General features: G+C 59.3%; 34 protein-coding genes and 3 pseudogenes. 28 read left to right on the top strand and 9 right to left on the bottom strand.

The features are described from left to right. Nucleotides 1–274: 274 nt before the first annotated feature. Nucleotides 275–1,407, top strand: a pseudogene (locus X750_RS01000000163475) (IS256 family transposase); the annotation flags it as partial. A gap of 1,585 nt (nt 1,408–2,992) precedes the next feature. On the opposite strand, the gene X750_RS135390 reads toward X750_RS01000000163475, so the two are convergent. The 5 genes from X750_RS135390 to hemP form a co-directional block, all read right to left on the bottom strand. After that, nucleotides 2,993–3,556, bottom strand: coding sequence for a nitrogen fixation protein NifQ (locus X750_RS135390; protein WP_245271918.1), 564 nt, complete (start codon nt 3,554–3,556; stop codon nt 2,993–2,995). 368 nt (nt 3,557–3,924) lie between these two features. After that, nucleotides 3,925–4,125, bottom strand: coding sequence for a ferredoxin (locus X750_RS1000000165295; protein ID WP_084567213.1), 201 nt, complete (start codon nt 4,123–4,125; stop codon nt 3,925–3,927). A 39-nt stretch (nt 4,126–4,164) separates the two neighbouring features. After that, nucleotides 4,165–5,382, bottom strand: coding sequence for a cytochrome P450 (locus tag X750_RS135395; RefSeq protein ID WP_023727121.1), 1,218 nt, complete (start codon nt 5,380–5,382; stop codon nt 4,165–4,167). Nucleotides 5,383–6,226: 844 nt separating this feature from the next. Next, on the bottom strand, nt 6,227–7,318 hold the full coding sequence (locus X750_RS135400) for a hemin-degrading factor (RefSeq protein WP_023672205.1): 1,092 nt from the start codon (nt 7,316–7,318) through the stop codon (nt 6,227–6,229). 30 nt (nt 7,319–7,348) lie between these two features. Next, complete coding sequence (hemP, locus tag X750_RS1000000166165; protein ID WP_023685012.1) at nt 7,349–7,453, bottom strand: hemin uptake protein HemP; 105 nt, start codon at nt 7,451–7,453, stop codon at nt 7,349–7,351. A 536-nt stretch (nt 7,454–7,989) separates the two neighbouring features. Between hemP and X750_RS135405 the strand changes: the two genes are divergently transcribed. The 16 genes from X750_RS135405 to X750_RS135480 all read left to right on the top strand — a co-directional run bounded on the left by X750_RS135405 (nt 7,990) and on the right by X750_RS135480 (nt 23,389). Continuing rightward, the gene (locus X750_RS135405; protein ID WP_023672207.1) at nt 7,990–8,310 is read left to right on the top strand and encodes an iron-sulfur cluster assembly accessory protein; all 321 of its coding nucleotides are present in this window, start codon (nt 7,990–7,992) and stop codon (nt 8,308–8,310) included. Nucleotides 8,311–8,365: 55 nt separating this feature from the next. Next, the gene (locus X750_RS1000000166160; protein WP_155923868.1) at nt 8,366–8,716 is read left to right on the top strand and encodes a hypothetical protein; all 351 of its coding nucleotides are present in this window, start codon (nt 8,366–8,368) and stop codon (nt 8,714–8,716) included. Between the two features lie 36 nt (nt 8,717–8,752). Next, nucleotides 8,753–9,919, top strand: coding sequence for a cysteine desulfurase NifS (nifS, locus tag X750_RS135415; protein WP_023672209.1), 1,167 nt, complete (start codon nt 8,753–8,755; stop codon nt 9,917–9,919). A 25-nt stretch (nt 9,920–9,944) separates the two neighbouring features. Beyond that, on the top strand, nt 9,945–11,153 hold the full coding sequence (nifV, locus tag X750_RS135420; RefSeq protein ID WP_023727119.1) for a homocitrate synthase: 1,209 nt from the start codon (nt 9,945–9,947) through the stop codon (nt 11,151–11,153). Beyond that, nucleotides 11,150–11,530, top strand: coding sequence for a nitrogenase stabilizing/protective protein NifW (nifW, locus tag X750_RS135425; RefSeq protein ID WP_023687348.1), 381 nt, complete (start codon nt 11,150–11,152; stop codon nt 11,528–11,530). The genes nifV and nifW overlap by 4 nt, the downstream gene beginning before the upstream one ends. 185 nt (nt 11,531–11,715) lie before the next feature. Beyond that, nucleotides 11,716–12,567 carry an electron transfer flavoprotein subunit beta/FixA family protein gene (locus tag X750_RS135430; RefSeq protein ID WP_023727118.1) on the top strand — a complete coding sequence of 284 codons (852 nt, stop codon included), beginning with the start codon at nt 11,716–11,718 and terminating at the stop codon, nt 12,565–12,567. Between the two features lie 17 nt (nt 12,568–12,584). Then, nucleotides 12,585–13,694 carry an electron transfer flavoprotein subunit alpha/FixB family protein gene (locus X750_RS135435; RefSeq protein ID WP_023685019.1) on the top strand — a complete coding sequence of 370 codons (1,110 nt, stop codon included), beginning with the start codon at nt 12,585–12,587 and terminating at the stop codon, nt 13,692–13,694. 10 nt (nt 13,695–13,704) lie between these two features. Beyond that, nucleotides 13,705–15,012, top strand: a complete 1,308-nt coding sequence (locus X750_RS135440) for an FAD-binding protein (RefSeq protein ID WP_023687350.1) — start codon at nt 13,705–13,707, stop codon at nt 15,010–15,012. 11 nt (nt 15,013–15,023) lie between these two features. Then, nucleotides 15,024–15,323: a ferredoxin family protein gene (locus X750_RS135445; RefSeq protein ID WP_023687351.1), complete on the top strand. Its 300-nt coding sequence runs from the start codon at nt 15,024–15,026 to the stop codon at nt 15,321–15,323. Nucleotides 15,324–16,283: 960 nt separating this feature from the next. Then, nucleotides 16,284–17,762 carry a nitrogenase cofactor biosynthesis protein NifB gene (gene nifB, locus X750_RS135450; RefSeq protein ID WP_023731289.1) on the top strand — a complete coding sequence of 493 codons (1,479 nt, stop codon included), beginning with the start codon at nt 16,284–16,286 and terminating at the stop codon, nt 17,760–17,762. 31 nt (nt 17,763–17,793) lie between these two features. Continuing rightward, nucleotides 17,794–17,988, top strand: coding sequence for a 4Fe-4S dicluster domain-containing protein (locus X750_RS135455; RefSeq protein WP_023672218.1), 195 nt, complete (start codon nt 17,794–17,796; stop codon nt 17,986–17,988). Nucleotides 17,989–18,086: 98 nt separating this feature from the next. Then, the gene (locus X750_RS135460) at nt 18,087–18,392 is read left to right on the top strand and encodes a nitrogen fixation protein NifZ (RefSeq protein ID WP_023748899.1); all 306 of its coding nucleotides are present in this window, start codon (nt 18,087–18,089) and stop codon (nt 18,390–18,392) included. 12 nt (nt 18,393–18,404) lie between these two features. Further along, nucleotides 18,405–18,617, top strand: coding sequence for a putative nitrogen fixation protein NifT (gene nifT / locus X750_RS135465; protein ID WP_023672220.1), 213 nt, complete (start codon nt 18,405–18,407; stop codon nt 18,615–18,617). A 32-nt stretch (nt 18,618–18,649) separates the two neighbouring features. Continuing rightward, nucleotides 18,650–19,543, top strand: coding sequence for an SIR2 family protein (locus X750_RS135470; protein ID WP_031243748.1), 894 nt, complete (start codon nt 18,650–18,652; stop codon nt 19,541–19,543). A gap of 85 nt (nt 19,544–19,628) precedes the next feature. Continuing rightward, nucleotides 19,629–21,497 carry an ABC transporter ATP-binding protein gene (locus tag X750_RS135475; RefSeq protein ID WP_023829770.1) on the top strand — a complete coding sequence of 623 codons (1,869 nt, stop codon included), beginning with the start codon at nt 19,629–19,631 and terminating at the stop codon, nt 21,495–21,497. Beyond that, a complete protein-coding gene (locus X750_RS135480) occupies nt 21,497–23,389 on the top strand; it encodes an ABC transporter ATP-binding protein (protein WP_023727113.1) in 1,893 nt (630 codons plus the stop codon). Before X750_RS135475 ends, X750_RS135480 begins: the two co-directional genes overlap by 1 nt. Nucleotides 23,390–23,944: 555 nt before the next feature. Here the strand turns inward: X750_RS135480 and X750_RS1000000165290 are convergent. The 3 genes from X750_RS1000000165290 to nifA all read right to left on the bottom strand — a co-directional run bounded on the left by X750_RS1000000165290 (nt 23,945) and on the right by nifA (nt 28,211). Further along, nucleotides 23,945–24,985, bottom strand: coding sequence for an LLM class flavin-dependent oxidoreductase (locus X750_RS1000000165290; protein WP_081726232.1), 1,041 nt, complete (start codon nt 24,983–24,985; stop codon nt 23,945–23,947). 88 nt (nt 24,986–25,073) lie between these two features. Continuing rightward, a complete protein-coding gene (hisC, locus tag X750_RS135490) occupies nt 25,074–26,213 on the bottom strand; it encodes a histidinol-phosphate transaminase (RefSeq protein ID WP_031239385.1) in 1,140 nt (379 codons plus the stop codon). A gap of 234 nt (nt 26,214–26,447) precedes the next feature. Continuing rightward, on the bottom strand, nt 26,448–28,211 hold the full coding sequence (nifA, locus tag X750_RS135495; protein ID WP_023731294.1) for a nif-specific transcriptional activator NifA: 1,764 nt from the start codon (nt 28,209–28,211) through the stop codon (nt 26,448–26,450). Nucleotides 28,212–29,348: 1,137 nt separating this feature from the next. On the opposite strand from nifA, the gene X750_RS135500 reads away from it, so the two are divergent. Both X750_RS135500 and X750_RS135505 read left to right on the top strand, forming a co-directional pair. After that, complete coding sequence (locus tag X750_RS135500) at nt 29,349–30,677, top strand: dicarboxylate/amino acid:cation symporter (RefSeq protein ID WP_023706359.1); 1,329 nt, start codon at nt 29,349–29,351, stop codon at nt 30,675–30,677. Between the two features lie 304 nt (nt 30,678–30,981). Beyond that, on the top strand, nt 30,982–32,013 hold the full coding sequence (locus X750_RS135505) for a LacI family DNA-binding transcriptional regulator (protein ID WP_023703127.1): 1,032 nt from the start codon (nt 30,982–30,984) through the stop codon (nt 32,011–32,013). 599 nt (nt 32,014–32,612) lie between these two features. On the opposite strand, the gene X750_RS135510 is transcribed toward X750_RS135505, so the two are convergent. Next, nucleotides 32,613–33,638: a LysR family transcriptional regulator gene (locus X750_RS135510; RefSeq protein ID WP_023712679.1), complete on the bottom strand. Its 1,026-nt coding sequence runs from the start codon at nt 33,636–33,638 to the stop codon at nt 32,613–32,615. Between the two features lie 237 nt (nt 33,639–33,875). On the opposite strand from X750_RS135510, the gene X750_RS135515 reads away from it, so the two are divergent. From X750_RS135515 to X750_RS0134015, 9 genes and pseudogenes are all read left to right on the top strand, one after another. Then, nucleotides 33,876–34,469, top strand: coding sequence for a NodA family N-acyltransferase (locus tag X750_RS135515; protein ID WP_023685029.1), 594 nt, complete (start codon nt 33,876–33,878; stop codon nt 34,467–34,469). Next, nucleotides 34,466–35,125, top strand: a complete 660-nt coding sequence (nodB, locus tag X750_RS135520; protein ID WP_023672235.1) for a chitooligosaccharide deacetylase NodB — start codon at nt 34,466–34,468, stop codon at nt 35,123–35,125. The genes X750_RS135515 and nodB overlap by 4 nt, the downstream gene beginning before the upstream one ends. 13 nt (nt 35,126–35,138) lie before the next feature. After that, the gene (gene nodC, locus X750_RS135525; protein ID WP_023687361.1) at nt 35,139–36,497 is read left to right on the top strand and encodes a chitooligosaccharide synthase NodC; all 1,359 of its coding nucleotides are present in this window, start codon (nt 35,139–35,141) and stop codon (nt 36,495–36,497) included. 13 nt (nt 36,498–36,510) lie between these two features. After that, nucleotides 36,511–37,140, top strand: a complete 630-nt coding sequence (gene nodS / locus X750_RS135530) for a nodulation methyltransferase NodS (RefSeq protein WP_023685032.1) — start codon at nt 36,511–36,513, stop codon at nt 37,138–37,140. 37 nt (nt 37,141–37,177) lie between these two features. Next, nucleotides 37,178–37,411, top strand: a pseudogene (locus X750_RS135535) (carbamoyltransferase N-terminal domain-containing protein); the annotation flags it as partial. A 54-nt stretch (nt 37,412–37,465) separates the two neighbouring features. Further along, a complete protein-coding gene (nodI, locus tag X750_RS135540) occupies nt 37,466–38,377 on the top strand; it encodes a nodulation factor ABC transporter ATP-binding protein NodI (RefSeq protein WP_023685034.1) in 912 nt (303 codons plus the stop codon). A gap of 3 nt (nt 38,378–38,380) precedes the next feature. Next, complete coding sequence (locus tag X750_RS135545; protein WP_023698293.1) at nt 38,381–39,169, top strand: ABC transporter permease; 789 nt, start codon at nt 38,381–38,383, stop codon at nt 39,167–39,169. 64 nt (nt 39,170–39,233) lie between these two features. Continuing rightward, nucleotides 39,234–40,208, top strand: coding sequence for a LysR family transcriptional regulator (locus X750_RS135550; RefSeq protein WP_023685036.1), 975 nt, complete (start codon nt 39,234–39,236; stop codon nt 40,206–40,208). A gap of 353 nt (nt 40,209–40,561) precedes the next feature. After that, a pseudogene (locus tag X750_RS0134015) lies at nt 40,562–41,022 on the top strand (type I secretion system permease/ATPase); the annotation flags it as partial.

Below are 41,022 nucleotides of genomic sequence, written 5' to 3'. Positions count from 1 at the left end.
GTGACGTGAACAATCACCAGCCTGCCATGACCGCCCCCTCTCAGCGAATTTGCAGAACTCTCAGCACACTACCCAAAAGCGGCCTTTAGATTAGCAGACCGCAACGGCCGATGCAGGGGTCGTGTCCCATCAGGTGGTGTAGCTCGGCGGTAGCGAAGCCGCTCACGAGCGCGCCGTTAGTAGCGCTGTAGCGAGCAAGCGGCGTGTGGGTGGTCATCGGCGCTTTCCGGTAGGGTTTGGTTGTTGACGCCAACCCATTTCGGAAGGGCCACCGATGACCGACGACATGATGAACCTGCGCACGCTCGTGGAGAAGACCCCGGATGCCGATCTGCTGCGGGAGATGATCGGCTTTGCCGCCGAGCGACTGATGGAAATGGAGGTGGGCGCGGCCACCGGCGCCAGCTATGGCGAGAAGAACCCGCTGCGGCTCGCCCAGCGCAATGGCTACCGCGACCGGGACTGGGANACTGATGCAAATGGAGGTGGGCGCGGCCACCGGCGCCAGCTATGGCGAGAAGAACCCGCTGCGGCTCGCCCAGCGCAATGGCTACCGCGACCGGGACTGGGAGACGCGGGCCGGCACGGTCGAGCTGCGCATCCCGAAGCTCAGGAAGGGAAGCTACTTCCCAGGTTTCCTCGAACCGCGCCGCATGGCCGAGAAGGCGCTAACGCCGTCATCCAGGAAGCTTATGTGCAAGGCATCTCGACCCGGTCGGTTGGCGACCTGGTCAAGGCCATGGGTATGAGCGGCATATCCAAGAGCCAGGTCTCGCGGCTGTGCGAGGAGATCGACGGGAAGGTGAAAGCCTTCCCCGATCGGCCGATCGAGGGCGATTGGCCATACCTGTGGATCGACGCCACTTACCTGAAGGTCCGCCGCGGTGGGCGGATCGTCTCGGTCGCCGTTATCATCGCCGTCGGCGTCAACGCGGACGGCCGGCGCGAGGTACTGGGCATGGAGATTGGCACCTCGGAGGCCGAGCCGATCTGGACAGAGTTCCTGCGCAAGCTGACACTCGCGGCCTGCGCGGCGTCAAGCTCGTCGTCTGCGATGCTCACGAAGGCCTCAAGGCGGCCGTCACCAAGGTGCTGTGCGCGACATGGCAGAGGTGCCGCGTCCACTTCATGAGGAACGTGCTGGCCCATGCCGGCAAGAGCGGCCGCAGGGTCGTCTCAGCCTTCATCGCCACCGCTTTCGCCCAGGNATGGCAGAGGTGCCGCGTCCACTTCATGAGGAACGTGCTGGCCCATGCCGGCAAGAGCGGCCGCAGGGTCGTCTCAGCCTTCATCGCCACCGCTTTCGCCCAGGAAACGCCCGAGGCCGCGTCCGTACAATGGCGCGCCGTCGCCGACCAGATCCGGCCGAAGGTGCCGAAGCTGGCGACAATCATGGACGACGCCGAGCTACGTGCTGGCCTACATGACCTTCCCCAAGGAACATCGCGCCAAGCTCCACTGAAGCGGCCTCGGGCGGTTGCAAGATCATTACAATGTTCTTTCTGATATCCGCCCGGTAAGGCGCTTTTCGCCTAAGCACTAGGCGTTCTCACATTTTTTGTTCAAGAACAAGGCGTTTACACACTTGGCTACAAGCCGAAAGCGCCTTAACTGTGAACGTTTACATATGCGAAAGCGCCTAAACATCCTGCCTGCTGCGGATGGAAAAACGCTGACTGTAAAAGCCCGCCCAACCTTTCGGCGGGCGGGCTTCCACTGTCGGAACTGGAGAGTGTCATGTCNTCCGATGGAAGCAGTCGCTCCGCCAGTGTCGCCGACGGAGGCTGCGGCATTTGCCCCAGAACCGCCTAGGGACACGCTAGCCGTAGCGCCGCTGTTGCCGCCCACATTAGCGCTGGCGCCTCCGCTGCCGACGGATACCCCGCCGACGCCTCCGACATTAATTCCAGCTGCAGTCGCTGGCATACAAAGAATTACGAGAACAGATCCGGCAGTCAGACTGCCCGTAAGAATTTCAAAAATTCTTGCCATGGTACGCCTCCTTGTTGCCCTGCAAAGGATGGGACATTTTTTGGGATCTACGGACCCCATAGTGACGCACTAGAGTTGAAAAACAACTTAACGGCCGCTAAAGATTCGTTCTTGGATCATTACTTGGTAATTCTCGGGAGTCAGATATAATAAAATTTTACTTTGCTCCTACGTGATTTTTCCATTTGTCAGATAATATCATTCCCTAAGCACCCCAGGTGCGGTGCAACAATGTTCAGGGATCGACCGTCCGGCGATCAGTAAGCGGCTACTACCGCCGATCGGACATACAACGCTATATTAGCACCTTTTGACGAACCCGACCGGCGGGCCGAGCCAGAATCCCGTCAGCGCAAAACCTGCAAAATCGCTTCCGATGCTCGCCATTGACTAGCACGGAGGAAGTTCTGAGCGCCAAACACGGTGACCATCAACCCACGGCCGCTGGTAACTGTCGACGTCGAGCATTTCGCCTGGTTGAAAGCTATGTGGCGCCGAAGCGGAAGAAAACACTGCAGACCCCGTTTCCTAAAATCGTATCAGGGCATTAGCAGTGACGCCGAGCGGCCGCCGACCTATCGATTAACTCGGTCCGGAGCCAGAGCGTTATAAAGGAGCAAACACGCCAGAAGTGAGATGACGCTGCCTAGCAGTTGGTCTGCCGTCAGGCCGGAAAAATAAACGAGATCGAACGCCAGTACAGCCATCGCTCTAGCCACTCATGAATTGGAAAACCTAACGAGCTGGTCACCAAGTCCGGCCTGCTCAAGATCGCGCAACGTGTCCTTCAACTCCTTGCGCTTGTAGCGATTGATGATGCCGGCTTAGGTTGTGGCGGCATCTAACAAACATTCGACTCGCGCCTGCCATGACGACGACCCGCCGAAGCGAGCATCGCGAGCGCACAGTATTCAAATCCCCCAAGGCGTCCGTCGAGATTTGACAACAGACAGATGGCGCGGCGCGAGCTCTGACGCTGTACGACTGACGCAAGCGGCTCTCAGTCCTGGGCGTTGTCCTTGGTCCGTGTGAGGCGGCTTTCGCCTTCCTCCGGGCCGAAGCAGCTTTCGAAATCATTGCAGTCCCGGCAACTGGGGGAGCTGCACAGCGAAAAGCCTTCGGCCTCGCAGAGCTTTCGGTAAAAGTATTTTTTCCATTTCATGTTTTGGGTGTTGCCGGCCGCCAGCGTCGGAAAATGCGAGGCGAGCAGGCAGCCGAGGTCGCTTCGACTAAAGAGGCCAAGGTCTTGCCAGAGGTGGTCATTGCGCATGGCACGCCGGGCGATGATCTTGGCGAAGCGGGCGCTTGCCTTGTCGTCGGGCCGGGCATGCGCCAGCAGCAGTCCGCGCAGAAGTTCTTCTTCCAGATCCGGCTCGGGCTCGCTCCCCTCTTCCAAGGCAAACGCGTTGATCGGAAAAGCAGGGAAACAGCGGACCAGGACATCGCGCAACTCGGCGCGCGAAAGTCCGGTTGCCTCCGTCGCCGTCGCCTCGCCGGCCTCGATCTCCTCGAGCGCACGTGAAAGCACACAGGCAAGCACATGCTGGTCCAACCTGCTCTCCAGCTGCGGCCATTGGCCGGTGCTGAGCCGGGCATAATGTTGGGCAAATATGGTGCGTTCTCCTGCTATGGTCCTATTAAATCATGCACAGACCCGGCCTGCCGCAACATGGGTCGGGCAGTTCTTCGGCGTGGCACTCCGGGTCACCTCGCGTCGAGTAGTTCGGCAATTCTCGTCTGGTCCATCGGCTCTGACGCGATTCTGTGATTCGAAGAGGTTCGCGAACCCCTGCCCTGCCGTTTGCGCCTCACGGGGAACACTGGCGCCGGAATTGCCCCGCAGAGTTGGACGTGAACCGTGCGGGACAGAGGTCGCGTGCTGAGTGCGGCCACATGTTCAAGCCGCCAGACTCACGGTTGAATGAGGCCGATTCAAAACGCGCAGGGGGTGAGTTCCAGCGCACGTTCAGGACAGGATCGCACGCCTCGTGATGCAGGCAGTTCCTCCCCTTCCGCAACTTCAATGTCACCAGGCAGGATGTAACCGTCATTATCGAGTTTGAAGATGTCCGGCGCTTGCGCCGCGCATCGCGCGTGGCCCTGGCATTTGGCCCTTTGGACGATGATGCGCATGGCGCTGCCTCCATTGTCTGTGCCCGGCTCGGGGCGGGCCTAAGACCAGTCCAGGATCAAATTTTCGATCCCGAACACATGGCCGCCAGAAGTTATCGGCGCCGTACCCTGCTTGATCCTGAAAGCCGGGATGCGCGCCAGCCACTCCTCCAGGCCAATGACAATCTCCCGCCGGGCAAGGTGTGAGCCAAGGCAACGGTGGGGACCATAGCCAAACGCTGCGTGGCGGTTGTCCTCCCGCTCCAAATCAATCGTGTTGGGGCATTCGAATTCCGCCGGGTCACGATTGGCAATCATCGTGGCGCAGGAAACATAGTCCCCCTTCCGGATCGGCGCGCCTTCGAAGTCGATATCTTTCGTGGCCACGCGGATCAACTGAATGGGCGGATAGGCCCGCAGCAATTCTTCGGTTGCGAGCGGGATGCGGTCCGGTTCGCTCCGCAGCAATTGCTGATCTTTGAGGTTGCGTGCGAGGTACGCCAAGTCAAAGCCTATAGCTGCTGCGACCGTGTCGAGCCCAGCGACGAAGACAAGCACGCCGATGCCGCGGACTTGGGTGTCAGTCAGCCGGCGGCCCTCGACCTGTGCCTGCACTATAAAGGTCATGAAATCGTCAACCGCCTCATCGCGGCGCATGGCTGCAAGTTCGTCGATGAATGCCACGATCGTCCGGGCAGCCACAGGTCGTTCCTTATCGTCGCCGTGGAGCAGATCTTTCCCCCAGCCGACGAATGTATCGAGTCGGTCATCAGGCAACCCCAGAAAGCGAAGAAAGGTGCTCACCGCGAAAGGAAAGGCAAAATCCTTCATCACGTCGCAGCTTGTGCGCGACGCGGCGATCCTTTCGATCAGCTCGACCGCCCGTTCGCGGACAGCCGGTTCCAAAGCCAACACCCGCTTTGGCGAAAGCAGCGGATTAAGCAGTGAGCGAAAGACGCCATGGGCCGGTGGATCGAGCTCAAGCGGGATAGTCGGCCAGTTCTCACCCAGTATGGAGGAGAAGATGCTGCGATGGCTGGAAAAAGTCTCTGCGTCCTGCAGCACCTTCCGCTGGTCCGCGGCACGGGTGATGACCCAGGTACCCCGGCCATCTTGCGTGTTGTAGCGGGAGTAAAAGATCGGAGGCCCGTCATGTACGCAAGCGACAGCTGCGTGTGGATCCCCGTTGGGTGTTGGTGGCATCCCTGGCGATGTAAACAGGCTGAAGTCCCTCACCATTTCGGGCGGGACATGATCTGGAACGGGGTTGGTCGCCATTTTGTTTTCTCTACATTGGCGTTCATGGCTCAATTGAGATTGCACCGCTGTTCATAAAGTCGATTTCCAGCATGGGCACGTCTCTTGTCGGGCGCCTTATAGATTCTGTCGCCTGATACAGCCCACCTGCACCAGCGCGGATGAGATGGGTTGCGAAGTCGATCAGAGGGGCATCTCCGCCGCGCTCCGGTCATGAAGCAAAGCGGCCGCTTCCCCGTTAGGGTTGAGAGACTGGTCAATCACCTCTGCCCTGCTGATCAAATTGTCGAAGCAAGTCGCGTGCCGGATAGGGTAGCCATGGCGGTGCACCAAGCAATGCCAGCCTGCGCTGGGTCTGCCGCTGATGATCACCTGTCCATCATTCTTATGACAACGTCCGACAACCGACATCCGTGGTCGGTTTTGTCGAGCCCGCGACATCGGGCTGTTCGGCTTGGCTGTTGCTGCACAGCCTGCCGGTCGACGAGCGAGTAGATCGCTCGCACGGCCCGGATTGAGCAATGACGCGATCCAGCGCAAGGATCGGGTGCGGTCCGAGAAGACCCGACGGCGCTTGCGCGAGACGATCGGAAATATCAAAAAGGTCAAGCCGCGCTTCGGTTCGGCGCTGATGGCGTATGCGTTTTATCGCTCGCAGGCGCTGCAAGGCTTTTCCGGCAGACGGCGATGCACTCGTGCGCACCGGTGCCGACCGGCGACCAGCTTGACTGTATAGATGCGGTCCATTCCGGCGTGCATCACCTGACCATGCGCATGCGCTACGACGGCATCCTTTCCGCTCATGGACCTAGATTTGCTCGCGAGCCGCTGTCGGAACGTGGTGCTGAGTCCTATCGCGGCCAATTCAATCCGAGGACCTGTCGGCAGTCAACACACCCCTGGAGGTCGGACCGGGAACGCGTGGCAGACTCTCGGCCAGAAACCGCCAGTCGCTGCCCTCGCGTTCGCCTTCCTTGCGCGTGCCGAAGAACTGGATGATCATCTTGCCGTCCGCGCCATAGGCTTCAATGGACGTAACGTGACCATCCCTCGTCGGCTTGCGCACGGCCCAGACCTCGCGGATGCGATGGGTCCTAAGATGCAGATGGAAGGTCTCTTCGAGCACATTGATCCGCGGCCCGATCTGCTTGACCGACCTGATCGGGCCGGAATGGATCTGAATGCAACCACGATTGCCGACAAAGCACATGATCGGCATCTCGTCTTCGGCCGCCTGTTGGAACAGGGCGCCAATGGCATCATTGTCGAGTAGCCAGGCGTCATCCTCGTCGGCCATACGCATCGCCTGGCAGCGGCTGAGCTTCAGTGTCTTCAACATATGGTAGAACTGATGCACGTCGCTTAGCCGGCCCCAGTGCTCGCGTAGGTCGTCGACCGTGGTGGCGTGGTCTGGACTCACTGCGTTATCGCGCGCCCCGCTCGCCTCGAGCGATATGATCGGCTCCTGGTCGGGGGATACAAGCTCTGCCGTCAGATCCTGATAGGCCTGCAGGTTCGAGGCGGGCGTGAGATGAGCTTTGTGCATCGCCTCGCCGGTGGCATCAAAGAATTGCAGGCTGCGGCGGATCTCGGCCCCCTCGCGCTTCTCGACGGCGAAGCCATACGCCCACGCTTTCGGGAAGATGCGCAGGTCGATCTCGTCGCCGAGCAGTATGGCATGCTGGTTGCCGGTGACCACTTTGCCGTAGACGCCAATCTTTTGGTGCACGGCACTTTCGTTGCTGGTGACCGCCATCACCTCGCCGACCGCTTCGAGGCCGGTCAGCAGATCATCGACGCGCGGCTCGATGCGCACCGCGCCGTGACCACAATGCGCCGCGACCAACTCGGCTTCCGAAATGCCCAATCGAGCGGCGAGATCATGCTCCCGGATCTTCGGATTGTCTTTGCACGCCCGCCGGATTTCGTCGGGCGACGGTTTCTCGCGTTGGTCCATGCTTACCCCTGTTTCTACGACGTGTGAGGATCATCTGCCCTGCCCGGGAATCTTCAGCCGATAAGGCGCGCCGAAATGCTCGATCCTGATCTGCTGCTGGCCCATGAACAAGGTGTCGCTGGACAGCGTGCGCACGGCGTCGCACCGATGCGAAAACCGGCGAGCAGCCACATGCCGATGGCATCCCATCGAGCCGGTCGGCGGCTACTGGGCGGTAGTGAGCCAGTATGGATGTTGTCGCAATCGGCCAAGCGGGCATTCGGATGCCACGAGCGGCGCTGCTTTGCCAACAACGCGTATCTGACCACGGTCCTGACATGTTACTCCCTTGCTTCGCCCCATCCATCGCGATGGCACCCACGGCATGGTTGTGGATCGGCATGCTCTTGCCGTCTCGCCAAACGGAGCTTCAAAAACCGTGCCAATTGCGCCGAGGCAAGCTCAGAAGAAGTTCTGTCCTTGGTGATGTGAGTTCACCCAAGAACTCAGGCCAACATCCCTCGTGCCGGACCCGACAAACCCGACAGCACGTGTCGATTGGCCGACACCTTATCAGCAATCAAGAGGCACCAGTGCGAGAGATGCCGCGCTGTGTTGAAACGTTTTTTGGCTTTGGCACGGTGCATGCAACGTGATGGGCAAGCAGGTCGCGGACTGAGGAGAATGGAGCCATGATTACGCTCACCGACAACGCTGTTGCCGCCTTCAAGACTGCTCTTTGCCGTGCCAGCGAGCCGGCGGAAGGCTTTCGCATTATGGTCGAGGCCGGCGGCTGCGCAGGCTTCAAATACTTAATGGGCCTGGAGAGCGTGTCGCGCGAGGGCGACGCGATCACTGACACAGATGGGGTCAAGCTGTTCGTGGACGCGGGCTCCCAACCCCATGTAGCCGGCATGACCGTCGACTTCCTCACCGGGCTCCAATCTTCCGGTTTTGTCTTCGATAACCCCAATGCGCGCGAAAAGTGCGGCTGCGGCAAGTCCTTCAGTTAAGCGCCCGAAGCGCCTGTGCGGCCGACAGAGTGATTTTGCGGCAGAGGAGACTTATATGGCCGGCACAACAGATGTCCCCGTCCTAAAAAACAAGACAAGGTCAAAGCCGATCTCGGGACTGCCATTCGCTCCCAGTAGGATTCAAAGAACGTCGCCTCCCGAAGCAGCTCGGTTCCTGGTGGCACCCGAGCTGCTTGCGGACAAATCGCGCCGCTGCGCCAAATTCGGCTCATCGGTAGCGTTATCGCGTTCGGGCGTCCTTACCTGCCGGCTGACCTACGGCCACTGCGAACATGTCCATATCGACGGAGATCCGGTTTACGTCAAACACTCCGGGCGCCTGCGCGCACTGCCAGTTCAAATGATCATCAACGGCATGCGCCAGAGGCTCAACGAGTCGGTCTAGCGCTCGCGTCATTCTGTTTAACTGAGGATCGCACCTATGAAGCCTGTCTACCTCGACAACAACGCAACCACACGGGTCGATCCTGAGGTCGTGCAAGCGATGTTGCCGTTCTTTAGGGATCAATTCGGCAACCCTTCGTCGGCACACGCTCTTGGCGCCTCAGTCAGTGCGGCGGTGAGAAAGGCGCGGAGGCAGTTGCAAGCTCTGATCGGCGCGGAGTTCGAGGATGAGATCACTTTCACCTCGGGTGGGACAGAAAGCGACAATGCAGCGCTTCTTTCAGCGCTCGAGGCGGCGCCCAACCGAACCGAGATCGTGACGTCCGCGGTCGAGCATCCCGCCGTGCTGACGCTCTGCGAGCATCTTGAGAAGACCCGCCGCCTCAAGGTGCACAGGATCCCGGTGGATTGCCGTGGTCGGCTCGATCTCGACGCCTATATGGCCGCCCTCACCCCACAGGTTGCAATCGTGTCAATAATGTGGGCGAACAACGAGACTGGTGTGATCTTCCCCGTGGCAAGGCTTTCCGAGTTGGCCAAGGAAGTGGGCGCCCTATTCCATACCGATGCTGTGCAGGCGGTCGGCAAGCTTCCGATGGACCTGAAGTCGACCGCAATCGACATGCTGTCGCTCTCCGGCCACAAGCTGCACGGGCCGAAAGGGATCGGTGCGCTTTTCGTAAAACGTGGCGTCGATTTCCATTCGCTGATCAAGGGGGGTCACCAAGAGCACAACCGGCGTGCTGGAACCGAGAATACGCCCGGCATAGCCGGGCTCGGCACGGCGGCCGAACTCGCCTTGAAATTCATGGACGACGAGACCACACGGGTAAAGTCGCTCCGCGATCGCCTGGAGGGCGGGATCCTCCAGCGCATCCCAAGCACCTGTGTCACTGGTGATCCCTTGCAACGGTTGCCCAACACCGCAAACATCTCCTTCGAACATGTCGAAAGTGATGGAATTCCACTTCTCCTCAGCCGCATTGGCATCGCGTGTTCCTCTGGCTCGGCCTGCACCTCCGGCTCTCTGGAACCAAGCCATGTCCTAAGCGCGATGAAAACGCCACACGCGGCAGTCCGCTTCTCCTTGGCGCGGGACAACAGCGAAGAGGACATCGACCGGGTGCTCGAGGTCATGCCGGGAATCGTGGGGAAGCTGCGCAGCTTTTCCGGTTCTGGGCCGGGTAGTCCGGTCTATGCGTGAGCCGCAGAAGAACAGGCTGCCTGTCATGACCGGTCATGTCTCCCTCAACGATACGACCTTGCGCGATGGCGAGCAGGCGCCGGGCGTCGCCTTCACCACGACGGAAAAGCTGGAGATCGCTGAGTCTCTTGCGGCGGCTGGCGTGACAGAGATCGAGATCGGCACGCCGGTCATGGGCGTCGACGAGATGGAAACAATTCGCGCCGTGGTAGCGCGGCGTCTTCCGGTTCGGCTCATGGCCTGGTGCCGGATGACGTCGTTGGATCTCGATGCAGCGATCGAGAGCGGCGTCCAAGCGGTCAATTTGTCGCTGCCTGCGTCGGACATCCAACTTGCCGCCAAGCTCGGCCTCGACAAGGCGGGAGCGCTCCAGGTCATCGATCATATGGTCAGGCGCGCCGCCGATGCCGGCTTCTTCGTCGCGGTGGGCTGCGAGGATGCCTCGCGGGCCAATCGGGATCATCTCGCCCGCGTCATCGAGACGGCCGCACGCGCCGGCGCAAGCCGCGTGAGGCTGGCCGACACAGTCGGTGTTCTCGACCCGTTTTCGACCTTCGAACTTGTCGCCCAGCTCGTGGTGCAGTCTCCAATCGACCTTGAATTTCATGCGCACAACGATCTCGGACTTGCTGGCGCCAACACGCTGGCGGCGATCCGCGCAGGCGCGCGCCATGCCTCCGTCACCGTCCTGGGGCTCGGCGAGCGTGCGGGCAATGCCGCGCTGGAGGAGGTGGCCGCCGCAATGGCAGTCTTCGACGGCGCAGACACCGGCATTGAGCTGACCGCATTGCCCGGCCTCGCCGCCCAGGTGGCTTGGGCCGCCCGCCGGCAGACCGCAGCCACTAAGCCGGTCGTCGGCGCCGATGTTTTCACCCACGAATCCGGCATTCACGTCGCAGGGCTGCTGAAGGACTCGCGTACTTATCAGGGGCTCGATCCGACTCTCGTGGGCCGCTGCCGGCGGATCGTCATCGGCAAGCATTCCGGCGCGACTGCGATTGCCCATGTGCTGAGCGAAAGCGGTCGCGATCTCGACCCGGATCTGGCAGCCGCGATGGTGGCCCGCGTCCGACGCGAGGCGGCCGAGACCAAATCGACCGTCACTGCAACTCGACTGGTCGAGCTCTACGATGGAATGTGCAGCGAGGCATCCCTCATCGAGCTGTGCGGGTCCAAGTCAGCCGTGCGCGAGCGCACAGAGGCCACAGTTTTGCGACCAGGAAGAATGCAATGAATTGTTCCGCTGACAGCCGCCCCATGGATGTCACCGACATCCTCGCACGACTGAAGCGCTTGTCGGCTGCAGAGGAATTCTTCTCAGTCCTAGGCGTCGCCTATGACCCGAAGGTACTGAATGTCTCGCGGCTCCATATCATGAAGCGTGTGGGCCAATACCTCGCCGAAGAAGATTTCTCCGGTCTGCCCGACCAGGTGATTGCCGCGAGGGTGCGCGCGACGCTCGAACGCGCTTACGAGGACTTTGCGATTTCCTCGCCGCTCACGCATCGGATTTTCAAGGTGCTCAAGGACCACGATCCGAACAAACCTGCCGCGCCGGGTCACACCTTTGTTCCGTTCGACTCGGTACTGAAGCGGTTCGGACGGGAATGATCGGCGACAAGGGTGCGACGCGACAATGTCGAGCAGCCGCCAAATGCGGTCATCACCACAGCGCCGTCAGAAGCAACCAGCCGAAGTTGTAGGAAAGGGGGAGCGCAAGAGACTTGGCACGAATAATGCGGACAAAGGAGATAACCGCAATGCCGGACCCGGACAGGAGCCTAGAGAAACCGCCAATGCACATTGTAATCTGCATCAAGCAGGTGCCGGACTCGACACAGATAAGGGTCCATCCGGTCACGAACACGATCATGCGCCAGGGTGTTCCGACCATCATCAACCCTTACGACCTGTTCGCCCTCGAAGAAGCGCTCAGACTGCGCGACGCACATGGCGGCGAAGTCACTGTGCTCACCATGGGTCCGCCCATGGCAGAGGACGCGCTGCGCAAGGCGCTCGGTTACGGCGCCGACCGAGCGGTGCTCTTGACCGACCGCTATTTTGCCGGCTCCGACACGCTGGCAACCTCGTTCGCCCTTTCCCAGGCAATCGCGAAGATTGGCGAGACGTTCGGCACGCCAGACCTCGTCTTCACCGGCAAGCAGACGATCGATGGCGACACCGCCCAGGTCGGGCCCGGCATCGCCAAGCGCCTCGGACTCCTGCAACTGACCTATGTCGCGAAGATCCCTTCTGTCGACCTTGCTGCACGCGAGATCAAGGTCGAGCGCCGTTCCGAAGGCGGCACACAGATGCTGAAGAGCAGGCTCCCTTGCCTCATCACCATGCTGGAAGGCACAAACGAGATCCGCCGGGGCTCGATCCAGGACGCCTTGTGCGCCGCGCGCAGCCAGGTCTTGAAATGGAGCGCGGCCGACGCCGGCATTGAGGATCTCACCAAATGCGGCCTGCGCGGTTCACCGACGGTCGTCAAACGTGTTTTCGCCCCTCCTGCTCGAGCTGAAAAGGCGGCACAAATCGACACCGCCGAGAAGGCCTTGCGCGATGTCGCTGACGAACTCATCACCGCAATCTTCACCCGCCAGCCGGCGCTGGAACATGAGCTCGCCTTTAACGGCGGCGCGTGACGGCAAGGAGCAAAACGATGTCGACCGCGAACGGAGAAACCCCTCGCCCTGCCGCCGGCCGCGCCGGCATAAAGAAGGAATTGCCCGCCCATTTCAAGGACTATCGGCACGTTTGGGTTTTCATCGAGCTCGAACGTGGCGAGGTCCATCCGGTATCGTTCGAACTGCTCGGCGAAGGCCGCAACTTAGCAGACAAGCTTCAGGTCCAGCTTGCAGGTGTCGTGCTTGGACCGCCGGGAGAGGCCGTGGGGAACGCCGTTGCCGAAGCATTCGCGTATGGCGCTGACCTTGTCTACATCGCCGAGGCGCCCCTGCTCGCCGACTATCGGAATGAACCTTTCACCAAGGCGTTGACGGATCTGGTCGATACCCACAAACCCGAAATCCTTCTTCTCGGTGCCACCACACTGGGCAGGGATCTTGCCGGCTCCGTGGCGACGACCTTGCAGACGGGGCTCACGGCCGACTGCACCGAACTCGATGTAGATACCGACAGTTCGCTCGCCGCCACGCGTCCGACTTTCGGCGGTTCCTTGTTGTGCACGATCTATACGCTCAATTTCCGCCCGCAGATGGCGACCGTGCGGCCGAGGGTCATGCCCATGCCGCAGCGGACGGATAAACCGGTCGGGCGTGTCATCCGGCACAAGCTTTCGCTTGCCGAGGACGAGATCGCTACCAAAGTCCTCGGCTTCCTGCCGGACAATCAGTCGGCGAAGGCAAACCTTGCCTATGCCGACGTCGTGGTTGCGGGAGGCCTTGGTCTTGGCGCGGCGGAGAACCTGCAGCTTGTGAAGAACCTCGCACGAGCAATCGGCGCCGAGCACGGCTGTTCGCGTCCGTTAGTCCAGAAGAGCTGGATGCCAGCTGATCGGCAGATCGGCCAAACTGGCAAGACGATCCGGCCGAAGCTTTACATAGCGGCCGGGATTTCCGGCGCCGTCCAGCATCGGGTTGGCGTGGAGGGGGCGGATCTCATCGTGGCCATCAACACCGACCCGAACGCGCCGATTTTCGATTTCGCTCACCTCGGAATCGTCACCGACGCGATCCGCTTCCTGCCCGCACTGACGGAAGCCTTCACCCGGCGGCTGTCGCCCCACAGTCGCGATAAGCTTTCGAGCTAAGGGGATGGACATGATCGAGGAAAACTTCGACGCCATTGTTGTTGGGGCAGGCATGTCCGGAAACGCAGCTGCTTACACCATGGCCAGCCATGGCCTGAAGGTGCTGCAGTTGGAGCGGGGTGAATACCCGGGCTCCAAGAATGTCCAGGGTGCCATCATGTACGCGAACATGCTGGAGAAGATCATCCCGGATTTCCGGGATGATGCGCCTCTCGAGCGGCATTTGGTTGAACAGCGGCTTTGGGTGATGGACGACACATCCCATACCGGGATTCACTATAGGTCGGACGACTTCAATGAGGCGAAGCCCAACCGATACACGATCATCCGTGCCCAGTTCGATAAATGGTTTTCGCGTAAGGTGCGCGCGGCCGGCGCGACCGTTCTGTGCGAGACGACCGTGACGGAACTCATCCGTGATGCCAAGGACAGGGTGATCGGCGTCCGCACAGACCGGGCGGGCGGGGCCATCTACGCGGACGTGGTCGTTCTCGCAGAAGGTGTCTGCGGACTGCTTGGCACTCGAGCAGGCCTGCGCGAGATGCCAAAGCCGCAAACCGTCGCCCTCGCCGTCAAGGAAATGCATTTCTTGCCCGAAGAGGTCATTGAGCAGCGGTTCGGCGTAAAGGGCGATGAGGGCTGCGTGATCGAGGCGGTGGGCACGACCTCCCGCAGCATGGCCGGGCTCGGCTTCCTCTATACCAACAAGGAGTCCATCTCACTGGGCATTGGCTGCCTCGTCTCCGATTTTGCCGCGATGGTCGAGAGCCCCTACGTTCTCCTTGATGCCTTGAAGAGCCATCCTTCGATCCGGCCGCTGATCGCCGGCTCGGAAGTGAAAGAATATTCCGCACACCTCATTCCCGAAGGCGGCTACAAGGCTATTCCGCAGCTCTTTGGCGATGGTTGGGTCGTGGTCGGCGATGCCGCGCAACTGAACAACGCGATTCACCGCGAGGGTTCGAACCTCGCCATGACCTCCGGCCGCATTGCGGCTGAGGCAATCGTCGAGGTCAAGAGCCGCAACGGTCCGATGAACAAACGGAATCTCGCCCTTTACAAAGCCATGCTGGACAAGTCCTTCGTGGTCAAGGACCTGAGGAAATACAAAGACATGCCGGCCTTGCTCCACACCAATTCCAGCAATTATTTCACGACTTATCCGCGGTTGATGTCGCAAGCTGCGCAGAACTTCATGCGTGTCGACGGCACGCCGAAGATCGAGAAGGAAAAGGCGACCACGGCGGCCTTCATCAAGGCGCGCTCGCGCTGGGGGCTGGTCAGCGACGCGGTCCGCCTTGCATTGGCGTGGCGCTGAGGGGAGACGATATGACCAGCGCAGCGACGAAGTCACGTGTCGAGGACAAGCTTTACCAGAACCGCTACTTGGTGGATTCCGGCCGCCCGCACATCAAAGTGCGACCGCACCAGAAGCCGAGCGCGAATTTGCTCGCGCTGACCCACGTCTGCCCGGCGAAATGTTATGAGTTGAACGACAAGGGTCAAGTGGAGATCACTGCCGACGGCTGCATGGAGTGCGGCACCTGCCGGATTTTGTGCGAGACGAGTGGTGAGATCGAGTGGAACTATCCACGCGGCGGTTTCGGAATCCTCTTTAAATTCGGATGACCGGCGCACGCACACTTAAGGCGGCGATCATCCAGTACAGCTGAGTCTCGGCCATGCCATTTTTTGCTTTAATCGCCAATAAATGAAGAGAAATTGCACGAATACTGTTCTTGCATAATTCAGCCTCAGATAAAAAATGCAGGTTCACTCTGGACGACAACCGCTGAAGTCGTCTCTATGAGCCACCGGGCCGCAGATCGGGTCGACGAGGCCCTGAACCGCCCATCGAGCATGCCCTAAGCAGATACCCGCTCAGGGACTCTACGATATGTGAAGGTGCTGACCGCCCCGAGCGAGCTGGAGATTACGCTCGCCATACGCTGGCCAATTGTCGTGAACGTCCTGCCCACGTTTCTGCAGACGGGTAATTGAGCGATCGTCGTCCTGGACGCTGAAGGAGAGCCGGAGATTGCCGCCACTGCCGGCAATACCCACGCACCTCAATCAGGCACTCGCCGCCTCATATCACAGGCCGTAACAGATCAAGCGAATTGCGGCTGCCGGCCAGTCGCATCGGCGCCTCCGCAGCAAGGTATCTCCTCTTACGGCCGCATCCGAACCATGCCGCTTGTCGCCCGCATCTGACGGCACGCAACCGGCTGATCGACGCGATTGACTAGGCCGGTTGGGTTCTTCCAGGGCGGCTCGTATCCCTGGCCTCACGCCCTGGATAATCGGGTACGCCCTGCGCCGGCATGGTGTCAAGGTTAAGAAATTCGGGACGTCGTGATGACGTCAAGCGTAAGCAGCCCGGAGTGGTCTCGCTCACACTCTGCGCGCCCGAGGCTGCTAGCCTCGCGACCCTATTTGCTTGTCCACTGTCGTAAGCCCGACAAAGGTGTGTCGGAGCAATCCGAAGGAATCTGACACGAGAAGCCTATTCGTGAACCGAAACAGCTCTTTGAGCTGGCATAGCTCTTGCGCTTTGAACTGCGACATCACGCAGCAACGGAGCCGTTCATGTCTGCACCGGCAATTTCGCTTGAGAGCCTCAGCACGACATTCGGTGACCAGTTGCTTGGCACCATGAAACTCGGGGGCTGCGCGTCTTCGTCCTGCGGCTCGTCGACAAAGCCCGACGACACGGATCCGGCTGTCTGGGAGAAGATCAAGGATCACCCCTGCTTTTCAGAAGAGGCGCATCACTATTTCGCGCGTATGCACGTCGCGGTCGCGCCGGGCTGCAACATCCAGTGCAACTACTGCAATCGCAAATATGACTGCGCCAACGAAAGCCGGCCTGGGGTGGCCTCTGAAAAGCTGACGCCCGACCAGGCGCTACGCAAGGTGATCGCGGTCGCCAATGAGGTGCCGCAGCTTTCCGTGCTCGGCATCGCCGGACCGGGCGACGCCTGCTACGACTGGAAGAAGACGAAGGCGACCTTCGCCAGGGTCGCCAGGGAAATCCCAGACATCAAGTTTTGCATATCCACGAATGGGCTGGCGCTGCCCGACCATGTCGATGAGCTTGCTGACATGAATGTCGATCACGTGACGATCACGATCAACATGGTCGACCCTGAGGTCGGTGCAAAGATCTATCCTTGGATCTTTCACGATCATCGCCGCTACGTCGGCATTGAAGCCACCCGGATCCTGCACCAGCGGCAGATGTTGGGCCTGGAGATGCTGACCGCGCGGGGCATCCTCACCAAAATCAACTCGGTGGTGATCCCGGGCGTGAATGATGAGCATCTGATCGAGGTGAATAGATGGATTAAGGACCGAGGCGCGTTCCTGCACAACCTTATGCCGCTGATTTCGGACCCGGCCCACGGCACGCACTACGGTCTGAGCGGGCAGCGCGGCCCAAACGCAATGGAGATGAAGGCTCTTCAGGATCGTGTCGAAAACGGCGCCCAGTTGATGCGCCACTGCCGGCAGTGCCGGGCAGATGCCGTGGGCCTGCTCGGAGAAGATCGTGGCCAGGAATTCACAGTCGACCGGATTCCCGGCGAGGTCACCTACGATGCCAGCAAACGCAAGGCCTATCGGGAGCTGGTCGCGGAGGAGCGCCGTGATCACGTCGAGGCTAGGAGAGAAGCGATCGGATTGGTCAAGGCAGCGAGCCCCGGCAAGTCCCTTCTCTTCGCGGTGGCGACCAAGGGCGGCGGCCGCGTCAATGAGCATTTCGGCCATGCGAAGGAATTCCAGGTTTATCAAGCCTCGCTGAAAGGGATCAGCTTCGTCGGGCATCGGAAGGTGGACAAGTATTGCCTTGGCGGCTGGGGCGCAGAAGCCGCCCTCGATGGCGTCATCGCAGCGCTTGAAGGCATAGATATCGTACTGTGCGCCAAGATTGGAAATTGCCCGCAGGATCAGCTCGCGGAGGCTGGAATCAGAGCCACCGACGCCTGTGCCCATGACTATATCGAGACAGCAATCAGCGCGATTTACATCGCCGCATCTGGGACCCCCACACTCGCGGCGACGGCCTGAGCTGTCTCATTCATTCGGACCAGGAGTTAAAATGGCTTTCAAGATCATCGCATCCCAATGCACCCAATGCGGCGCCTGCGAATTCGAATGTCCTTCCGGCGCGATCAAGTTCAAAGGCGAGAGCTACGTGATCGAGTCACAGAAGTGCACCGAATGCGAGGGGGTCTTCGATGCGCAGCAATGTGCCTCGGTATGTCCGGTGCCGAAGACCTGCGTTCCTGCGTAACGGACATTGGACTGCCGACATGGTTGGGGGCTGTCTACGCAGGACGCCTGGAACGCCTTGTTCGGAATCTCAGCCGCAAGAGAAATCAGGGAACGGACATGTCGCTCGGACGCGAAGAGGAGATCGAAATCCGCAGGCCTCCACGATTCATGCCGGGAGAGCGGGTACGTGCCACTCGCCACATAAAGAATGACGGCACCTATCCTGGCAGGGAGATCGGCGAAAATCTCGTGCGGAAGGGGGACGAGGGATATGTGCGCGACATTGGCACCTTTCTCCAGCAGTTCTTCATCTATGCGGTCGAGTGGATCGACCGTGGCACCGTCGTCGGTATGCGAGCGCGTGAACTGATGAGCCTCGACGAGGCCGAGGCGCCCTGCAGTGCTGAAAAGCAATACCAATGAAGGGACGGCCAGATGAAAGTCATGATCCGCAGGACCGATGCTGGTTTGTCGGCGTATGTCCCCAAAAAGGACCTCGAAGAGCCGATCATCAAACTCGAGAAGGAAGAGTTGTGGGGCGGAACGGTCACGCTCAGGAACGGGTGGCGGCTCCTCCTACCCGATCTCCCACATGATACGCGTCTGCCGATCACCGTCGAGGCAAGGAAGATTTCCGAAGAGGGCTGATGCTGCCCCTAGGTGCGTCGCGAGGAAACGAGATGAACACGATCCTGACATCGGGCCACCTCGTCATTGTGCGGGACAGTTTTGCTGAAAAGCTGCTTGACCTGGCGAAGGAAGCGCTCGCCGCCGATGAGGTGATCCCCTATCTCGGTCCGGGTCTTCTTGAGTTGAACTGTGTGGAACCGCCTGTGCCGCATACCCCGGAGGTTGTTGCCGCGGCACTCAATGCACGGGCTCCAGCCCCTTCCAGGATCCGCACCAATATGTGGTCGGTTGCACAGTTCATCGAACAGCGCCGGCATCGCCGGGCGCTTCAAGCTTGGATGACCGACATATTCGCAGCGCCGGTGGGGCCGACCCCCTTCCACGCCTGGCTCGCAAGGCTGCCACTCTCCCTCATCATCGACAGCTGGTATGACAGCGCGATGCGCACGGCTCTGGTAGAGACCGGCCGAACGGACGTCGTTGAGATACAAGGCGTCACGCGCGCGAATGAAATCGGCAACATTTGGACGAAAACCTACGATTTGTCCGGGAGGGAGCTCGACCCCCGATTGGGGGCCAAGACGGTTCTCTATTCACCTCACGGGAGTATTAAGCCCGCGCAAAACTTTCTCGTCGCAGATTCCGACTACGTCGAAGTCCTGTCCGAAATTGATATCCAGACACCGATCCCAGACGCTGTGAAGGAACGGCGCATCACCCGTGGATTTTTCTTCGTTGGCTGCCGCTTCAACGATCAGATGCTGCGCACCTACGCCAGACAGATCATGAAGCGCTCCCGCGGTCCCTATTGCACCGTAATGGACGCGGAAACCCTGACCAGAAACGAAGCGCGTTTTCTTGCGGCAAGCGGAATCACGGTGATCGACATGCCACTAAGTCAAGCGGCGGCTCGGCTTGTGGGAACGGGCACGGCTGCAGGTTGAGGACGGGATTAACAATGGCGGATGCCTTTGATGATGTCTGCTTCGGCTTTCCTCGAAGGCGCAAAATGCAGTCGGGAATACACCCGTGAACAGTGAAGCTGTCAGCGGCGCAACGAACGCACTGAATTCGTTGGCCCATGTTGAAGCGGCGCGCTGGGGCCGGGATTTGAGTACGCTGTTGCGCATCACGCGTATGAATCTGCGCCATCCGTGGCAGGTTGCCCTCGCTATGGGCTCGACGATCATGGCGGCAATCCTCCAGTTGCTCATTCCCCAGCTTCTCGGCCGGGCTGTCGACCAGACCCAGACAGCTATCGGGGGCGGTGTCGCGGGGGCTGCGGCAGGACAAGCGCTCTGGGCCCCGGCTCTCCTGCTGCTCGCCGTCAGCGCGCTACGCGGCGTTTTCACGATGGCGCAGAACTATTTTGCCGAAGCCGTCGGGCATCATGTCGCGTACGAATTGCGGCTCGCCTACTACGACAAGATCCAGCGTCTCAGCTTTTCCTTTCACGACCGGGCCCATTCAGGCGATCTGATAACCGCCGGAATGCTCGATCTCGAAGGCGTGCGGATGTATTTTTCCACCGGGCTCATGCGGGTGCTCCTGCTGACGATGCTGATCGGGATTGGCGCTTACATGATGATCTCGACCGATCCCGTGCTCGGCTTGGCCGCGCTCAGCTTCGTGCCTTTTGTCGCTTGGCGCTCATCGACCACACAGCTTAAGCTGCGCGCCACCTGGCTCGACCTCTATGAGCGCCTTTCGGTACTAAGCCGCGTGATGAAGGAAAATCTCGCAGGTATCCGTGTGGTCCGCGCTTTTGCGGCTCAATCCTATGAGATGCTGAAGTTCGACGGCGCTTCCAAGAACGCGCTCGACCTCGCCAACGATCTCGTTGACATCTACGTACCCAACACGTCGGCGATGACCTTGTCCTACTTTTTCGCAATGGGATTGGTGCTTGGGATCGGTGGCAACAAGCTCGTCGCTGGCGAGATCAGCGTCGGAACCATGGCGACCTTCCTGACCTTCATGACCATGCTGCAAATGCCAGTCCGCCAGATCGGTCTCATGGTCAATGCGTTTGCCCGCGCTTCTAGCTGCGGTTCGCGGCTTTTCGGTCTCCTCGATCAGGAGATCACCATCAGGGATGCTCTCGAGGCCAGACCGCTTGAGATAAGTGACGGCACTCTGCGCTTCCACAATGTCTCATTTGCCTACCCCAACGCCGAAAACCGCGCCATTCTGAAGAACCTCAGCTTTGAGGCCCGGAGAGGCGAGACGATCGCGATCGTCGGTCCGCCGGGTTCCGGCAAATCGACGATGGCTCATCTGGTCCCCCGCTTTTACGACGTGACCGGTGGCGCCATCACGTTGGACGGCCAGGACATACGCAATGTCACCCTCGAGAGCCTTCGCAAGGCGGTCGCGATTGTACAGCAGGATGCGTTCCTATTCACCACAACGATCGAGAACAACATCGCTTATGGCGATCCCTGGGCGAAGAGACAGCGAATTGAACGCGCTGGAGAATTCGCCCAGCTCCACGACTACATCCTCGGGCTCCCGGCAGGGTATGAGACGGTCGTGGGCGAACGCGGCGTTTCTCTCTCTGGCGGCCAGCGCCAGCGTCTCACGATTGCTCGCACCATGATGCTGCGCCCCTCCGTCATCATTTTCGACGACTCGATGGCCGCGATCGATGCCGGCACCGAGCTGCGCATTCGCGCGGCGATGCGGCGCTTCGCAAAGGATCGGGTGACGATCATCATCGCGCACCGGCTGAGTGCGCTTAAGCATGCCGATCAAATCCTTTTTGTCGATAACGGCGAAATCGTAGAACGCGGCACGCATGAAGAGCTTCTGGCGAAGCGGGGACGCTACAGGGCCCTTTACGATCTCCAGACGTGCCCGGGTGATAGCATTATTAGCCAGGATGGGGGCGCCCGCTGATGGACCAGGGCCGCGGCGAACTCGAAGCCGAACCTGACGACGGGAGACGCCCTCCGCGCGCGGTCGTCGGCTCGCACCGGATCGAGGAGGAGATGTTCGGCCGGGCTTTCGACAAGAGCATCCTCCGTCGCATCTGGGGCTTCGTCCATCCCTACCGGGCAAAGGTAGTTGTCACGATTGTCGCGATGCTGATCTTCACCGGGACGCAGCTTCTCATCCCCTTGATCATCCGCTACGCGATCGACCTCGGCATGAACCCGGCAAGGCCCGATCGCTCAGCCCAGCTTGCGGCCGTCGGCGCGTTCCTTTCGGCGATTTTGGTCAATTTCGCCGCCGGCTACATGCAGGAAGCCTTGGATGGGAAAATGGCCGAAACTGTCCTGTTCGACATCCGCCGCGCCATGTTTGGCCATCTGCAAAAGGTTTCGCTCTCTTTCATGGACAAGACCGAGGTCGGACGCCTGATGTCGCGCCTGCAAGGCGACGTTAACTCCATACAGGAGTTCCTGGAAACCTCGGTATATTCCCTAGGCGATGTTGCGCTTCTCTTCGGCATCGTTTTCGTAATGCTGTGGCTCGACTTTCGCCTCGGCCTCCTGACGCTATCGGTTCTGCCGATCCTGGTGATCGTCCGCATTGTCTGGTTGCCGCGTGCCCGCGACGCCTTCATGGCTGCACACGAAACCAATTCCGTCGTCAATGGCGCGCTGGCCGAAGCCATTCACGGCGTGCGGACCATACAGTCAATGGACCGCCAGCAGGTGAATTTCAGTCTTTTTGACGATCGGGCCCATGCCAACCTCAGGACCCACCTGATCGCTGCCAGATATGCACTGGTCATGGTGCCCATCGTCGATGGCATCACCGGCCTCGCCTTGGCCGCCGTTATTGTGGTCGGCGGCTCGATGGTCATGAATAGCCGTATAGATGTGGGCGTGTTGGTAGCCTACCTATTTTACATCCAGCGCTTCTTTGACCCGATCCGCTCACTCACCCTGCAATATTCGGTCATGCAGCGCGCCATGGCCTCAGGCAAGCGCCTGACGGATGTGCTCGACGTCAAGATCGATGTTAAGGACAAACCCAATGCCGAGGTGCTTTCGCCCGAAATGGACGGCTCGGTCGAGTTTAGGGACGTCACCTTCGGCTACGATCCGAACCGTTCGGTTCTGAAAAATGTCTCGTTCAAGGTCAATCCGGGCGAGACGGTCGCACTAGTCGGACCGAGCGGTTCTGGCAAATCGAGTGCGATGGCCCTGGTCCACCGCTTCTATGATGTTCAGCAGGGTCAGGTGCTGGTCGGCGGACATGATGTACGCGACCTCACCCAGGAATCGCTCGGCCGCCAGGTCGCCATGGTGCTGCAGGAGCCATTCCTGTTCACCGGGACGGTCTTCGAGAACATTCGATACCAGAAGACGGAAGCCACGCGCGACAAGGTGATCGAGGCGGCCAAGGCTGTCGGCGCGCATGACTTCGTCATGAGCCTCGCCGACGGGTATGAGACCCAACTTGGCGAACGCGGCGACAACTTATCTCTCGGCCAGCGCCAGCTTATCAGTTTCGCCCGCGCCCTCGTCGCTGACGCCAAGATCCTCGTGCTCGACGAAGCTACCGCCAATATCGACAGCTACACGGAATTGCAGATTCAGAAGGCTCTGATCAAGCTGCTTGAAGGGCGGACTGGCCTCGTCATCGCCCACCGTCTCGCCACGGTCCGGGGGGCCGACCGCATCATCGTGCTTCAGAATGGCCAAGTTATTGCGACTGGCAACCACGATGAGTTAATAGCCATGGGCGGCCTGTATTCCAAACTCTACTATCTCAACTACGCCTCCTTCGACGACCTTCCCGAACACGATACCACCGTCCAAGCTGGCTCTCAGACCTGACATCTTGGCGGCCTTGTGGTAGTGGCGTTGACTTTCGGGCGTGTCGGCAGACCACTCAGGCCACCGCATCCGGCCAGCAGCCAGCATTCAAGAACGAGCACTCCTCGCAATTCCTGAAGACCGGCTGCGAACGATTTCCTCCAGCATCGTATCCGACCGCGGTGCACCACCATCATCGGGCGAGCTCGCTGGAGGTGTTGGCTGGGCGTCGCAAAGCCGCTCGCGAGCGCGCCCTCAATAGCGCCGTAGCGAGTGACGGCTTTGCCACCGACGGGCCGCTGATGAAGCTGGATTAGTGGGCGCCGCACCGACGCCGCCCCGGGCGAGAAGAACCTCCTGCGGCTGGCTATGGGCAACGACTAGCGCCAGCGCGACGAGCAGACGCGTGCCGGCATCGTGACGCGCTCGGCTACCCTCTCCTTAGGATCGTGCATGTTCACACGATGGCCCAGACGCCAGCCAACGCACAAAGCTGGTATTCTGTGCCGCCTGCTCGTCGTCAGTTTGGCCTCCTCCCGATTGCCCGCCCCACCACGTGCAAGCTCGAGCACATGGTCAGCCAAGTCGAGCCATGATTTCGGATTGAATGGTCCTCGCGGTGTAAAGGGAAGCATCTAGCGGCAGATTTCCAAATGCCATTTGACAAAGCAGGTAGTTGGCACCTGCCTCTTCCAACTGATCTAGCAGAGCTTTTCGCACAGACTCTGCTGATCCTACCACGCACAATTCACTCTCGACTGCCGCATCGAAGGTCAGCGGCAAGTTTGGTGGAGTGGGGATAGCGTTAAGCTCGTAAAGGAATTGGAAGCTCTTGAGCCAGCGTGCGTAAGCAGGTGCCGCGAGCGAATAGGCATGTGTGTCACAACGCCCAATCACGACCATGCGGAGCAATCCGACAAATCTCCCTTGATCCTCCCCGCCTGCGTTGTCCTCTCGATAGGCGCGGAACGCATCAGTAGTTTTGCGAACAGAAGAGGAAGGTCCTACACACGCGATATTTGTTCCATTCGCAGCGGCCCAAGCTGTGGACTCGGGTCGATTGGCAGCGACCCATGTGGGCGGATGTGGACGCTGATGAGGTCTTAGCGTCAAAGGAACGTCATTGAGATCAAAATGGCGGCCTTGATAGCATAGCGTGCCGACCTCCCTCGAATTCACAAGTATTTGCATAAGAATTTCGCTGGCTTCGGCATAACGGCCCGGCACCGCGTCCGCACCAATCCCGAAGTAGCCCAATTCGGTCGGGAGAGCACCGCGCCCTATGCCCAGTTCGAGCCTGCCACCGCTCAACTGGTCCAGCATACAGATCTCTTCGAACGCACGCAGCGGATGATAAAGCGCAAGCAGCATCACCAAGGGTCCGAGACGCAAGCGCCGGGTGCGCTGGGCGACGCTCGATAAGAACAGATTCGGCGATGGACCTCTCCCATGGGGAGTACAGTGGTGTTCTGCGAGATGATAGGCATAGAACCCCAGCTGATCGCACGCCTCTGCTAATATCAGGCGATCTTCGTACTGCCGGCCTATATCGCGGCCATCCTCATCCAAATGATCGAAGATGCCGAAAGCCAGGTTTGAAGGAAAGACGTTTGTCACTCTTTAAGTCCCCGATTTTAAAAGCGGGCTGTTTTCTTGCTGGGATCACCCGCAAGTCGGAAGAGATGTGTGTGATCGCCGATTAGCGTCAGCGTAACGAAGAAGCAGAGCCTGACGCTTCCCTGCCCCTGGAGCTTGGCACCGTTAAGCTTCCAGCAATGTCGCCAGCGGCAGCAAGAAATTCATCCATCTGCTCTTTTGTGCCGATGCTGACGCGGATACAGTGTTCCAAGCCTTTGTCCGGAAAAAACGCGACAAGTATCTTTTGCCTCTCCAATGCTGCTTGCCACCATGAGCCGTCCTGTCCCGCGGGCACACGGGCCAGCAAGAAATTTGCGCGGGAGGGTGTTACGGAAAATCCGAGTTGCGATAGTGCAACTGTCACTCGCTCTCGTTCATCCTTGATGTGCTTGTGGTTGTCTGCGTAGGCGCCGCGATGCGCAAGCACGCTGATACCAACGGCATGCCCGATCACGTTCATGTTGAAGACGTTCTGGATGTTTCGCAGCCTTCCAATAATTTCAGGGTGACCGAAACCGAAACCGACGCGAATGCCGGCGGCGGCATAGCTTTTCGAGAATGACCTCAAGATCAGAAGGTTCGAATACCGGTTGATGAGGCGCAGTCCGTGATCGGGTGCAAAGTCGACGTATGCCTCATCAAGGACAATCAAGCGGTCCGATTGTGCTACGAGGCGTTCGATATCGCTGATCGGGAGGAATGTTCCGGTCGGATTGTTTGGATTGGCCAACATAATAAACTTGGCGTCTTTTGCCGGACCGGAAAGCAATTGCTCCATTGGCAGGGAATGAGCTTGACATCCGATTTCGAGGAACTCAGCGCCCTGAAGCATGGCAAGTTTGCGGTTGAACGAAAACCCTGGCGACATCATCGCAACCTTGTCGCCGGGTGCGAGGAAAGCTCTGTAGATCAGTCCGAGCAGTTCAGACGACCCGTTGCCAGCGATGACCTGATCCCTGGAAACGCCATAGGTGCTGGACGCTGCTTCCCTCAATCTGAAGTTATCGTCATCCGGATATAGATACTGGCGCTTGAGGGCCGCCACTGCACTTTGCATTATGATTGGCGGCAACGGAAACGGGTTCTCATTCGTATTCAGCTTGATAAAATTTGCGTCCGGCGCTGGTCCGTTGGACGGCAGAGCATCCAACTGTCGTGTCACTTGCGAAAGAGCCGAAAGCACAGTTTGCAGTTTTGCATCGGACATATTTAACTCCGTTTCAGTCACACAGGGGCATCCGTATGAGCTCGCAACGAGAGCAACATGGCGGACGGGATTGACGATGGCAGGGTTGCCTTTCACACAATGGTCGCAGCGCCGGCTGACATCGGAATTCAGCCAGGCTGTCCTCGGTCGAATCGAGTTGACGCGCACGCGGATCTGCATCGCTGCGCGGCGCCAAGGCGCTAAGCGGCTCAGCTCATGCCCAGGGTCATGCTTTCAAAGACGCTTGATCTCGACGCCGTATTTCCTCAGCACGTAGCCAATCTGTCGCGGGGTCAGCCCAAGCAAGCGCGCTGCCTTTGCCTGCACCCAGCCACATCTTTCCATGGCAGCAATGACGCGCTCTATATCGGGCGTCCTCGCGCCAATTGGGTGGGTTGCGCCGGCAAGCGGGTTAGTCGCGGCCGAACTGGCGGCCTCGTCCGGGGGCGTGGCCAAATTCGCTGACTCCGGCAGGATCGGCGGTGGTTGCAGCGCGGCCTTGCCCGATCTGCACTTCCACAGCGCCTCGGCAAAGCATTGGCCTTGGGAGCAGGCAAAGTCGTTTCTCCCGATTGACAGTCCCTCGGCTAGGATCGCTGTCCGGTGCACGCAATTTTCAAGCTCGCGAATGTTGCCGGGAAACTCACATTTCATCAGCACTTCAATCGCACGCGGATCGAAGGTGAGCGTACAGCCGTTCTCGTCGTTGAACTTCTTGAGAAACTCAGCTGCGAGGAGCGGAATATCGCTGCGCCTTTGGCGCAATGCTGGTACCAGCAAGGGAACCACGTTGATGCGGTAGTACAGGTCGGCGCGGAACTCATTCCTTGCAACCGCCTCTTCCAGGTTCCTGTTCGTGGCGGCAATCACGCGAACATCGACCTTGATGGTCTGATTGCTGCCGACGCGCTCAAACTCCTGCTCCTGCAGCACGCGCAGTAGCTTTGCCTGGAACGAGGCCGAGATCTCGCCAATCTCATCCAGAAACAACGTCCCCTTGTCAGCGAGCTCAAAGCGCCCCTTGCGGGAATTGAATGCGCTTGTGAAGGCACCCTTCTCATGACCGAACAATTCGGATTCCAGGACTGTCTCTGGGAGCGCTGCACAATTGAGTTTAACGAAGGGCCGCTTGGCGCGCGGCGACAACTCGTGAATTGCCTTGGCAGCCAGCTCCTTCCCGGTACCGGACTCACCTCGCAACAGAACTGTGGTTTTTGCCTTCGCTACGACCGCGATCTTCTCCAGCAGGGCGCTTATCGCCGGACTGTCACCAATCATCCCCTCGACGTGAACCTTTTTGCGCCGGGGTGCAGGGTGCTTAACATCAGAAAATTTCGTTTGCAGCCGATGTTCCAGCTCCGGCGCTCGCTCGCTGTCGGCCGCGGAGAAGCGATGCAACTTGACTGTCTGTCCCACCATGTTGGCAATCATGGTGAGCAGCCGGACATCATCGTCGAGCCCATAGCTTGACCTGCTTTCCAAAACCCGGTCCAAAGTCAGCGCGCCTATGGCGTTCCCATCAACACGAATGGGAACGCCGATGAACGACACGGTGTCGGAGGCCCCAAGCACCTCGATATCAGTGGCAGTGAAGGTCGGATGCATCGCTATGTCGTCGGCGACGAGCGGCGTGTCGGTCGTCACAATCTGATCGATGGCGTTGCGCGGCAGGCGCGACCGGGAGGGCTCATTGCCGTTCGTGCCGCAGCCGCTGGCCACTGTGATGTCCAGTCCGCCCTCGGCATCGCAGAGAGCGATGATGCCGTGCCGCATCTGCACAAACGAGTGCAGGAGGTCGACTACCTTGGCCAACTTGAGTTCGAGCCGGGCGGCATCGGCGAGTACTTTCGATATTTCGAAGATGCCGGTTAGCGCGCGCTCGTGCAATGCCACATTCGCAGGATTCGTGTCGGGCTTTGGACAACCCTTTATCGCATTCGGCAGCGATATGCCGCAGTCGCGGGCATTCTGTTCTGACTTGCTAATGTTGTGGTGCATGTGATCCTCGATCTCGCGCCATCAAATCTAGGCTGGCGGCATGTGCGCCCGCGACGTCGCGGGCACGCGCGAATATGCTCCGACGTGAACTCGTGCCGCCGCCGTGTGGTCGAGTGCAAAGCGGGTCTAGCCCTGACGCATCGCTTGGCTACTCCCTCCACGAAGCTTGGCCATGTTATTGGCTTGCCCCGGGCAAACACACGTTGTTTTCAAAAGACTGGAGCGAGGCGGCATAGTCAATCGAGCTTTCTTTCATCTGTGAAAGGAAACCTCGCGGCCTATGATAGGATTCATCAGTTCTATCTTTGCGTTGAAGCAGAAATACCTGGGCCGGCCATGCGTTGCCCGAGCGGCTGACCGCGCGGAGTGTAAATGCGGGGCCGTGCCATTCACCAGCGCCCGCGAAGGAGGGGCGGGAGCGAGAATAACCGCCAACGGCACTGGTCGGTTGCGGCGACCGCCATCTTTCTCGAGTTGATCAGGCGGCGGCGATGTCGGGTGTGAAGGCGCGAAGCTGGCGTCGAGTACGACTTCGTAGGCGGTGCTCGCAACTTCTGAATCGCATCGTCGTGGTCAGCACCATCACCAGCCTGGGGCCGAAATCGGCACACTCAATGAGCGTATCGAAAAGTCTGAACAGATTACGATGCGACCGCTTGAAAACGGCTGCCCCTGCTGCGGGCGTTGATTTGCAAAATGGGTCGTCCAAAGGACCGTCCGAATTTATTCTGTGCATTGCAGTGGCTGCACGGTCGTAGGCTGTCCAGAAACGAGCGCTTCCGAACAGGGGTAAGTTAGCCTGTCATCTGGACGGCCTTGAACAGGCGACACGATGGGGCCCGGTCCAAAGCCGGCTAACGAGGAACCCACCACGCTCTGTGCAGCAAACCGCTAGCCAGAGGGATCGACCGGCAGCACTCTGCCAGAGACCATCAAGGGCGTTCGGACCGCGACCTTGCCCGCTGGTCTGACACCGCATTCCTCCATCATTGGCGAGCCCACGTCAGTTCAGGTGATGCGGATTCATCTGGCATGGGTATTGCGGCGGCGTTGGTGCAGCGTTCGACCGGAGCGCCGCGATAGGGAGAAGCCCGGGAGAAGTCACGCCACCTCGATCCGGTCAGGGAGAGAGAAACAGTGTCAGCTGCACAAGTCCGCGGCGCGAGTCCCGCGCCCCGCAAACCCTTCTACACCAAGCTCTACGCCCAGGTGCTTGCCGCCATCGCGCTCGGCGTCGCAATTGGCTATTTTTATCCGGAGACCGGCGAGAGCCTGAAGCCGCTGGGTGATGCCTTCATCAAGCTGGTCAAGATGATCATCGCGCCTGTCATCTTCCTGACAATTGCGACCGGCATTGCTGGCATGAACGATCTTCATAAGGTCGGCCGGGTCGCCGGCAAGGCAATGGTTTATTTCCTCACCTTCTCAACGCTCGCGCTGATCGTCGGCCTCATCGTCGCCAATGTCGTCCAGCCTGGCGACGGCCTGAACATCGATCCGGCCTCGCTCGATGTCCAGGCCGTGAATACCTATGCCGCAAAAGCCAAAGCGCAGTCGGTCACCGGCTTCCTGATGAACATCATCCCGCCAACGATCGTCGGTGCCTTCGCGGAAGGCGACATCCTGCAGGTGCTGTTCTTCTCGGTTCTGTTCGGCATGGCGCTTGCGATGGCCGGAGAGACGGGCAAGCCTGTCGTTTCCTTCCTCCAGGCGCTCATTGTGCCTGTCTTCAAGCTCGTCGGAATTCTGATGAAGGCCGCGCCGATCGGCGCTTTTGGCGCGATGGCCTTCACCATCGGCAGATATGGCATCGGTTCGGTGGTCAACCTCGCGATGCTGGTCGCGACGTTCTATTTCACCGCCTTCCTCTTCGTGTTCGGGGTTCTCGGCGCAGTCTGCCGGTACAACGGCTTTTCGATTTGTTCTCTCATTCGTTACATCAAGGAAGAGCTGCTGCTTGTCCTCGCAACGTCCTCCTCGGAGGCGGCGCTCCCGTCGCTGATGGAGAAAATGGAGAAGGCGGGCGCCAGGCGTTCGGTTGTGGGTCTCGTCATCCCGGCCGGATATTCGTTCAATCTGGACGGCACGAATATCTACATGACGCTAGCGGCTCTCTTCATCGCACAGGCGACGAACACGGATCTGTCCATCGGCGATCAGGTGCTGCTGCTGCTCGTAGCAATGCTTTCCTCCAAGGGCGCTGCAGGTGTGACAGGTGCGGGCTTCATCACCCTGGCGGCTACGCTCGCGGTAGTTCCGAGTGTTCCCGTTGCTGGGATGGCACTGATACTCGGCATCGACCGATTCATGTCCGAATGCCGGGCGCTGACGAATTGCGTCGGCAACGCAGTGGCATCCCTCGTCGTCGCACGCTGGGAAGGAGAGTTGGACCGAGCACAGATGAAAGCTGCCTTCAGCGGTCATCAGCTTACCGAGGCATCAAACCGGCTACCCTCCTGCAAGTAAGGTGGGCGGCCCACGACCTGTCAAGTCGCTTAGCTGGTCACATAACTGAACGACCGACCCGCAGCCTCTAAACGGCTCCTCACGGACCATGTATCAGAAGCGCTAAATGTGTGAGTGCAAATCGTCACCGCCCTTTAAGCGAATGAGCCTTTCAGTATACCCGGCCGGTTTACGTCTGCAATGATGTTCGTCCAACACGTTGTGCCCATTCGTATGGGGACGTCTTCACTTTGCCACCCGAAACCGAAACGCGCTAGGCGGACAGAGAGCCGGCCCGCGTCAAAAACCAATCAGAATAGGACCTATGACCAAGCGCCCCACAATTGCCGATCTCGCCCGCGAAGCCCGAGTCAGCGTAGCAACGATCGATCGGGTTCTGAACGCCCGCCATCCGGTGCGCGAGGAGACCGCGCGGCGGGTCCACGACGCCGCCCAGGCGATCGGCTATCATGCTGCCGGGCTAATCAAGCAGCGGTTGCGGCGAGACCTACCGCACTACCGTCTGGGCTTCATCTTGAGAAAACCGGCCCAGCATTTCTACCAAGATTTAGCGCGCGAGGTCGAAGCATCGGTCAATTTGGCCCAGTCCTTCCACGGCATTCCGCTCGTCGAATTCGCCCCGTCACATATGCCGAGCGACCTGATCGCGCCGCTCAAGGAGTTGGGCGCACGCTGCCATGCAATCGCGATGGTGGCACCGGACCACCCGAAAATCACAGCAGCGGTTGAGGACCTCAAGGCCAAGGGCATTCCGGTTTTCTCGCTGCTTTCCGACTTCGCCGCCGGCGTGCGACAGGGGTATATCGGCCTTAACAACCGCAAGGTCGGGCGCACGGCCGCTTGGATGGTGTCCAAGGTCGCAAAACGGCCCGGCAAAGTGGCGGTGTTTGTCGGCAGCCATCGTTTCCAGGGGCACGAGCTCCGTGACGTCGGCTTTCGCTCCTATTGCCGTGAGAACGCGCCCACGTTCGAGGTGCTGGATCCGGTCATGAACCTCGAGAAACGGCAGATCACCTACGAGGCAACGCTTGATCTCATGCAGCGGGAGCCCGAGCTCGTCGGCTTCTATGTCGCCGGCGGCGGCATGGAGGGCGCGATCTCCGCGCTCCGAGAAGAGGGCAAAAGTCGGGATCTCGTCGCGATCGTGAATGAAATCACACCTGAGTCTCGGGCAGCGCTTGCAGATAACATCGTCACGATGGCGGTCGCCACGCCAATGCGCCGGCTTTGCCAGGAGCTGATAACGCTGATGACACGGGCTATCGAGACCGGCACCGCTGAAACACCCGGACAGACATTTCTGCCGTTCGACATCCATCTGCCGGAAAATATATGAAGGCGGAAGCGCGAGGTAGATTACCTAGATCCGCAGCGTCAACCTCCACCGGCTTCACTTGCCAACATGCCCCACGTTCTCGTGCAGGGGGTATGGTCAATGATCCCGCACGGCAAGAGCCGAGCGAGGCCAGCACAGTCCATTTGGGGTCGACCTCGTCGACCGCCATCTCCTCGCCTGGCTGCACGTGAAAAGCCGCGGCACAGCCGGCAAGGTAGGAATTTAACCGGGCTAACCATCTTCTGGGACTTCGCACGCAAATCGAGGCGGCAGTCAATTCAGTAGCAGCCCGGGCGTGTGTTCTGCTCGTTCCGGCCCCTCGCACTTAGCAAGGAACTGCGCCGCTCTGCCGGGCCAAAGGCCCGACGCCCGAAGGGCAACCGCTCCTACGCGATCGCGTCCGCCTCCAGAAGCCGCCATCGAAAAGAATGCTCGCGTCGTCACCACCTACGGCCAAAGCGGGCAATCAAGGCAGCTGGCATCACTCTGCCACACACCCTCGACGAGCAACTCGCCTGAGATCAGCCCCAGAACGTAGGTAACACGCGCCGCGCCGGCGCTTGTCGAACATGCTGATCAGCCTGTCTTACAGGCGGTGATTAGGTGGGGCTCAACATCTTCCGGGACTTCGCACGCGATTTCGAGGTGGCAGTCGGTACCAAGAAACGAAAGGTCGGATCGGCGTGCCCGAGACGCTCAATGATTTCAGGCAAAGGCGCCAGGCGAGATGCCTCCTGCAACATCATTTCCCGCATCCACATGCTTGCCGGATCACTATTGTGAAGCTCAGGCCATTGGACGGCTTCCGTGAATGCAGGAGGAGGAAGTGGCGGCGGAAGTTGGACAATCCGCAGGGGTGTTGTTTTTGCGAAATGCTGCGCCAGCCGTAAGGGCATAGTCCCGATGCGGCTGGTGCCTGACAGGACGGGCGGGATCAGGCTAAAGCCCTGTACGACAACTTCGATACGTCTCTCGAAACCGTGCTCGAGCAAATACCATTCCTCCATGGTGGGCTGCCGGGTGTGCCTGAATTTGAGCACAACATGCCCCATGCACAAGTATCGCTCGAATGTAAGTGGCTCCGACAGCTGCTTGTTCGTGCCGCAGCCTACGCCTACGAGCTTATCTTCGAACAGGGCTGCCCGAGGATGTTTCGACATGAACACTTCCGGCATAATCAGAAAATCAACGTCGCCGCGCCGGAGAAGCTCCTCGGGGTCGTCGCAAATAGGCAGACATTCAAAGCGAACGGCGGGAGCTTCCCGCGCAGCGCGCTCTACTATCTTCCTAAAAAATACGAGCGTGATGTAATCGGAAAGCATGATTCGGAAGAGACGATCCGATTGGGCCGGGTTGAAGGCGTCGGGGGAAATAATCGATAGCTGGATGTGCAGCAATGCGTCCCGGACTGCTGGGGCGAGCCCGTCGGCGCGCGGCGTCAAAATGAGCTCGCGGCCGTTCATCGTAAATAGCTCATCGTTGAAATAGGCGCGTAGCCGAGCAACGGCGGCGCTCATGGCCGGCTGGCTCAGGTTGATACTGCGAGCCGCGGCAGTGACTTTACGCTCCCTCATCAGAGCGTCCAGCACAACGAGGAGATTTAGATCCAGCCCTTTGAAACGCATGTCATGTTCTATCCAACGTGTGGATGCGTATCATTCAAACAATCAATTTTACGAATTTACGAGCCATGCATTAGAGGAACGGAAAGTGAGCGACGTCAAGCTCAAATCGACGACACGGGCCGGAACTCGAGAGAGCGTCTGGCTCACCTTCGCCAACGACAACGGCTGAGTGCAGCCACCAACGCCGCTTTGGTCGAGTAATGCGGCCGCAAAAACCAATATGAAGAGAGGTCCTGAATGCGCCATCAGGTGCAGTGGAAGTTGTGCTGGGAAAACGAGTTGCAGCTCTCCGATCACGTTAAGCTCGCCGAGTTCTTTCGTGATACGTACGGGCCGACTGGGGCGTCCAACGCAGAACCGTTCGAAGGTAGTCGAAGCTGGGCCGGAGCCAGGCCTGAACTCCGCGTAATCGCCTATGATTCAAGCGGTGTAGCGGCTCACATGGGCATACTGCGCCGTTTCATCAAGGTCGACGCGGTCGACCTGTTGGTGGCTGAACTGGGCCTGTACGGGGTGCGTCCGGACCTTGAGGGTCTGGGAATCGCCCATTCAATCCATGTCATGCTTCCAATACTGCAGGAGCTTGGCGTTCCATTCGCTTTCGGAACGGTCAGGGACGCGATGCGGAATCATGTTGAGAGGTTCGGACGGCGATACAGCCCTATGGCCGTTTTGTCGGGAATTCGCGTGCGCTCCACCCGACCAGAGGCCCGCCTCGACCTGCCGCCCACACGCATCGATGACGCACTCACAATTGTTCTGCCAGTTGGACGGCCGATCAGCGAATGGCCCACGGGCACGATGATAGATCGGAACGGACCAGAGCTATGAGCCGGTCCGATTGCTTGTACGAAGTGCGCCGTGAGTGCTCTGACGGCACCGGCCGTCGAAGCGTTTATCTGACGTTTGACGACGGTCCCAATCCACTTTTCACACCGGAGATTCTCGACGTGCTGGCAGAGCAGCGGGTGCCAGCGACTTTCTTCGTCATCGGCGCCTACGCCTTAGAGCACCCATATCTAATCCAACGGATGATCGCAGAAGGGCACGAGGTAGGCAACCACACGATGTCTCATCCGGATCTGTACCAATGCGGTTTCGGCGAAGTGCAACGTGAGGTCTTTGAAGCGAACGACGCCATCATGAGAGCGTGCCCGCAGGCCTCGGTCCGCTTTGTTCGCGCGCCCTACGGCGCCTGGAGCGAAGAAGTCTGCACAGCATCACAGATCGCCGGGCTGGCGGCCCTTCATTGGTCCGTCGACCCTCGAGATTGGTCTCGCCCTGGAGTCGAGGCGATTATCGATAAAGTGCTCGCCTCCGTCCGGCCGGGCGCAATTGTACTCTTGCACGACGGATGCCCTCCCGGCGAGTTGAGCCAGGGCGCTCACGCCGGCATGCGCGACCAGACGGTCACGGCGCTGTCCCGGCTGATTCCAGCACTGCGTGAGCGCGGATTTGTAATCCGCTCACTTCCTCAACATCACTGAACAACGAGATCCCATGACTCTTCTTGGTACAACCAGCACTGTGGCCATTTCGCTTTATGCACTGCTCTCGACTGCCTATAAGAGCATGCAAGGGCTTTATGCTATGCCGACAAAGGATTCGTCGGCGTTGGAGGTTCTCGCCGGCTCCGACAAACTGCCCAGCGTCGATGTCATCGTCCCCTGCTTCAACGAGGATCCGCGCACGCTTTCAGAGTGCCTGGCTTCCATTGCAGACCAAGAATACGCCGGAAGACTTCGGGTCTATTTGGTTGATGACGGTTCTGGAAATCGCGAAGCCTTAGGAACTGTCCACGAAGACTACGCGCGCGACCCCAGGTTCGACATCATTTTGCTTCCCGAGAATGTTGGAAAGCGCAAGGCGCAGATCGCCGCGATACGACGCTCATCAGGGGATCTGGTGCTTAACGTTGATTCAGACACGGTACTCGCGCCCGACGTCATTTCCAAGCTTGTACCGAAGATGCGAGATTCAGCGGTCGGCGCAGTCATGGGTCAGTTGACGGCCAGTAACCGAACCGAGAGCTGGCTGACCAGGCTGATAGACATGGAGTACTGGCTGGCTTGCAACGAGGAGCGCGCGGCACAGGCTCGCTTCGGTGCCGTTATGTGCTGTTGCGGCCCATGTGCCATGTACCGCCGGTCTGCGCTCCTTTTGTTACTGGACCAGTACGAGTCGCAATTTTTTCGGGGCAAGCCAAGCGACTTCGGTGAGGATCGCCATCTCACTATCCTGATGCTGAAAGCAGGCTTTCGAACCGAATACGTTCCGAGCGCCATCGCGGCCACAGTCGTTCCGAACAGACTCGGACCGTATCTGCGCCAACAACTCCGTTGGGCACGAAGCACATTCCGGGACACACTGCTTGGGCTGCGCTTGCTGCCTAGCCTAAATAGCTATCTCACGTTGGACGTGGTCGGACAGAATCTCGGCGCGCTACTCCTCGCCCTATCGGTATTAACGGGCCTCGCACATTTCGCACTGACAGGCACTGTGCCTTGGTGGACAGGACTGATGATTGTGTCCATGACCATGCTCCGATGCAGCGTGGTAGCATTTCGTGCTCGACAATTTCGATTTCTTGGCTTTTCGCTGCACACGTTCATCAACGTCTTTCTCTTGCTTCCGTTGAAGGCCTACGCGCTGTGTACCTTGAGCAATAGCGATTGGCTGTCGCGAAGCTCTGCTGTCGCTACATCGAACACTGGGGGAAAACAGGCCCCCACCCAAGCTCCGATCACTGGTTCCAGCAGGGCAGAACTCTCGCCCCATTCGGCTCCGCTTCGCAGGCTCAGTCTTGCGCGGGATTCTTCGGAATTAGTCCTGTCGGACAACATTTGCGGCGACGATTGATCGCAAATACCTAATGGACGAGAGGTGCACGAGTTTGACCCAGAACGTGAATCATCAGTTGCTTGATCGGGAATTGGCCGCCGACGATCCGTGGGGCCTCGACGGCAATCCATTCGAGCGGAAGCGCCACACGCAAATGCTCCAGCTGGCGCTTGCCCAAGGCTCCATTACAAATGCCCTCGAAGTCGGGTGCGCTGCCGGCGCATTCACGGAAAAACTAGCCCCCTACTGCCAAGGGCTCACCGTCATCGATGTCGTGGCGCAAGCGATTGCTCGAGCACGTCAACGGATAAAGGAGCCGTCGCGCATCAACTGGATAGTCTGCGATGTTCAACAGTTTTCGACCGACGAGTTGTTTGACGTGATCGTTGTGGCGGAGGTCCTCTACTACCTCGGAGACATAGCCGAGATGCGCGCGGCCGTCAAAAACCTGGTGCGGGTGCTTGCGCCAGGCGGGCATCTGATCTTCGGATCGGCAAGGGATGCTAATTGCCGTCGCTGGGGTCACGCCGCTGGTGCTGAGCCGGTCATCGCCATGCTGAACGAAACGTTGATCGAGGTAGAGCGGCTTGAGTGTCGGGGCGAGTCGGTCAACGAAGACTGCTTGCTCGTCCGTTTCCGGAATCCGATTTCCGCTTCCTGATGAATCTCGAATCTATCGCCGTTAACGTGGAGACACTATGCGCATCTGTGGTACCAAGCTGACCCATGATGGGGCGATCGCCCTGGTCCAGGATGGACGGCTCGTCTTCTGCGATGACCAGGAAAAGCGGCACAACGATCCGCGATACCAATCCATCGATAATCTCGACGCAATTGTCGCCGCTTTAGCGGAGCAGCGGCTAGATCCTTGTGATGTCGATCAGTTCGTTATCGACGGCGGGGATGACGAAGACGAGTCACAGTTTCAGGTCGGCAGGGAACCAAGCAACCGCCAGTTTTGTCGTCCCTCTCGGTAAAATGAACCCATGTCCATGATAGCGATCGACCTTACTGACGTAAGCAAAACTTATGACAAGCTCGTTGTCGACAGGCTGTCGTTCCGCGTTGCGGCGGGGGAATGCTTCGGGCTCTTGGGACCGAACGGCGCGGGCAAAAGCACGATTGCGCGTATGGTCCTCGGCATGACATCGCCTGATGCGGGGAAGATTACTGTGCTCGGCGCTCCAGTGCCGGCGCGCGCGCGTTTGGCACGTATGCGCATCGGCGTGGTCCCGCAGTTCGACAATCTTGATGCCGCGTTCACTGTACGCGAGAACCTGTTGGTGTTCGGGCGCTACTTCCGGATGAGCAGACGCCAGATCGATGCGGTCATACCATCGCTGCTTGAGTTCGCCCGCCTCGAGAACAAAGCGGATGCGCGCGTCGCCGAACTGTCCGGCGGCATGAAGCGGCGCCTGACGCTCGCGCGTGCGCTCATCAATGACCCGCACTTGCTGGTGATGGACGAGCCGACCACCGGCCTCGATCCGCAGGCCCGCCACCTGATCTGGGATCGGCTGCGATCGCTGCTGGCGCGGGGCAAGACTATTCTTTTGACTACCCATTTCATGGAAGAGGCCGAGCGGCTGTGCGATCGGCTGTGCGTTATGGAGGAGGGGCGCAAGATCGCCGAAGGTCGCCCGTCCGAACTCATTGACGAGCAGATCGGCTGTGACGTGGTGGAGGTCTACGGCGGCAATCCGCATGAACTGGGTGCGCTGATCCGGCCGTACGCACAGCGCATCGAGGTGAGCGGTGAGACGCTTTTTTGCTATGCACCCGATCCGGAGCAGGTGCTGGCGCAGCTACGCGGGCGCACGGGTCTACGCCTTCTGCAGCGTCCCCCCAATCTCGAGGATGTGTTTTTGCGGTTAACCGGGCGCGAGATGGAGGACTGAACAATGGGCGAACGTTATGCGGCGGGCATGCCCGCCAATGCGTGGAATTGGGTCGCGGTTTGGCGCCGCAACTATCTTGGATGGAAGAAAATCGGGCTTGCATCGGTTCTCGGCAACCTCGCCGATCCGATGATCTATCTGTTCGGTCTCGGCTTTGGCATCGGAACAATGATAGGTCCTGTAGAGGGCACTTCGTACATTGCGTTTCTCGCGGCTGGCATGGTTGCCACAAGCGTGATGGCATCGGCGACCGCTGAAACGGTCTACGGGAGTTTCGGCCGCATGGGCGACCAGCGCACCTGGGAAGGAATGCTATGCACTCAGCTGACGCTCGGCGATATCTTACTCGGCGAATTGGCCTGGGCAGCCACGAAGGCCCTCATGGCGGGCACAGCAATCACTATTGTTGCCACCACGCTCGGCTACGCATCGTGGCCATCCATCCTCTGCTTGCTGCCAGTCATCGCTCTCAATGGCCTCGCCTTCGCGAGTCTAGCGATGGTCGTCACGGCGCTTGCGCCCAGTTATGAATATTTCATATTTTATAATACGCTTGTTATTACACCCATGCTGTTCCTTTGCGGCGCGATGTTTCCGATCAACCAATTGCCCGGCGCTTTTCAGTATGCTGCCTCCTTATTACCGCTCGCACATGCAATCGACCTCATTCGTCCAGCGATGCTTGGCCGTCCGATTGACAAAATGGGCCTGCATATCGGCGCGCTTTGCATATACACAGTTTTGCCCTTCTTCTTTTCGATTGCTCTTTTTCGTCGAAGGCTGATGCGTTGACGCTACTCACCATTCGAATTGAATGTTTGGTCGCAACCCATTCACACGCCGCCTAGATCAAGACATGCGTTTTAAGGGACTCGATCTGAATCTCCTCGTTGTGTTGGACGCTCTGGTCAGGGAACGTAAAGTCACCGCGGCGGCCCGCAGTATTAACCTGAGCCAGCCGGCAATGAGCGCCGCCGTTGCTCGGTTACGCGCCTATTTCAGCGATGAGCTATTTACGATGAGCGGCCGCGAGCTCATTTTGACACCTCGCGCTGAGGGGCTCGCCCCAGCAGTCAGGGAGGCATTGCTGCACATCCAGCTATCGATTATTTCCTGGGACGCCTTCAACCCAGCCCAATCGGATCGTCGCTTCCGGATTATCCTTTCCGATTACATCACGCTCGTATTTTTTAAGAAGATCGTAGAACGTGCTGCGCGGGAAGCTCCCGCCGTCCGCTTTGAATGTCTCCCTATTTCCGACGACCCCGAGGAGCTTCTCCGGCGCGGCGACGTTGATTTTCTAATTATGCCGGAAGTATTCATGTCGAAACATCCTCGCGCAGCCCTGTTCGAAGATATGCTCGTGTGCGTAGGCTGCGGCACGAACAAGCAGCTGTCAGAGCCACTTACATTGGAGCGATACTTATCGATGGGGCAGGTTGTGTTCAAATTCGGGGACACCCGGCAGCTCTCCATGGAGGAATGGTATTTGCTCGAGCACGGTTTCGAGAGACGCATCGAAGTTGTCGTACACGGCTTTAGCCTGATCCCGCCCGTTGTATCAGGCACCAGCCGCATCGGGACCATGCCCTTACGGCTGGCGCAGCATTTCGCAAAAACAACACCCCTGCGGATTGTCAAACTTCCGCCGCCACTTCCTCCCGCATTCACGGAGGCCGTTCAATGGCCTGCGCTCCACAATAGTGATCCGGCAAGCCTGTGGATGCGGGAAATGATGTTGCAGGAGGGATCTCGTATGATTCCTCTGCCTAAGAGCACCGGACGTCTGAGTTGTCCCCAAATTGAGAAACTGCCCCCCCCTCGACTATGAGAGGAGGCATGGATGGCGATCCCCCGCCGCCTGCGACCCCGCAACTGCTCAGCAGAAGGGCGAAGCGCACGAGAGTGCATCCATTTCGTAAATGTGTGCCTATCCAAGCAATCGATTTCTGCAACTGTCCGATGACGAATATGAACGCGCCTGAAGGTGTGGAGGCGGAAGCCTGTTCGGGCCCTTGCGGCCGACCACGATGAATCCCTTCCAAACTTTCAGCCGGACGGTGTTGTTGACCCGCTCCATTAAATGCNTCAGCTTTGAGACCCTTCCCTCTGACTTCCGCGATTTGGGGCATTGTGTTGATCAGCGGCGTGGTCAACGTGCTTGCGCTCATCTCGCCGCTGTTCATGCTTCAGGTCTATGACCGCGTTCTGGCAAGTGGCAGCGTATCCACTCTAGTGGGGCTCGTCGTGCTTGCTGCGGGGCTTTATGCGTTCCAATGCCTGCTCGACATTTTGCGCGCCCGCGTGCTGCTGCGGATTGGCGAGCGTTTCGATGGACAGTTTTCCGGACGCGTTCACGATGCGATCGTTCGCCTTCCGCTTTCAACGCGCATGCCGGGCGACGGCTTGCAGCCGCTTCGCGATCTCGACAATGTTCGCGGCTTCTTAGGTGGAAACGGTCCGACAGCGTTCTTCGATCTGCCATGGATGCTGTTTTATCTTGGCATTTGCTTCCTCCTTCATTTCTGGATCGGCATGACGGCACTTATCGGGGCGGTCGGTCTCACATCTCTGACACTCCTTGCCAACACTCTCTCGCAAGGGCCGATAAGCGATACCGTTGCCCACAACATGGCACGCAATGG

The organism is Mesorhizobium sp. LNJC391B00 (assembly GCF_000502535.1).
GTDB lineage: Bacteria > Pseudomonadota > Alphaproteobacteria > Rhizobiales > Rhizobiaceae > Mesorhizobium.
Note: the sequence above shows the minus strand (reverse complement) of the source record. Positions and strands in the feature narration are given on the sequence as shown.

Coding starts and splice junctions, on each gene's coding strand:
- X750_RS1000000165295 (WP_084567213.1), bottom strand. CDS start 4,125: ATGCGCATCATCGTCCAAAGGGCCAAATGCCAGGGCCACGCGCGATGC.
- X750_RS135395 (WP_023727121.1), bottom strand. CDS start 5,382: ATGGCGACCAACCCCGTTCCAGATCATGTCCCGCCCGAAATGGTGAGG.
- X750_RS135400 (WP_023672205.1), bottom strand. CDS start 7,318: ATGGACCAACGCGAGAAACCGTCGCCCGACGAAATCCGGCGGGCGTGC.
- X750_RS135405 (WP_023672207.1), top strand. CDS start 7,990: ATGATTACGCTCACCGACAACGCTGTTGCCGCCTTCAAGACTGCTCTT.
- X750_RS1000000166160 (WP_155923868.1), top strand. CDS start 8,366: ATGGCCGGCACAACAGATGTCCCCGTCCTAAAAAACAAGACAAGGTCA.
- nifS (WP_023672209.1), top strand. CDS start 8,753: ATGAAGCCTGTCTACCTCGACAACAACGCAACCACACGGGTCGATCCT.
- nifV (WP_023727119.1), top strand. CDS start 9,945: ATGACCGGTCATGTCTCCCTCAACGATACGACCTTGCGCGATGGCGAG.
- nifW (WP_023687348.1), top strand. CDS start 11,150: ATGAATTGTTCCGCTGACAGCCGCCCCATGGATGTCACCGACATCCTC.
- X750_RS135430 (WP_023727118.1), top strand. CDS start 11,716: ATGCACATTGTAATCTGCATCAAGCAGGTGCCGGACTCGACACAGATA.
- X750_RS135435 (WP_023685019.1), top strand. CDS start 12,585: ATGTCGACCGCGAACGGAGAAACCCCTCGCCCTGCCGCCGGCCGCGCC.
- X750_RS135440 (WP_023687350.1), top strand. CDS start 13,705: ATGATCGAGGAAAACTTCGACGCCATTGTTGTTGGGGCAGGCATGTCC.
- X750_RS135445 (WP_023687351.1), top strand. CDS start 15,024: ATGACCAGCGCAGCGACGAAGTCACGTGTCGAGGACAAGCTTTACCAG.
- nifB (WP_023731289.1), top strand. CDS start 16,284: ATGTCTGCACCGGCAATTTCGCTTGAGAGCCTCAGCACGACATTCGGT.
- X750_RS135455 (WP_023672218.1), top strand. CDS start 17,794: ATGGCTTTCAAGATCATCGCATCCCAATGCACCCAATGCGGCGCCTGC.
- X750_RS135460 (WP_023748899.1), top strand. CDS start 18,087: ATGTCGCTCGGACGCGAAGAGGAGATCGAAATCCGCAGGCCTCCACGA.
- nifT (WP_023672220.1), top strand. CDS start 18,405: ATGAAAGTCATGATCCGCAGGACCGATGCTGGTTTGTCGGCGTATGTC.
- X750_RS135470 (WP_031243748.1), top strand. CDS start 18,650: ATGAACACGATCCTGACATCGGGCCACCTCGTCATTGTGCGGGACAGT.
- X750_RS135480 (WP_023727113.1), top strand. CDS start 21,497: ATGGACCAGGGCCGCGGCGAACTCGAAGCCGAACCTGACGACGGGAGA.
- hisC (WP_031239385.1), bottom strand. CDS start 26,213: ATGTCCGATGCAAAACTGCAAACTGTGCTTTCGGCTCTTTCGCAAGTG.
- nifA (WP_023731294.1), bottom strand. CDS start 28,211: ATGCACCACAACATTAGCAAGTCAGAACAGAATGCCCGCGACTGCGGC.
- X750_RS135505 (WP_023703127.1), top strand. CDS start 30,982: ATGACCAAGCGCCCCACAATTGCCGATCTCGCCCGCGAAGCCCGAGTC.
- X750_RS135510 (WP_023712679.1), bottom strand. CDS start 33,638: ATGCGTTTCAAAGGGCTGGATCTAAATCTCCTCGTTGTGCTGGACGCT.
- X750_RS135515 (WP_023685029.1), top strand. CDS start 33,876: ATGCGCCATCAGGTGCAGTGGAAGTTGTGCTGGGAAAACGAGTTGCAG.
- nodB (WP_023672235.1), top strand. CDS start 34,466: ATGAGCCGGTCCGATTGCTTGTACGAAGTGCGCCGTGAGTGCTCTGAC.
- nodC (WP_023687361.1), top strand. CDS start 35,139: ATGACTCTTCTTGGTACAACCAGCACTGTGGCCATTTCGCTTTATGCA.
- nodS (WP_023685032.1), top strand. CDS start 36,511: ATGGACGAGAGGTGCACGAGTTTGACCCAGAACGTGAATCATCAGTTG.
- nodI (WP_023685034.1), top strand. CDS start 37,466: ATGTCCATGATAGCGATCGACCTTACTGACGTAAGCAAAACTTATGAC.
- X750_RS135545 (WP_023698293.1), top strand. CDS start 38,381: ATGGGCGAACGTTATGCGGCGGGCATGCCCGCCAATGCGTGGAATTGG.
- X750_RS135550 (WP_023685036.1), top strand. CDS start 39,234: ATGCGTTTTAAGGGACTCGATCTGAATCTCCTCGTTGTGTTGGACGCT.